Source organism: Streptomyces sp. NPDC058701 (genome assembly GCF_042715295.1).
Classification (GTDB): Bacteria; Actinomycetota; Actinomycetes; order Streptomycetales; family Streptomycetaceae; genus Streptomyces.
In genome coordinates, this window is the sequence record NZ_JBHXSY010000046.1 from 1 (window position 1) to 45,252 (window position 45,252).

37 protein-coding genes and 2 pseudogenes are annotated in these 45,252 nt (G+C 72.9%); 20 read left to right on the forward strand and 19 right to left on the reverse strand.

All coding sequences use genetic code 11. The annotated features are described in order from the left end of the window. Positions 1-242: pseudogene (locus tag ACFWW8_RS31935) on the reverse strand (2-oxoglutarate dehydrogenase, E2 component, dihydrolipoamide succinyltransferase); the annotation flags it as partial. A 132-nt stretch (positions 243-374) separates the two neighbouring features. Between ACFWW8_RS31935 and ACFWW8_RS31940 the strand changes: the two are divergent. Both ACFWW8_RS31940 and ACFWW8_RS31945 read left to right on the forward strand, forming a co-directional pair. After that, entirely contained in the window at positions 375-1,601 is a 1,227-nt protein-coding gene (locus ACFWW8_RS31940; RefSeq protein ID WP_386534524.1) for an amidohydrolase family protein, read from the forward strand. Between the two features lie 203 nt (positions 1,602-1,804). Continuing rightward, positions 1,805-2,644, forward strand: a complete 840-nt coding sequence (locus ACFWW8_RS31945) for a trypsin-like serine protease (RefSeq protein WP_386534527.1) — start codon at positions 1,805-1,807, stop codon at positions 2,642-2,644. A 46-nt stretch (positions 2,645-2,690) separates the two neighbouring features. Here ACFWW8_RS31945 and ACFWW8_RS31950 read toward each other — a convergent pair whose 3' ends face one another. Further along, the gene (locus tag ACFWW8_RS31950; protein ID WP_386534530.1) at positions 2,691-3,131 is read right to left on the reverse strand and encodes an NUDIX hydrolase; all 441 of its coding nucleotides are present in this window, start codon (positions 3,129-3,131) and stop codon (positions 2,691-2,693) included. 207 nt (positions 3,132-3,338) lie between these two features. Further along, a pseudogene (locus ACFWW8_RS31955) lies at positions 3,339-3,578 on the reverse strand (FtsX-like permease family protein); the annotation flags it as partial. Positions 3,579-3,603: 25 nt separating this feature from the next. Between ACFWW8_RS31955 and ACFWW8_RS31960 the strand changes: the two are divergent. Both ACFWW8_RS31960 and ACFWW8_RS31965 read left to right on the forward strand, forming a co-directional pair. Next, on the forward strand, positions 3,604-4,098 hold the full coding sequence (locus ACFWW8_RS31960) for a sensor histidine kinase (RefSeq protein WP_386534533.1): 495 nt from the start codon (positions 3,604-3,606) through the stop codon (positions 4,096-4,098). Between the two features lie 26 nt (positions 4,099-4,124). Beyond that, positions 4,125-4,928: a hypothetical protein gene (locus tag ACFWW8_RS31965; RefSeq protein ID WP_386534535.1), complete on the forward strand. Its 804-nt coding sequence runs from the start codon at positions 4,125-4,127 to the stop codon at positions 4,926-4,928. 362 nt (positions 4,929-5,290) lie between these two features. On the opposite strand, the gene ACFWW8_RS31970 is transcribed toward ACFWW8_RS31965, so the two are convergent. From ACFWW8_RS31970 to ACFWW8_RS31980, 3 genes are all read right to left on the reverse strand, one after another. Next, a complete protein-coding gene (locus ACFWW8_RS31970; RefSeq protein ID WP_386534537.1) occupies positions 5,291-6,310 on the reverse strand; it encodes a CU044_5270 family protein in 1,020 nt (339 codons plus the stop codon). Then, a complete protein-coding gene (locus ACFWW8_RS31975; RefSeq protein ID WP_386534540.1) occupies positions 6,307-6,873 on the reverse strand; it encodes an RNA polymerase sigma factor in 567 nt (188 codons plus the stop codon). Before ACFWW8_RS31975 ends, ACFWW8_RS31970 begins: the two co-directional genes overlap by 4 nt. Positions 6,874-7,336: 463 nt before the next feature. Continuing rightward, positions 7,337-7,795 (reverse strand): DUF732 domain-containing protein, encoded by a 459-nt coding sequence (locus tag ACFWW8_RS31980; protein WP_386534543.1) that lies wholly within the window; start codon positions 7,793-7,795, stop codon positions 7,337-7,339. Between the two features lie 294 nt (positions 7,796-8,089). Here ACFWW8_RS31980 and ACFWW8_RS31985 point away from each other — a divergent pair, with 294 nt between their 5' ends. The 7 genes from ACFWW8_RS31985 to ACFWW8_RS32015 all read left to right on the forward strand — a co-directional run bounded on the left by ACFWW8_RS31985 (position 8,090) and on the right by ACFWW8_RS32015 (position 17,650). Next, on the forward strand, positions 8,090-8,467 hold the full coding sequence (locus ACFWW8_RS31985; protein ID WP_386534545.1) for a hypothetical protein: 378 nt from the start codon (positions 8,090-8,092) through the stop codon (positions 8,465-8,467). Between the two features lie 99 nt (positions 8,468-8,566). Beyond that, positions 8,567-10,945, forward strand: coding sequence for a protein translocase subunit SecD (gene secD / locus ACFWW8_RS31990; RefSeq protein WP_386534548.1), 2,379 nt, complete (start codon positions 8,567-8,569; stop codon positions 10,943-10,945). 301 nt (positions 10,946-11,246) lie between these two features. Beyond that, complete coding sequence (locus tag ACFWW8_RS31995) at positions 11,247-12,194, forward strand: TIGR03619 family F420-dependent LLM class oxidoreductase (protein ID WP_386534550.1); 948 nt, start codon at positions 11,247-11,249, stop codon at positions 12,192-12,194. A 39-nt stretch (positions 12,195-12,233) separates the two neighbouring features. Further along, complete coding sequence (locus tag ACFWW8_RS32000; RefSeq protein ID WP_383921653.1) at positions 12,234-13,019, forward strand: SDR family NAD(P)-dependent oxidoreductase; 786 nt, start codon at positions 12,234-12,236, stop codon at positions 13,017-13,019. 115 nt (positions 13,020-13,134) lie between these two features. Continuing rightward, positions 13,135-14,256 carry an LLM class flavin-dependent oxidoreductase gene (locus ACFWW8_RS32005; protein WP_386534552.1) on the forward strand — a complete coding sequence of 374 codons (1,122 nt, stop codon included), beginning with the start codon at positions 13,135-13,137 and terminating at the stop codon, positions 14,254-14,256. 176 nt (positions 14,257-14,432) lie between these two features. Further along, a complete protein-coding gene (locus ACFWW8_RS32010) occupies positions 14,433-16,172 on the forward strand; it encodes an amidohydrolase family protein (protein WP_386534555.1) in 1,740 nt (579 codons plus the stop codon). Further along, positions 16,169-17,650, forward strand: a complete 1,482-nt coding sequence (locus ACFWW8_RS32015; protein WP_386534558.1) for an aldehyde dehydrogenase family protein — start codon at positions 16,169-16,171, stop codon at positions 17,648-17,650. The genes ACFWW8_RS32010 and ACFWW8_RS32015 overlap by 4 nt, the downstream gene beginning before the upstream one ends. A gap of 87 nt (positions 17,651-17,737) precedes the next feature. On the opposite strand, the gene ACFWW8_RS32020 is transcribed toward ACFWW8_RS32015, so the two are convergent. Then, complete coding sequence (locus tag ACFWW8_RS32020) at positions 17,738-18,829, reverse strand: DNA alkylation repair protein (RefSeq protein ID WP_386534561.1); 1,092 nt, start codon at positions 18,827-18,829, stop codon at positions 17,738-17,740. Positions 18,830-19,101: 272 nt separating this feature from the next. On the opposite strand from ACFWW8_RS32020, the gene ACFWW8_RS32025 reads away from it, so the two are divergent. The 3 genes from ACFWW8_RS32025 to ACFWW8_RS32035 all read left to right on the forward strand — a co-directional run bounded on the left by ACFWW8_RS32025 (position 19,102) and on the right by ACFWW8_RS32035 (position 21,509). Further along, positions 19,102-20,661 carry an APC family permease gene (locus ACFWW8_RS32025; RefSeq protein WP_386534564.1) on the forward strand — a complete coding sequence of 520 codons (1,560 nt, stop codon included), beginning with the start codon at positions 19,102-19,104 and terminating at the stop codon, positions 20,659-20,661. A 168-nt stretch (positions 20,662-20,829) separates the two neighbouring features. Beyond that, entirely contained in the window at positions 20,830-21,006 is a 177-nt protein-coding gene (locus ACFWW8_RS32030) for a hypothetical protein (RefSeq protein ID WP_386534565.1), read from the forward strand. A gap of 218 nt (positions 21,007-21,224) precedes the next feature. Then, a complete protein-coding gene (locus tag ACFWW8_RS32035; RefSeq protein ID WP_386534568.1) occupies positions 21,225-21,509 on the forward strand; it encodes a hypothetical protein in 285 nt (94 codons plus the stop codon). A 42-nt stretch (positions 21,510-21,551) separates the two neighbouring features. Here the strand turns inward: ACFWW8_RS32035 and ACFWW8_RS32040 are convergent, their stop codons facing one another. Then, positions 21,552-21,953, reverse strand: a complete 402-nt coding sequence (locus ACFWW8_RS32040; protein WP_386534571.1) for a VOC family protein — start codon at positions 21,951-21,953, stop codon at positions 21,552-21,554. A 166-nt stretch (positions 21,954-22,119) separates the two neighbouring features. Between ACFWW8_RS32040 and rph the strand changes: the two genes are divergently transcribed. Continuing rightward, positions 22,120-24,732: a rifamycin-inactivating phosphotransferase gene (gene rph / locus ACFWW8_RS32045; protein ID WP_386534573.1), complete on the forward strand. Its 2,613-nt coding sequence runs from the start codon at positions 22,120-22,122 to the stop codon at positions 24,730-24,732. Positions 24,733-24,736: 4 nt separating this feature from the next. Here rph and ACFWW8_RS32050 read toward each other — a convergent pair whose 3' ends face one another. Next, a complete protein-coding gene (locus ACFWW8_RS32050; protein ID WP_386534576.1) occupies positions 24,737-24,988 on the reverse strand; it encodes a DUF397 domain-containing protein in 252 nt (83 codons plus the stop codon). Beyond that, a complete protein-coding gene (locus ACFWW8_RS32055) occupies positions 24,985-25,851 on the reverse strand; it encodes a Scr1 family TA system antitoxin-like transcriptional regulator (RefSeq protein WP_386534578.1) in 867 nt (288 codons plus the stop codon). The genes ACFWW8_RS32050 and ACFWW8_RS32055 overlap by 4 nt, the downstream gene beginning before the upstream one ends. A gap of 99 nt (positions 25,852-25,950) precedes the next feature. Here ACFWW8_RS32055 and ACFWW8_RS32060 point away from each other — a divergent pair, with 99 nt between their 5' ends. Continuing rightward, a complete protein-coding gene (locus ACFWW8_RS32060) occupies positions 25,951-26,466 on the forward strand; it encodes an ATP-binding protein (protein ID WP_386534580.1) in 516 nt (171 codons plus the stop codon). Between the two features lie 61 nt (positions 26,467-26,527). On the opposite strand, the gene ACFWW8_RS32065 is transcribed toward ACFWW8_RS32060, so the two are convergent. From ACFWW8_RS32065 to ACFWW8_RS32090, 6 genes are all read right to left on the reverse strand, one after another. Continuing rightward, positions 26,528-27,388 carry a TIGR03619 family F420-dependent LLM class oxidoreductase gene (locus tag ACFWW8_RS32065; RefSeq protein WP_386534583.1) on the reverse strand — a complete coding sequence of 287 codons (861 nt, stop codon included), beginning with the start codon at positions 27,386-27,388 and terminating at the stop codon, positions 26,528-26,530. 139 nt (positions 27,389-27,527) lie between these two features. Further along, positions 27,528-28,670: an ADP-ribosylglycohydrolase family protein gene (locus tag ACFWW8_RS32070; RefSeq protein ID WP_386534631.1), complete on the reverse strand. Its 1,143-nt coding sequence runs from the start codon at positions 28,668-28,670 to the stop codon at positions 27,528-27,530. An 857-nt stretch (positions 28,671-29,527) separates the two neighbouring features. Then, positions 29,528-31,183 (reverse strand): DUF4157 domain-containing protein, encoded by a 1,656-nt coding sequence (locus ACFWW8_RS32075; protein ID WP_386534586.1) that lies wholly within the window; start codon positions 31,181-31,183, stop codon positions 29,528-29,530. A 161-nt stretch (positions 31,184-31,344) separates the two neighbouring features. Continuing rightward, positions 31,345-33,936: a bifunctional FO biosynthesis protein CofGH gene (locus ACFWW8_RS32080; protein WP_386534588.1), complete on the reverse strand. Its 2,592-nt coding sequence runs from the start codon at positions 33,934-33,936 to the stop codon at positions 31,345-31,347. 64 nt (positions 33,937-34,000) lie between these two features. After that, the gene (locus tag ACFWW8_RS32085) at positions 34,001-34,783 is read right to left on the reverse strand and encodes an SDR family oxidoreductase (protein ID WP_386534590.1); all 783 of its coding nucleotides are present in this window, start codon (positions 34,781-34,783) and stop codon (positions 34,001-34,003) included. A 214-nt stretch (positions 34,784-34,997) separates the two neighbouring features. Further along, positions 34,998-36,224 carry a PLP-dependent aminotransferase family protein gene (locus ACFWW8_RS32090; protein WP_386534593.1) on the reverse strand — a complete coding sequence of 409 codons (1,227 nt, stop codon included), beginning with the start codon at positions 36,222-36,224 and terminating at the stop codon, positions 34,998-35,000. Between the two features lie 132 nt (positions 36,225-36,356). On the opposite strand from ACFWW8_RS32090, the gene ACFWW8_RS32095 reads away from it, so the two are divergent. Beyond that, the gene (locus ACFWW8_RS32095; RefSeq protein ID WP_386534594.1) at positions 36,357-37,247 is read left to right on the forward strand and encodes a hypothetical protein; all 891 of its coding nucleotides are present in this window, start codon (positions 36,357-36,359) and stop codon (positions 37,245-37,247) included. A 174-nt stretch (positions 37,248-37,421) separates the two neighbouring features. Here the strand turns inward: ACFWW8_RS32095 and ACFWW8_RS32100 are convergent, their stop codons facing one another. From ACFWW8_RS32100 to ACFWW8_RS32110, 3 genes are all read right to left on the reverse strand, one after another. Continuing rightward, positions 37,422-37,631 (reverse strand): DUF397 domain-containing protein, encoded by a 210-nt coding sequence (locus tag ACFWW8_RS32100; RefSeq protein WP_386534597.1) that lies wholly within the window; start codon positions 37,629-37,631, stop codon positions 37,422-37,424. A gap of 207 nt (positions 37,632-37,838) precedes the next feature. Further along, entirely contained in the window at positions 37,839-38,720 is an 882-nt protein-coding gene (locus ACFWW8_RS32105; protein WP_386534600.1) for a helix-turn-helix domain-containing protein, read from the reverse strand. A gap of 224 nt (positions 38,721-38,944) precedes the next feature. Continuing rightward, on the reverse strand, positions 38,945-39,679 hold the full coding sequence (locus tag ACFWW8_RS32110) for a GPP34 family phosphoprotein (protein ID WP_386534602.1): 735 nt from the start codon (positions 39,677-39,679) through the stop codon (positions 38,945-38,947). A gap of 1,588 nt (positions 39,680-41,267) precedes the next feature. Here ACFWW8_RS32110 and ACFWW8_RS32115 point away from each other — a divergent pair. The 3 genes from ACFWW8_RS32115 to ACFWW8_RS32125 all read left to right on the forward strand — a co-directional run bounded on the left by ACFWW8_RS32115 (position 41,268) and on the right by ACFWW8_RS32125 (position 45,114). Further along, positions 41,268-42,785: a D-alanyl-D-alanine carboxypeptidase family protein gene (locus ACFWW8_RS32115; protein WP_386534605.1), complete on the forward strand. Its 1,518-nt coding sequence runs from the start codon at positions 41,268-41,270 to the stop codon at positions 42,783-42,785. A gap of 112 nt (positions 42,786-42,897) precedes the next feature. Beyond that, complete coding sequence (locus tag ACFWW8_RS32120) at positions 42,898-44,814, forward strand: MFS transporter (protein ID WP_386534608.1); 1,917 nt, start codon at positions 42,898-42,900, stop codon at positions 44,812-44,814. 96 nt (positions 44,815-44,910) lie between these two features. Next, positions 44,911-45,114 (forward strand): hypothetical protein, encoded by a 204-nt coding sequence (locus ACFWW8_RS32125; RefSeq protein WP_386534610.1) that lies wholly within the window; start codon positions 44,911-44,913, stop codon positions 45,112-45,114. The last annotated feature ends 138 nt before the right edge of the window (positions 45,115-45,252 follow it).

The window sequence follows — 45,252 nt, forward strand, 5'->3', positions numbered from 1 at the left end:
GCTCCCGGTGCGGCGGCTCCCGGCGCGGCGGGCGCGGCGGGGCCCGCTCCGGCCGTCGCGGGACCGGATCCGGCGGGCAGGACTCTGCCGGCGGCGGGCCGGGCGGCCAGGGAACGGGCGGCGGCACGGGCGGCGGCGGCCGTGGTCCCGGCGCCGGTGGCCGCGGGGCTGGTGCCCGCGGAGCTGGTCCGGACTCCCTCGGGGTGGTTCCGCGGCTGCGGGATGGCCGGTACGCCGTCCATCTGTCGTCCCCCCTGCCTTCCGTGGTTGTAGGGGCCAGTCTGCCCTGTGTCGTGCGTACACGTCAGCCCGTCACGTGCCGATCCGCGGCCAACTAGCTGACGGTTCGTCAGATCAGCGCTACCGTAGGGGTCATGGAGACCTTCCCGAAGATCATCTCGGTGGACGACCACACGGTTGAGCCCCCCCACGTCTGGCGGGACCGGCTCCCGTCCAAGTACAAGGACACCGGCCCCCGGGTCGTCCGCGCCCCCCTGAAGGAAATGACCTTCCTCGGCGGGAAGTTCGCCCCCGTCATGGGGGCCAGGGGTGACGACGGCCCGATCGGCGACTGGTGGGTGTACGAGGACCTGCACCGCCCGCTCACCCGGCTGGACACGGCCGTCGGGTACGACCGCGACGAGATCAAACTGGAAGTCATCACCTACGAGCAGATGCGCCCGGGGTCCTTCTCGGTTCCCGAACGGCTCGCGGACATGGACGTCAACCACGTCCAGTCGGCGCTCTGCTTCCCCACCTTCCCGCGCTTCTGCGGCCAGACCTTCACCGAGGCCAAGGACCGGGAGCTGGGACTCCTCGGCGTACGGGCCTACAACGACTGGATGGTGGAGGAGTGGTGCGGCCCCGACGCCCACGGCCGGCTCATCCCCCTCACCCTCGTCCCGCTCTGGGACGCCCGCCTCGCCGCCGAGGAGGTCCGCCGCAACGCCGCCCGGGGCGTGCGCGCCGTCGCCTTCTCGGAGATACCCCCGCACCTGGGCCTGCCGTCCATCCACACGGACGACTGGGACCCGTTCCTGGAGGCGTGCAACGAGACCGGGACGGTCATCGCCATGCACATCGGCTCCTCCTCCCGCATGCCGTCCACCTCGGCGGACGCCCCGCCGGCGGTCGGTTCCACCATCACGTTCGCCAACTGCTGCTTCTCGATGGTCGACTGGCTGATGAGCGGCAAGTTCGAGCGCTTCCCCCACCTGAAGATCATGTACGCGGAGGGCCAGATCGGCTGGATCCCGTACATCCTGGAGCGCGCGAACGTGGTCTGGGAGGAGAACCGCGGCTGGGGCGGCGTCGCCGACAAGGTCCTGCGCCCGCCGTCGGAGCTCTTCGCCGAGCACGTCTTCGGCTGCTTCTTCGACGACGCCTTCGGCCTGAAGAACCTGGACGCGATCGGCGTCGGCAACGTCCTGTACGAGACGGACTACCCGCACTCGGACTCGACGTGGCCCAAGTCCCGCGAGGTCGGCGAGGCCCAGATGGGCCACCTCGCCCCGGACGTGGTGGACCGCATCGTCCGCGGCAACGCGATCGACCTCCTCGGCCTCACCCCGTCCGGCCTGTGGCCGGGCCCGGGGGCCTGAAGCGCCCCTGCCCCCGGGCGGCGACCGACCGCCGCCCGCGGAGCCCGGGCGGGCCGCAGGCCTCGATCCGGCGGTCGCCCCCGGGGCCTGGGCGCGTTTCCTGAGCGGGGTCGCGCTGCGGAGGGCATGAGCCGCTGGTCTTGCACCGGGTGGGGGGTGCGGGGCATGCTTCGCCGGGGCAAAGGGGAGTGATCATCGTGCCGGTGGACAAGCGGTCCGTGGTGACCGCGGTGTTGTGTGCCGTGGCGGCGTTGGGTGCCTCCGCCGCCGTGGCCGAGCTGGCGCCGCCGCCCGAGGGGGCCGCTCCCGTACGGGCGAAGGCGGCGCCGACCGCGACCGCCGAGGACCCGTCACGATCGCAAGCGGCGAAGCCGCAGCTCTCGGCCCCGCCGGCGACGACCCTGCCGCCCGCCGTGGTGCCGAAGCCGGGCGGGCCCGCGGCGTTCACCGGGGCCCTGTTCACGAAGGGCCTGGACGGCGACCACTTCTGCACCGCGACCGTCGTGCAGAGCCCCGGCCGCGACCTCGTCATCACCGCCGGGCACTGCCTGCTCGACGGGGAGCAGGGGGAGGGCGGCGCCGTCTTCGCACCCGCGTACGCGAACGGCGTCGCACCGTACGGCACGTGGAAGCTGGAGCGGGTCTTCGAGGACGACCGCTGGTCGCAGGGCACCGACGACGACTACGACCTGGCCTTCGCCCGCCTCGCCCCCGACGACCGGGGACGGACCATCGAGGACGTGACCGGCGCCGCGGCGCTGGACACCAGCGGCCGCGCCGGCGAGGAGGTCACCGTCACCGGCTACCCCGCCGACCGCAAGGTGCCCCGTACCTGCACGGCGGTCGCGGTCCGCGAGAGCGCCACCTCGCAGCGCTTCGACTGCGCGGACTTCCCGGGCGGCACCAGCGGCAGCGCCTGGATCGCCCGCGACGGGAAGATCATCGGCATCCTGACGGGCGGCGACACCGACGACGTGTCGACCAGCACCGTCCTGGGGCCGTACGCGGCCGCGCTGTACGCCAAAGCCACCGCGGACCGGTAGTCCGGCCGCGGGGGAGCGGGGGCGGAGCGGTGGGCGCGCCGACGGGTCAGGCCAGCAGGCCGAGGTGGACCGGTTCCGCGGGGATGTCCGCGAGGAGCTGAGGCAGGCGCGGGGGCCACAGCGGTTCGCCGAGGGCGGCCAGGCGCTCCGGGGAGAGCCACTGCCAGTGGATGCCGGGGGACTCCAGGACCGGTTCGCGCCGCGGGCCGGTGGTGACGTAGATGTGCTCGTGCTGGCGGACCGGGATCCCCTGGTGCGTGAAGTCGTGCTCCCAGGTGCACAGCAGTCGCCCGGGTGCGAGGTCGGTCCACCCGGTCTCCTCGCGCAACTCCCGCAGCACGCAGTCCTCGGGGCTCTCACCCGGGTCGATCCCGCCGCCCGGCGGCAGCCAGTGGATGCCGACCTCCACGTTGTTCTCGCGGAAGAGGAACACCGACCCGGAGGGGGAGACGATGACAACGCGCGCGGCGTGGCGTGGAGTTCGCATCAGATCATCGTACGCCGGACCCCCGCCCCGGGGGCCTGGCCTGCACCGGACCGGGCCCGCACCGGTCGTGCCACGGCCCGGTGCGGGCCAGGCCGGAACGGTGCGGGCCAGTCCGGGCCGGGCCGTCCCCGCAGGCTTCCGTCCCCGCATGCTTCCGTCCCCGCGGGCTTCCGTCCCCGCGGGCCCAAGCCCGCAGGCCCCCGTCCGTCAGCCCGCCGCCAACGCGAGGGTCGGCGAGAGGCGGGCGGCGCGGACCGCGGGGTAGAGGCCGGCCACCGTGCCGATCGCCAGGGTGGCGGCGAAGCCGCCCGTGACCGCCCAGAGGGGGACCACCCGGGGGAGGTCGCCCGCCGCGGCGTACACGGCCGTGGCCGCGCCGCCCAGGGCGATGCCGGCCAGGCCGCCCAGCCCGGACAGCAGCGGGGACTCCGTCACGAAAGAGCACCTCGTCGAGTCGCTGCTGCTGCTCGCGGTGTCGGAGGAGGGGCTGGAGACCGCCGGTCCGGTGGACCTGGCGGAGCTCGCCGCGGCCGAGCCGGCGGCCTGCCCGCAGCAGGGCCTGACCGTCGTACGGACCCTCGCGCCGGTGACCGTACGGGGCGACCGGGCCCTGCTGGGCCACCTGGTGCGCAACCTCCCGGGCAATGCGGTGCGTCACAACCGCCCGGACGGCCGGATCGTCCTGGAGGTGTCCGGGGACGGGGAACTGACGGTGTCGAACACGGGTCCGGTGCTGGATCCGGCCGGTGTGCCGCGGCTGCTGGAGCCGTTCCGGCGGAGCACCGAACGGCGGCACACCGCAGGTGAGGGGGCCGGTCTCAGGCTGTCGATCGTCGCCTCGGTCGCCCGGGCGCACGGGGCGGAACTGGCGGCGCGGGCCGACCCGGAGCCGGGGGGCGGGCTGAATGTCCGCGTCCGGTTCCCCGTGTTCCGCGGGGCACGGCGGGCGGCGGTTCAGCGCCGCTGAAGACCGGCTGCTGTACGGTCGGTTCAATGAGCAAGCACGCCCGGGCCCGCTCCCGCCGACCCCGTACGCCCCGCGCCTCCCGCCGGGTGGTACTGGCCGCCACCCTCGGCCTGGTGGCCTCCGGGGCCTGCTGGGTCTACCTCGCCCAGGGCCCGGACAAGGCGGCCGCCGCGGCCACCGCCCGTTCGGACGCCCGCCCGCAAGCCGCCGGCCGCGCCGCGCGCGACGCCCAGCGGGACCTGCTCCAGGGCCTGTCCGGCATCAGCGAGGAGACCCGCAACCGCATCCCGGCCGACTCCCGCCAGCTCATCCTGGTCACCGGGAAGGCCCGCGACTCCTCGGAGTCCACGGCCGCCCTGTACACCCGTCCGGCGGCCGGCGCCGACTGGGTCCGGGCCGAGAGCTGGCCGGCCCGCAACGGCGCCAAGGGCTGGTCCACGGAGCGCACGTACGGCGATCTGACGTCCCCGCAGGGCGTCTTCGCGCTCACCGACGCGGGCGGTCTGCTGGCCGCCCCGTCCGGCACCCGCCTCCCGTACGACAAGGACGCCTCCTTCGTGGCCTCGGGCCGCGGGGTGAACGGCGAGTCCCTGGCGGGCTCCTTCGACTACGTGGTCGCGATCGACTTCAACCGCAGGCCGGGCACGTCGCCGCTGGACCCGTCCAAGCCGGAGGGCGAGGAGAAGGGTGGCAACATCTGGCTTCACGTGGACCACGACGGCCCCTCGCAGGGCTGCGTCGGCATCCCCAAGGAGGCCATGAAGAAGGTCCTGGAGACCCTCGACCCGGCGGCGAAGCCGTACATCGTGATGGGACCGGAAGGGTTCTGACCGGGGACCCCTTTCCCTGTGAAGTGCTGACGGCCCGGCTGCTCAGCCGGGCCGTGTCGCGCTGCATGGCCAGGGCGTCGGCCCTGTCGTTCCACGTGCCGTCCCGACCGTCACGTACCCGAGCGTCATCAGGTCGTAGCAGCTGCCGGCGGGCACCGGACATCGACGGATCCGGCATGAAGTCCCGGAAGCCGACGAGGGTTCCGCCGAACTGGGGTCGGCTGACACAGAGGGAACTTGCCTGGTCACGGAAGTTCCGGTTGCTGAGGTTCGTGGTCCCGCTTGCGCTCCACTGCAGACGGCGGCCGGTGTAGTCGGAGTGCTCCGGAGTCCTTTTCGGATCTTCGTCCGGATCGCACTCCTCACTGCCTAGGGAGCATGCCGGCCCGGTCCGTGACTCCTCGGCTGACGATGGACACCGATGTCACCGGCGTGCCGGCCTTGCCCCAGGCGCTGTCCTTGAGGAGCAACGTCCGCTCGCCCAGGAGCCGCAGGCTCGTCTTGTCGAAGATCCATTCCGTCCGCTCGCCCTGGTGAACGCGAGCGACGGCGACCCCTGCCCGGCCGGTGGAGTCCGTGGCGTCGGGCACCATCACGACTCCCGGGATGCGGGCCGCTGCCCGGTAGAGGGCCGCACTCACTCCGGGGGGAGCCTCGACCGTACGGAGGAGGTCGCCGATCGCGACGAAGGCCTCCTGATCCGGTCCGGTGGTCGAGCCGGAGTCCTTGCCGTGGTTGAGCCGGGTATCCGCGTAGATGAGCTCCAGCAGCTTGTCGGGGTCGGTCGGGAGCGATTCGAGGAAGCGGTACGTGGGCCCGTTGATGCTCGGCTTGCCCTGCCCCGGATCCGTCTGCGGAGCCGCCTCAGTGCCCTTCGCGGTCCGCGTCATTGTCTTGGCCGAGCCGTCGACCGATACCCAGTGCTCGGCGGACTCATCGATCCGGGCCGGCTCCATCTCTCCGCCCGCGACCTCCGACAGGGATGTGGAGTGGCCGCTGGTCTTCGTGTACAGGAACTGCCCGTCGAGGACCGTCGGGGCAGGCGACTCCGCGGCGGCCAAGGCGATCCTGTCCAGGAGCTGCACGGCGGCGGATTCGGGCTTCGCGGCTTCAGCGTGCTCCCCGGGGCTGTTCCCGCCCAGGGTGAAGGCGACGGCCACGGCGCACGCTGCCGCCACGACTCCCAGGGAGACGAACAACGGGCGCCTGGACCGCCGTGACGGGGCCGTCCGCTCACTTCGAGCTGTTTCTCGCCTCAGGTACTCCCTTGTCAGGCGGTGTCCACGGAAGGGCATGTCCGCGTCGGAGATGCCGGGCAGGCGCCGGAGCATCTCTTCGCGCTCGGACAGTTCGATGTGCGCGTCGTCATCGGCGGCGTTCACAGGTGTCCCTCCCGTGCGGTTCGGGACGCGGGTCCGCGTCCGTGGGCCGGTGCTGAGGCCAGATGGGCGATGGTGAGTTTGCGGAGGCGGCTGCGTGCCCGGAAGAGCCGAGAGCGCGCGGTTCCCTCCGTTACCCCGCAGGCCGCCGCCACCTCCTCGTGGGAGAGGCCCGACCAGACGGACAGCACGATCACCTCGCGGTCGGCACGGCGCAGGCGGTGCAGCGCGGCGAGCGCGGCGTCCGCCCTGGCTCTGTCGCCGATGCGTGAAACCACCGCGTCCGCCAGATCCGGAACGACCTCCGGTCGCGGGAGACGCGTCATCGCCTCGCGATGGCGGCGAGCGGTCCTGCGGGTGTTGCGAAGGACGTTGGTCGCGACTCCGAGTAGCCAGGCTCGATGACTGGCGACACCGTCGAGGGTTTCGCGGAGCCGCCATGCCTCGAGAAAGGTGAGGGAGACGATGTCTTCCGCACCGGTGGGGTCGGAGGTCATGCGGACGGCGTGCGCGTACACCGCCTGGGCGTGCGCGTCGTAGAGGTCCGCGAAGAGTTGCTGGTCCACGTTGGTTAATGTCCGCTCGGAGCGGGGCGTTGCATGTGACGTGCGTCACGGTGGGTTCGGGTAGGTGGTGGCCCTGTTGAGGCAAGGAGCACCGCGTGACCGGCGTTCCCTCCACAGCGGACCGGGAACGGTGACCGCGCGCCGCCGGGCCGGGCGGGCCGGGCAGCGGGTGGGACCCGGCGTCCGGATGGGCGAGCGTCTCCAGGAGGCTCACCATCCGCCAGCACGTCCTCGACCGCCGGGCTGAGGAGCCCCCCCCGGGGTAGCGCCAGAAGGGCAGGCGACCACAGAGGGGGCAGGCGTCGGACTCGGCGAGGAGGCGGGCGCGCTGCTTGAAGGAGGCGTGGGTGGTGAGGTCGGTCCGTTTGGCCGTGGCGCCCCCTCATCCGCGGGGGGCCGCCCGGGGCCCTCGTCGCGGGCGGCCGTACCGCATCCACTCGCACCGTGGTGGTCTGTGGCCCCGTCAGTACGTGGGGCAGAGGTTGGTCTGTACGGCGGCGAGGATGAAGGCGGCCTTGGTGGGGCCGAAGCCGTCGGGATGGTTGGGGCCGATGAAGCGCCGGTTCGTGGACTCGACACGCTTGGTCGGGTCCTTCTCGTCCTTCATGGACTGGCACTGGCTCAGCCCGCGGCTGATGGCCTTGTCGTCCTTGCCGTTGACGATCTCGGGGTCGATCTTGTTGAGCGCGGCGAGGTAGATGGCGCGCTGCGCGGGGGCGGGGCTGGGCGGGATACCGGCGGCTGCGGCCGCGGAGCTGAGCGCCTCGGGGGCGGTGCTCGACTGCGATGCGGACGGGGAGGCGGACGGCGGGGCGGCGACCTTGTCGCCGGGCTTGGGCTCGCTGGTGACGGCCTCGGAGCAGCTGGTGAGGGCGAGGAGGCCGGCGGCGGCGAGGAGGGTGATGGTGTGGTGTGTGCGCATCGCGTCATGGTGTCGGCGCCGGGACCGGTATGGGCGGGCTGTGACTGATCCGTGACGTGGTCTCCCCGCACGGCTCGACCGCCTCGGGCCCCTCGGGGGACACGGCGCGAGGACCAGGAGCGGCTTCGGAGCACGTCGGGGGCGGCGAACCTGCTGGTTGCGCGCTGTTGCTGAAGTTCTTCGGCTTCCGAAGAACTGCCGAGGAAAACGGAACGGACCGGGGCACCCCATACGTTGAGCCGGGCGGGGCCACGCCGTGCGCACCCGGCGAGCACCGAAGGGACGGGGGGACGCGTGCCGCAACGAAACCGCTGCGCGCGCCTGGCCGCGTCCGCGCTGACCCTCGTCGTGACCGTCCTCGCGCTGTTCGTCCCGGTGGCCGGGGCGCAGGGCGTGCCCATGCCCGCCGACAGGCCGCTCGCCCACCACACGGTGGCGGGGCACGCCGGACCAGGGGCAGGACCGGACGACGTCCCGGCGCGGCAATTCGCGGTCACGCCCCGACCTGACGCCCACATCCCGGGCCCGCAGCCTGCGGGCCCCGCGCGTACGGCCGTCGACACGGCTCCGCGCCGCGCCCTGGGCGGGCCCGACGCGGGCCCCGCCACCGCACTCGCGCCGCCGCGCAGGCCGGCCGAGTCCGCCGCCCCGCGCGGCCCGCCCCACCGATGAGCACGCAGACCGTCATCGACGCCTGACCCTTCTGACCCGGCGCACACCGCGCGGGTCCGGTCACGCGTCCCTCCGTCCTGCCCTCATCGTGGAGTACGCATGTCTCGCGCACCCTGGTCTCGCGCACCCTGGTCCCGCCAACCCTGGTCCCGCCCACCCTTGTGGAGGGCGGTCGTCGCGCTGGCAGCCGTCGCGCTGTCCCTCTACATCGCCCTCACCCAATCCGCCCGCCTCGGCCTCGATCTGCGCGGCGGCACCCAGATCGTCCTGGAGACCCGGGACTCGCCCACCGTCAAGGCCGACGCCGCATCCACCGACCGCGCTCTGGAGGTCCTCAGGCAGCGCGTCGACGCCCTCGGCGTCTCCGAACCCGGCATCGCCCGCTCCGGTGAGAAACGGATCATCGTCGAACTCCCCGGAGTGCAGGACCCGCGCAAGGCCGCCGAGGTCATCGGCCGCACCGCACAGCTCACGGTCCACCCGGTGACGGGGGCGACGGCCGACGAGGGCTCCGCGACGCCGGAGGCCGACGGATCACGCACCCTGCCCGACCCGGACCGGCCGGGCAACCACCTGAAGCTGGGCCCCACCGCCCTCACCGGCGAGGGGGTCGAGGACGCCGAGGCGGTCCTGGACCAGCAGTCGCTGAGCGGCTGGATGGTCTCCCTCGACTTCCGCAAGGGCGCGGGCGACACCTGGGCGAAGATCACCTCGGACGCGGCCTGCGCGCCTCAGGGCGCTCCGGAACGCCGCGTCGTCATCGCCCTCGACAACAAGATCATCTCGGCGCCCGGCGTCACCGCGGACGTGGTGTGCGGGACCGGTATCACCGGCGGCTCCACGCAGATCAGCGGCGGCTTCGCCCGGGCCGAGGCGCGCGAGCTGGCGGCGCTCGTGAAGGGCGGCGCGCTGCCGGTGCCCCTCGACGTCGTGGAGCAGCGCACGGTCGGCCCGACGCTCGGCGCCGACGCAATCGAGGCGAGCACCAAGGCCGCGCTCATCGGCATCGCCCTGACCGCACTGTTCATCACCGTCGTCTACCGACTCCTCGGCGCGCTCGCCGCCCTGGCCCTCGGGCTGTACGGCCTCATCTCGTACGCCGCTCTGGTGGCGCTCGGCGCGACGCTCACGCTGCCGGGGCTCGCCGGGTTCGTCCTGGCGATCGGCATGGCGGTGGACGCGAACGTCCTGGTCTTCGAACGGGCCAGGGAGGAGTACCTGGGCGTCCGTTCCAAGGACCTGTCGAAGCCGGTGAAGACCGGCTTCGCGAAGGCGTGGAGCGCGGTGATCGACTCGAACGTGACGACGCTGCTCGCCGCGGGACTGCTGTTCTTCTTCGCCACGGGCCCGGTCAAGGGCTTCGGGGTCACCCTGTGCATCGGCGTCCTGGCATCGATGCTCACGGCGCTCGTGATCACCCGCACGCTCGCGGACTTCGCCGTCGCCCGCAGCTTCGTGCGCAAGCGCCCCGGTCTGACGGGCATCGCCTCGACGGGCCGGTTCCGCACATGGCTGTCCCGCCGCGACCCGAACCTGGTCCGCCACCGTCGCCGCTGGCTCGGCGCGAGCGCACTCCTGGTGGCGGTGGCCGTCGCGGGAATCCTCATCCGCGGCCTGGACTTCGGCGTGGAGTTCACCGGCGGCCGCCTCGTCGAGTACGGCACCAGCAGGTCCGTCGACGCGGACACGGCCCGGAACGCCGTGTCCGACGCGGGGTTCCCGCGCGCGGTGGTGCAGGAGTCCGGCGACGGCGACATCACCGTACGCACGGAGAAGCTGACCGACGACGAACAGCAGCGCGTCAAGGCGGCCTTGGAGGAGTCCGGCGGAACCGTCACGGTGGAGCGTGACGAACAGATCGGCCCGAGCCTCGGCAGCGAACTGCGCCAGAAGGCGCTCCTGGCCCTGGGCATCGCCGTGGCCGCCCAGCTGATCTACCTCAGCGTGCGGTTCCGCTGGACCCTGGCGGCAGCGGCGGTCTCCGCGATGGTCCACGACGTCCTCCTCGTGGTGGGCCTGTTCGCCTGGCTGGGCAGGCCGGTGGACAGCGTCTTCCTGGCGGCGCTGCTCACGGTGATCGGCTACTCCGTGAACGACACGGTGGTCGTCTTCGACCGCGTCCGCGAAGCGCGCCGCCGAGACCCCCGAGGCGACCTGGAGAAAACGGCCAACCACGCGGTGGTCCAGACACTCCCGCGCACGGTGAACACGGGTATGGGAGCCTTGTTCATCCTGACCGCACTGGCGGTACTGGGCGGCGACTCGCTGGCGGACTTCTCCGTGGCGCTGATCGCGGGCGTCCTGGTCGGCATCGCCTCGACCCTCTTCACCGCGGTTCCGATCGCGATCGCCCTGGAACACCGCAACCCGACACCCCCACCGGCACGGGACCGTCGCGCCGCGAGGGAAGTCCACGACGGGTACGGCCCCTTGGAGGCGCGGAGGAAGAAGGAGAGGGGGACGGGGGCGGTCGTCTGAGCCCGCGAGGACGGTCCTGAGGCCGAGGGCAGCGCGCCGACCGCGCGACGAGGACGTCGACGGTGCGCTGCCGGAAGCCCGACGCGCTGGGGAGTGCATCGGCGAGAACAGCGGCCGGCCCCTGCCCGGTGGGAAGAGGCTCAAGACCCGGTTCACCCGGCTCACCCGGCACGAACGCGGGATCGGGCCACCGCGGTCGGCCCTACCCCTTGCCTGACGGACCGTCAGCTACGACGATGGCCCGGCACCGGTATGACGAATCGGCGGACGAATCGGCAGACGAAGGCGAGGCGGGTCCGGCATGGCGCGCGTGTTTCCGGAAGGTCGGCTGGTCTACGGGATGCAGCTCCCGATCCAGTCGCAGAGCACCCTCTACGCCGAACCCTGGGAGGCGTCGGCCACCGCCGTCGACCTCGCCGAGGTGGCCCGGGCCGCCGACCGGGCCGGCTTCGGGTACGTGGCCACCTGCGACCACGTGGCCATCCCGCGGCGGCTCGCGGGGCCCATGGGCACGGTCTGGTACGACCTGGTCGCCACCCTCTCCTTCCTCGCCGGGATCACCGAGCACGTGCGCCTGCTCAGCCACGTCGCGATCCTCGGCCTGCGCCACCCGCTGATCAGCGCCAAGCAGTACGCGACGCTCGACCACCTCTCCGGCGGCCGGCTGATCCTCGGGGTCGGCGCCGGGCACGTCCAGGAGGAGTTCGAGATCCTCGGCGTGGACTTCGCGCGGCGCGGGGCCGTCCTCGACGAGACCCTGGACGCGCTGCGAGTGGCGCTGGGGCCCGAGGAGTACCCGGAGTTCGAGGGCGAGCTGTTCTCGTTCAAGGACCTCGGCCAGCTGCCCCGGCCGGCGCAGCAGCGGATCCCCGTCTGGGTCGGCGGTTCCTCGGGCCCCGCCGTGCGCCGGGCCGCCGTCCGCGGCGACGGCTGGCTCCCGCAGGGCGACCCGCGCCACGCGCTGCCCGCGCAGATCGCCCGGATCCGGGAACTGCGCGCGGCGGCGGGGATCGGGGAGCCGATCGAGATCGGCGCGATCACCGAGCCGCTGTACGTCGGCGAACCCGGCTGGGACACCGGCCGCCGGACCCTGACCGGCAAGGCGGAGGCGCTCGCCGAGTCGCTGCGGGAGTACGGGGCGCTCGGCGTGGACCAGATCCAGGTCCGCTTCCGCAGCCGCGACCGGGCCGAACTGACGGACCAGATCGCCGCGTTCGGCGCTGACGTCGCACCGCACCTCAACGACTAGTACCCCGGCCACCACCTCAACGACCAGGGAGACACCGGCATGGGCAAGCTGGACGGGCGCGTCGTCATCATCACCGGTGCGGCGCGCGGCCAGGGTGAGCAGGAAGCCCGCCTGTTCGCCGCCGAGGGCGCCAGGGTGCTGCTCGGCGACGTACTGGACGACCAGGGCGCGGCCGTGGCCAAGGAGATCGGCGAGGACCGGGCCCGGTACGTACGGATGGACGTGAGTCGGGAGGAGGACTGGGCGGCCGCGATCGCCGCCGCCAAGGAGTCCTTCGGGCCGGTCGACGGGCTGGTCAACAACGCGGGCATCCTGCGCTTCAACGAGCTGACCGGGACCCCGCTGGAGGAGTTCCGCCAGGTGGTCGAGGTCAACCAGGTGGGCGCCTTCCTCGGCATCAAGTCGGTGGCCCCGGAGATCGAGGCGGCCGGCGGCGGCACCATCGTCAACACCTCCTCGTACACCGGGCTGACGGGCATGGCGTACGTGGGCGCGTACGCCGCTACCAAGGCGGCGATCCTGGGGCTGACGCGGGTCGCCGCCATGGAGCTGGCGGGCAAGGGGATCCGGGTCAACGCGATGTGCCCGGGTGCCGTGGACACCCCGATGGCCAATCCGGGGCTGCTGGACCCGGCCGGGATGACCGACGAGGCCCGGGAGGCGATGGCCGAGCTGTACCGGCGGGTCGTGCCGATGGGGCGGGTCGGGCGGCCGGAGGAGGTCGCGAAGCTGGCCCTCTTCCTGACCGGCGAGGACTCCTCGTACATCACCGGCCAGCCGTTCGTCATCGACGGCGGGTGGATGGCGGGCGTCAGCATCGCGTGACGTCGCGGCGAGTCATCTGATGGGGCGTCAGGTATTGACGCTCCGGCCCCGGCGGTGGAACAGTCGGGGCATCGAATCTGACGGAACGTCAGAAATCAAAGGACGGTGAACCCCCTTGGAATTCGGGCTCTTCGTGCAGGGATACGTGGCCGAGTCACGGTCCAAGGTCGACCCCGAGGCAGAGCATAAGGCGCTGATCGAGGAGACCGAGTACGTCATCCAGGCCGACAAGTCGGGCTTCAAGTACGCCTGGGCCTCCGAGCACCACTTCCTGGAGGAGTACTCGCACCTCTCGGCGAACGAGGTGTTCCTCGGCTACCTGGCCCACGCCACCGAGCGCATCCACCTCGGCTCCGGCATCTTCAACCCCCTCGCCCCGGTGAACCACCCGGTGAAGGTGGCGGAGAAGGTCGCCATGCTCGACCACCTCTCCAAGGGCCGCTTTGAGTTCGGCACCGGGCGCGGTGCGGGCAGCCACGAGATCCTCGGCTTCCTCCCCGGCATCGAGGACATGAACGGCACCAAGGAGATCTGGGAGGAGACCATCGCGGAGTTCCCCAAGATGTTCCTCCAGGAGGAGTACGAGGGGTTCCAGGGCAAGCACTGGTCCCTGCCGCCGCGGAAGATCTTCCCCAAGCCGTACGGCAAGGCCCACCCGGCCATGTGGTACGCCGCCGGTTCCCCCTCCTCGTACGCGATGGCGGCGAAGAAGGGCCTGGGCGTGCTGGGCTTCAGCGTGCAGAAGGTCTCCGACATGGAGTGGGTGCTGGAGCAGTACAAGACGGCCATCCAGGAGGCGAAGGCCATCGGCGCCTTCGTCAACGACAACGTCATGGTCACCTCGACCGCGATCTGCGCCGAGACCCACGACAAGGCGGTGGAGATCGCCGTCAACGCCCACATGAACCGCTTCCAGTCGCTGGTCTTCCGCTACCACGACACCTTCCCGCGGCCCGAGGCGATCCCGCAGTGGCCCGAGCTGCTGCCCGAGTACAACGCGGAGATCATCGAACTGCTGATCGCCGAGGAGCTGATGATCTGCGGCGACCCCTCCGAGGTACGGGCCCAGTGCAAGCGGTGGGAGCAGGCCGGCGCCGACCAGCTGTCCTTCGGACTGCCGACCGGGGTCTCGCCCGAGGACACGCTGAACACCATCAAGCTCATCGGTGAACACGTCATCCCGCACATCGACACCGACCCGGTCCACCGCACGACCCGCTTCCGCCAGGCCTCCTGACCCGGCGGGGGAACAGGGACGGCGTCTTCCCGGACCGCCGTCCCGCAGCGGCCCCGGCCGGGCGGCCTCCGGCCGGGGCCCGCGCGGTCCGCGCCATGCGGGCGCGGCGCCGCCGCCCCCGCGGGGCGGAGCCCCCGAACACGGCCCGCACCGCGAACACCGGCAGAAGGGACGTCATGCTCGACCACCTGATCAAGGGCGCGACCGTCGTCGACGGGACCGGCGCGCCCGCCCGCGTCGCCGACGTCGGCATCCGGGACGGCCGGATCGTCGTCATCGGCGACCCCGGCACCGTCACCGAAGAGGCCCGTACCGACGAGGACGCCACCGGCCTCGTCCTGACCCCCGGCTTCGTCGACCCCCACACGCACTACGACGCCCAGCTCTTCTGGGACCCGTACGCCACCCCCTCCATGAACCACGGCGTCACCACCGTCGCCGGAGGCAACTGCGGCTTCACCCTGGCGCCCCTGCACCCGGACCGCCCCGAGGACGCCGACTACACCCGGCGCATGATGAGCAAGGTCGAGGGGATGGCCCTCAAGGCCCTCGAGGAGGGCGTCGACTGGACCTGGTCCACCTTCGGCGAGTACCTCGACGCCCTCGACGGCCGCATCGCCGTGAACGCCGGCTTCATGGTCGGCCACTGCGCCCTGCGCCGCCACGTGATGGGCGAGGCGGCCGTCGGCGGACAGCCCACGCCCGGGCAGCTGGACGAGATGCTCGCCCTCTTCCACGACGCCATGGACGCCGGCGCGTGGGGTCTGTCCACCACCCAGTCCTCCACCCACTCCGACGGCGACGGCTCCCCGGTCGCCTCCCGGCACGCGAAGCCGGAGGAACTGCTCGCCCTGTCCCGGGCGGTCGCCGAACACGAGGGCACCCAGCTCGAAGCCATCGTGGCGGGCTGCCTCGACCAGTTCTCCGACGCCGAGATCGACCTCTTCGTCGACATGAGCGCCGCCGCCGGCCGGCCCCTGAACTGGAACGTCCTCACCATCGACGCCTCCGTCCCCGAGCGCGTGCCGCGCCAGCTGATCCCCAGCGAGCGGGCCCGCGCCGCCGGCGGCCGGATCGTCGCGCTCACCATGCCGATCCTCACCCCCATGAACATGTCGCTCGGCACCTTCTGCGCGCTCAACCTCATCCCCGGCTGGGGCGAGGTGCTCGCCCTGCCCGTCCCCGAACGGATCGAGAAGCTCCGCGACGCGGACGTACGGGCCGAGATGCTGCGCCGCGCCGACAGCAAGGAGGCCGGCGTCTTCCGCCGCCTCGCCCGCTTCGGGCGGTACGTCATCGGCGACACGTACAGCAAGGAGAACGAGGGCCTCTCCGGCCGGGTCGTCGACGACATCGCCGCCGAGCGCGGCCAGGACGCCTTCCACTGCCTCGTCGAGATATGCGCCAACGACGACCTGCGCACCGTCCTGTGGCCGATGCCCACCGACAACGACCCCGCCAGCTGGGCCCTGCGCCGGGAGACCTGGCAGCACGAGGACGTCCTGCTCGGCGGCTCCGACGCGGGCGCGCACCTGGACCGCATGTGCGGGGCCCCGTACACCACCCGGTTCCTCGGCGACTGCCTGCGCGGGCGCCGGCTCGTCCCGCTGGAGCAGGCGGTGAAGATGCTCACGGACGACCCGGCGCAGCTGTTCGGGCTGCGCGAGCGCGGCCGGATCGCCGAGGGGTACCACGCCGACCTCGTCCTCTTCGACCCGGAGCGGATCGAGGCCGGCCCGGCGACGCTCGTCCACGACCTGCCGGGCGACAGCCCGCGGCTGGACGCGCGGGCCATCGGCATCGTGTCCGTACGCGTCAACGGGGTGGAGACCGTCCGCGACGACGAGGTGACGGGCGCGATCCCCGGGATCGTGCTCCGCTCGGGCCGGGACACGAGGACGGTGAGCACCCGTTGAGCACGCACCGGCCCGGCGGCCCCCAGCGGCTCTACATCGGCGGCGCCTGGGTGGAGCCGGACGCCGGCCACTACGAGGTGGTCAACCCGGCCGACGAGTCGGTGGTCGGGCTGGCCCCCGAGGCCTCCCGCGGCCAGGTCGAGGAGGCGGCGCGGGCCGCGGCCGACGCGTTCGCGTCCTGGTCCCGCACGGCGCCCGAGGAGCGTGCGGCGATCCTGGACCGGGCCGCCGACATCATCCAGCGGGAGTACGAGCCCTGGTCCGAGCTCGCCCGGGCGGAGACGGGGGCGCCGACGGGGATCGCCCGCGGCATGCAGGTCGGCGTCGGGGTCGCCCGCTTCCGGCGGTACGCGAAGGGCGCCCTGGAACCGGTCGAGCGGGGGCTGCCCCCGCAGGTGACGGACGCCGGACCGATGGGGCGCGCGGGCGTGCTGGGCGCGCTGGAGGTGCGCCAGCCGGTCGGGGTGGTCACCTGCATCACCTCGTACAACAACCCGTGGGCGAACCCGGCGGGCAAGGTGGCCCCGGCCCTGGCCATGGGCAACACGGTGGTGGTCAAACCGGCCCCGCAGGACCCGCTGTCGGTGTTCCGGATGGCGCGGGCGCTCGACGAGGCCGGGGTCCCGGCGGGCGTGGTGAACGTGGTCTCGGGCACCTCGGTCGAGGTGGGCGAGGCGGCGGTGGACTCGCCCCACGTCGACATGGTGTCCTTCACCGGCTCCACGGCCGTCGGCCAGCGCATCGCCGAGGTGTGCGGCCGGACGATGAAGCGGCAGCTGATGGAGCTCGGCGGCAAGGGCGCGGCGATCGTCCTGGAGGACGCGGACCTGGACGCGGCCGTGATGGGGATCGGGACGACGTTCTCCTTCTACTCGGGGCAGATCTGCACGGCCCCGACCCGGGTGATCGCGCACCGGTCGGTCTACGACCGGCTGGTGGAGAAGCTCACCGGCTACCTGGCCTTCATGACGGTGGGAGATCCGGCGGAGCGCGGCACGGTGGTGGGACCGGTGATCTCGGCGGCGCACCGCGACCGCGTGGAGTCGTACGTCGAACTGGGCCGCAAGGAGGGCGCGCGGATCGCGTACGGCGGCGAACGCCCGGTCGTGGGCGGCGGACGCGGCTTCTACGTGGCGCCGACGCTGCTGGTGGACTGCACCAACGACATGCGGGTGGTCCGGGAGGAGATCTTCGGCCCGGTGGTCGTGGTCGTCCCCTTCGACGGCGGTGAGGACGAGGCCGTGGCGCTGGCCAACGACAGCGACTACGGCCTGATCAGCTACGTCTGGTCCGGGGACTCGGCGCGCGCGTTCCGCGTGGCGCGGCGGCTGCGGGCGGGCGGGGTGGGCGTCAACACCATCGGGCGGAACATGGAGGCGCCGTTCGGCGGCTTCAAGCGGTCGGGCGTGGGCCGGGACGTCGGGTCGTACGCCCTGCACGCGTACAGCGAGGTGCAGTCGATCGTCTGGACGGGCTGACCCCCGGGCCGGCCCGCGCCCGCGCCCGCCCCCGTCCCCCGCTCCGCCGGGGGACGGGGGCGGGCGCGGGCGCGGGGCCCGCCAGGTTCAGGGGGCGGCGTCGAGGGTGAAGGCGGCCTCGCCCCGTACCCGGCCGTTGACCTGGATCTGCACCAGGTGCTCGCCGGAGTGATAGCGGCGGGTGGTGATCGGCTTGAAGGAGTGCCGCTTGGTGCCGGTCAGGGTCTCGCCGGGGGCCATGCCGCGGGTCGTGAGCTTGAAGACCTTCGGGGTGCGGGCGCCGTTCGCCTTGACGTGCTGGACCACGTAGTCGACGACCAGCTCGGCGGGGAGCGCGCCGGTGTGGGTGACCGCGTAGTCGAAGACCAGGTACTCCCCCACGACGACGTGGGGCGTGGTGACCACGGGGCCGGTCACCGTGACCTCGACGTCGGGGGAGTGGCCGAGCAGGGTGAGCGCGTCGGGCCGGCCGGCCTTGACCAGCGTGCGCAGGCCGTGCCGGACGACGCGATCCGTCGTGGGGGCCGGGTCCGTGCGCCACTTCGCGGCGATCTCCACGGCGAGCGCGGGGTGGTCGCGGCTGATGTCGTTGAGGTGGTTGGCCACGGAGCGGCGCACGTACTCGGACCCGTCGCGGTACAGGGCGTCGAGCAGGGGCACGGCCGGCCGGGGGTCCGCGATGAACGCGGGCAGCTGCGGCGCCCACGGCAGGCGCGGCCGGGTGCCCTCGCTGACCAGGCGCCGCACGTGCGGGTCGGGGTCCCCGGTCCAGCCCCCGACGACGGCGAGGGCGCGGGCGGGGTCGGCGCGCAGGAAGGGGCGTACGGCGGATTCGGCGGTCAGCCGGGGCGTGAGGTCGCGCAGGAGCGCGAGGCCCGGCTCGAAGGCCGCGAGCCCGCGGACGCCGACCGCCTCGTTGACGGGGAACGTCATCCAGCCGGCGAAGCCCGGGTCCTCCAGAGCGGTGCGCAGGACGGCCTCGAAGGCGGGCCAGTCCTCCGGCAGGTCGGCGAGGACCGCGTCGCGGACGGCGGCGACGCGTCCGCTGAAGGCGAGGCCGCCGAGCGTCGCGGCGCGGGCGCGCAGGGCCGGGGAGTCGGGTCTGCGGGCCGCGCGGGCGAGCAACCGGGCCAGGTTACTGACGGTATCCGCGCTGATGAGCTCGTCGGCTGTGGGCATGGGGCCAGTCTGGCGGACCGGACCCGGGTTTCGGGGGCCCTTGAAATTGGCACGGGAAACTTTGGAATGGTGCAAAACGGACACACCTACGGTTTCCGCATGCCGGAAGCTTTGCTCTCAGGCCTTCCGAACCATGAATGGATGCCTGAGTGAACCTTGTATTACGGGAGCGTGAACGCGATCGGCCTCGGGATTCCAAGGATTTTAGCCCTGTGAAGTATCGGACTTAAGCCCTCCGTATGAGGAAACCGCACCCTCTAACGTCCTGACCCATGACTCAGCTGGACGTCCGGCCTCAGGTCGGAGACACGGTAAGCGGCGTCGCCGAGGGCGATGTTCGCGGCAAGGGCCTCGGCAAGGGGTCCGTCGGACTGGTCGGAAGCGCCGTCATCGGCATCTCCACCGTCGCCCCCGTCTACTGCCTGACCTCGACCCTCGGTTCCACCGCCGGCGAGGTCGGCGTCCAGATGCCGGCGGTCTTCCTCGCCGGGTTCCTCCCGATGCTCCTGGTCGCCTTCGCGTACCGCGAGCTCAACAAGGCCATGCCGGACTGCGGCACCTCCTTCACCTGGACCGTCAAGGCCTTCGGCCCGCGGATCGGCTGGATGTGCGGCTGGGGCCTCGTGATCGCCACGATCATCGTGCTCTCCAACCTGGCCGGCGTCGCCACCTCCTACTTCTGGCTGCTGGCGGGCGAGATCACCGGCAACGGGTCGATCGCCGCCCTCGACGACAACAAGCTCGTCCACATCGGCACCTGCCTCACCCTCATCGCCGTCGCCACCGCCATCAGCTACCGCGGCATGACCGCCACCAAGGGCGTCCAGTACGCCCTGGTCGGCCTCCAGCTCGTCGTGCTCGCGCTCTTCGTCGCGATGGCCTTCCAGAAGGCCTCCGCCGGCAGCTTCGACACCGGCCTGGACTTCTCCTGGTCCTGGATGAACCCCTTCGCGGTCGAGTCCATGGCGGCCTTCACCGCCGGACTCTCGCTCTCGATCTTCATGTACTGGGGCTGGGACGCCTGCCTGGCGACCAACGAGGAGACCACCGGATCCACGAAGACCCCCGGCCGCGCCTCGCTCATCGCCATGGTCGTCCTCGTCGGCTCCTACCTGGCCACCGGCATCGCCGCCCAGATGGCAGTCGGCTCCGGCGGCACGGGCCTCGGCCTCGGCAACCCGGAGACCTCCGACAACGTCTTCGCCGCCCTCGCCGGCCCGGTCATGGGCCCGATGCTCGGCATCCTGCTCTTCGTCGCGGTCCTGGCCTCCGCCACCGCGTCCCTCCAGACCACCTTCATCCCGGTGGCCCGCACGGTCCTCGCCATGTCGACGTACGAGGCCCTGCCGCCCTCGTACGCCAAGGTCCACCCGAAGTTCAAGACCCCGGGCCGCGCCACCGTGATGGCGGGCGTCGCGACCGGCGCCTTCTACACCGTGATGACCCTGCTCAGCGAGAACGTCCTCACCGACACGATCTTCGCGCTCGGCCTGATGATCTGCTTCTACTACTCCCTGACCGCTTTCGCCTGCGCCTGGTACTTCCGCGGCGAACTGCGCCGCTCGTCGCGCGACCTGTTCTTCAAGGGCGTCTTCCCGGTCCTCGGCGGCCTGCTGCTCGCGGCCGTCTTCTGCAAGACCCTGATCGACATGTGGGACCCGTCCTACGGATCCGGCTCCACCGTGCTCGGCGTCGGCAGCGTCTTCGTCATCGGCGTCGGCCTGCTGGCCCTCGGCCTGGTCGTCATGTTCGTCACCGAACGCCGCAGCCCGGCCTTCTTCCGCGGCCAGGTCCTGACGAAGTCCACCCCGGCCCTGGTCGTCGAGGACTGACCCGCCCGCCCCGCCCGCCCGGCTGAGTCGCCCCGGGCCCCGCCCCGGCCCCGGATCCCCCGATCCGGGGCCGCGGCCGTTGCGCCTTCGCCTGCGGGGAACGGCCGGCGAGTGGCAGGGTTGGCGGCAGCGCACCGCGATCCCCGTCGCCGAGCAGGAGGGCACACCGTGAGCCAGTACCAGGGCCCGGCGCCGGGCGGCCGCGCCGTGGCCGCCGCCCGCTGGGACGACCTCGTCGAGGAGTTCGAGTTCTCCCCCGCCGAGCAGGCGGAGATCGACCGCGGTGCGGCGGAGATGATCGCGGCGGTCCGCGCCCACCGTCTGGCGGAGGTCCGCAAGCGATAGCACACGACCCAGGTGCAGGTGGCCGAAGCCATGGCAGTACGTACTGGGTTGACCGTTTCTGCGTCGCCGTGTTGCAGGGAAGGGCGTCGACGCATCGCCGAGGCCATGGAGGATGCCGGGCTGCCGTACTGAGGGCGCGGCCGGGGCCGGTGTGGGCCATGCGCGGAATGCGGGGGCCGACCGGTGACCCGGGGCGCGGGCGGGTCGTTGGGCGGGGCATGAACGTCATGAAGCGCACCCTGTCCGCCCTGGTCCTCACCGGCGGCGCCGCCCTCGCCCTCACCCCCGTCGCCGCGCACGCCGCCGACGAGCCCGCCATCCAGGGGCCGCCGATCACGCAGCGCGTCACCGACATCGTCGACCACCCCGGGCAGGCGATCCAGGACACGAAGACGGCCGTCGAGGTCACCGGTTCCGCGGCCGGGTCCGCCACGGGCGCCATGGACAGCTCCCTCGCCGGCGCCCTCGCGGGGGGCCTCCCGAAGGCACCCAAGGTCGGCTGAGAGCCCGGCCCGACGGGCGACCGGCCGACGGAGCACGGCAACCTAGCCCCAGGTGCGGGAGCACAGGACGAGGCGGTAGCCGTCGGGGTCGGCGACCGTGACGCCGTGCTCGTCCCAGTACGGGTTGTGGGAGGCGACGCGGGTCCCGCCGTGCTCCACGAGCCGCCGGACGAGGGCCTCGGCCGGCGGCTCCCCCAGGTACACCACGAACAGGTCGTCCACGGTGGGCGCGGGCGCCACCGGGTTGTCCGCGTCCCGGGTCAGCTCGAAGTGCCACCCGCCGCCGGCCGGACCCACCATCAGCAGGTCGTGCTCCCCGGGGCCGCCGCCGGTGCTGCGCCACTGCACGTCGAGCCCGAGCCCCTGCACGTAGAACCGCTCGGCGGCGTCCAGGTCGAGGGACGGGCGGGCGACGCGGACGTGGGTACCGGCATGGATGATCATGGTGGAAGCCTAGACGGGGCCCCCGTCGCCGGAAACGACGAAGGCAAGGAGAGAGCTCTCCTTGCCGCTCTCAACTTATAGCCCACCGGGGGGCTTGCCACAAGGCCCCCGTCGCGGCGCAGAATCGTCGGCCTGTGCCACCACCTGCGGAAAACGGGGCTTCACCATGCTTGAGCAGTACGTGCTGGACCTGCACGAGGTCGATCCGACCCACGTCGCGCTCGTCGGCGGCAAGGGCGCGCACCTGGGCGGGCTCACGCGGATCGACGGCATTCCCGTACCGGGCGGCTTCTGCGTGACGACGGACGCCTTCCGGCGGGTCCTGGCGGACGCCCCGGCGGTCGGCGAGCTGCTCGACCGGCTGTCGTTCCTGGACCCGGACGACCGGGACGGCATCCGCACGCTCAGCGCGCGGATCCGCCGGACCGTCGAGGAGATCCCCGTCCCCGACGACCTCGCCGCGGCGGTCACCGGCGCCCTCGCCCGCCTCGGCGACCGGACCGCCTGCGCCGTCCGCTCCAGCGCGACGGCGGAGGACCTGCCGACGGCCTCGTTCGCCGGGCAGCAGGACACCTACCTGAACGTCGTGGGGCCGGCGGAGGTCCTCCGGCACGTAAGCCGCTGCTGGGCCTCGCTGTTCACCGAGCGGGCCGTGGTCTACCGGCGGCGGAACGGCATCGACGACCGTACGGTCCACATGGCCGTGGTCGTCCAGGAGATGGTCTTCCCGGACGCGTCCGGGATCCTGTTCACCGCCGACCCCGTCACCGGCAACCGGAAGGTCGCCACCGTGGACGCCGGCTTCGGCCTCGGCGAGGCCCTCGTCTCCGGCCTGGTGAACCCGGACGTCTTCACGGTGCGGGACGGGAAGGTCGTCACCAAGGCGGTCGCCGCCCAACAGCGCGCCGTCCGGGCCCTGCCGGGCGGCGGCACGCACGAAGTGGCCGTCGACGCGCGGCAGCAGGAGGAGCCGGCCCTGACGGACGCGCAGGCCGTACGGCTCGTGCAGCTCGGTCGGCGGATCGAAGCGCACTTCGGCTGCCCGCAGGACATCGAGTGGTGCCTCGCCGGCGACGGCTTCCAGATCGTCCAGAGCCGCCCGATCACCACGCTCTTCCCCGTCCCCGTGCCCGAGAACGACGCCCCGGACAACCGCGTCTACGTCTCCGTCGGCCACGGGCAGATGATGACCGACCCCATGAGGCCCCTGGGGTACTCCATGTGGCAGCTGACGGCCTTGGTGCCGATGCGGGAGGCCGGCGGAAGGCTCTTCGTCGACGTCACCGCGCGCCTCGCCTCGCCCGCGGGCCGCGACGGCTTCCTCGACGCCATGGGGAAGGCCGATCCGCTGGTCAGGGACGCCCTGGAGACCGTCCTCGACCGCGACGGCTTCCTCCCCGCGCCCCCGGACGCCGCCCCCGGCGGGCCGCCGGCCGCGGCCCCGCCCGCCCCGCCCGCGCCCCTCGCGACCGATCCGGCCGTCGTCACCGCGCTGATCGAGCGCAGCCGTACGTCCATCGCCGCCCTGGAGCGCGACATCCGGACGAAGAGCGGACCGGCGCTGTTCGACTTCCTGCTGGAAGCCTTCGAGGAGCACAAGCGGGTCCTCGCCGACCCGCTGAACATGCAGGCGATCATGGCGGGGATGGACGCCACGTGGTGGCTCAACGACACGCTCCAGGAGTGGCTGGGCGAGAAGAACGCCGCCGACACCCTCACGCTCTCCGCCCCCGACAACATCACCTCCGAGATGGGACTGGAACTGCTCGACGTCGCGGACGTCGTCCGCCGGTACCCGGAGGTGGTGGCGTTCCTGCGGGGCGTCGAGGGCGAGGACTTCCTCGACGCGCTGGCGAAGGTCGAGGGCGGGACCGAGGCGCGCGACGCCATCGAGGGCTACCTCGACCGGTACGGCATGCGCTGCGTCGGCGAGATCGACATCACGAGGCCGCGCTGGCGCGAACGCCCCTCGACGCTCGTGCCCGTGATCCTCGACAACGTCAGGAACTTCGCACCGGGCGCCGCGCGGCGCCGCTTTGAGCAGGGCCGGGAGAGGGCCCAGCAGATGGAACAGGACGTGCTGACCCGCCTGCGGGCGCTGCCGGACGGGGACCGGAAGGCCGAGGAGACCCGGCGGATGATCGACCGCGTCCGGACCTTCATCGGGTACCGGGAGTACCCGAAGTACGGCATCGTCAGCCGCACCTTCGTCTACAAGAAGGCCCTGCTGGCGGAGGCCGAACGCCTCGTGGCGGCCGGCGTGCTCGCCGAGCCGGAGGACGCCTTCTACCTGACGTTCCAGGAACTCCACGACGTCGCGCGCTCGCACCGGGTGGACGAGGGGCTCGTCCGGGAGCGCAGGGAGGCGTTCCGGTCGTACCACGCGCTCACCCCGCCCCGGGTCCTCACCTCCGACGGCGAGGCCCTCACCGGGGCGTACCGGCGCGACGACGTGCCGGCCGGCGCCCTGACCGGCGTACCGGTCTCGGCCGGGACCGTCGAGGGACGCGCCCGCGTCGTCCTCGACATGGCGGACGCCGACCTCGAAGCGGGAGACATCCTGGTCACGGCCTTCACGGACCCCAGCTGGTCACCGCTGTTCGTCGGCATCGCGGGCCTGGTGACGGAGGTGGGCGGCCTGATGACCCACGGCGCGGTGATCGCCCGGGAGTACGGCCTGCCGGCCGTCGTGGGCGTGGAGCGGGCCACCCGGCTGATCCGGGACGGACAGCGGATCCGCGTGCACGGGACGGACGGGTACGTCGAGATCCTGTCCTGACCGCTCAGCCCCTGCCGGACGCGACCCCGCTGACGAAGGCGCTCCAGGTACGGGGGGCCACCGCCAGCTCGGGGCCCGCCGTCACCTTGGAGTCCCGGACATGGACGGCATCGGCACAGGCGGCCACCTCGACGCAGTCGTCGCCGTCACCGCTGCTGTAGGTGGACTTGTGCCAGGAGAGGGCGACCTCGACGCAGTTGTCGCCGTCACCGCTGCTGTAACTGCTCTTGAACCACCGGAGCCGGGAGCCGTTCACAGGGAACCTCGCATTCGCGTCAACAGGCCCGAACTACTCGCCGGGTTGAGGGCCTGGATGCGAAGTTTGGCATACCGCTGGTGGAGGAGGCTGAGGTCTTTCGGCTCGGACAGCACCCTGCCCGACTGTTGCCCCTCGCTGTACCCCACCCATTCGTGGTCCTCAGTTTCGAGGAGGCGGAAGGGGCCGCCGAGGCCCGCGTGCTCGGGGCTGATCAGGGGCATGATCTGAAGGTCGACGTTGGGCAGCCGGGCGCACTCCAGCAGGTGGTCGATGAGCTCCGAGGTCACCGACGGTCCACCGGTCTGCCGCGCCACCACCGCCTCGTCGATGATGAAGCTGAAGACCGTGTACGGGGTCCGGGACAGCAGACGCTGGCGGTCCAGTCGAGCGGTGATGCGCGCCTCCACCTCCTCGGCCGTGGGCGGCGGCAGGACATCGCCGACGAGGGCCCGCGCGTACGGCTCCGGCTGGAGCAGCCCCGGTACCGACCGGCACTCGTACGTGTTGAGGGTGACCGCGCCCTCCTCCAGCTCCGCCCACCGCCGGAACCAGGACGCCAGACCGCGCCGCCGGGTCAGCTGCTTCGCCGCGATGCCGATGACACCGAAGGTGTCGAGGACCGCTTCCGTCTTGTTGACGAACTTCTGCGACGGGTGGCGGCGGCCCTGCTCGACCGAGCCGACGTACTGCACCGAGTAGCCGATCAGCGGGGCCAGCTGCTCCTGCGTCAGGCCGGCCCGTTTGCGCGAGGCCTTGACCGTCTCCCCGAAGGAGCGCAGGTTGTCGTCGGGCTCGACCTCGCCGTCACCGCTGTCGTCGGCACTCATCATGGCGGTCACCTCCCCGACAGGAATGTTCACGCACCGTGACTCCGCGTGTCCAGGGAGGGAACTCGTACAGTTGGTTTGTACGAGTTCCGTTGGTGTTGAACGCCGCTGTTCACGCGGGATGTTGAGGGAATGACCGCACCCTTCGGGCCGCCCGCGGCCCTCGTACGTCTGTTCACTCAGCGTTTCAGCGCCACCCGCCGCGGTGCCCGCCTCGCCCGCATGCTGGCCCTGCACGAACTGCACGAGTGGGGGTATCCGCTCTCGGACCCCCTCGCCGCCGACGCCGGGCTGCTCATCGGGGAGCTGGCCGCCAACGCCGTGCTGCACGGCCGGGTTCCCGGGCGGGACTTCGAGCTGCGGCTGGTTCTCCTGGACGCCGTACTCAGGATCGAGGTGTCCGACGCGCGGGCCGACCGGCGGCCCGTGGAGGGGCCGCCGACCGAGCAGGCCGAGTCGGGGCACGGTCTGCGGATCGTCGCCGCCGTCGCCGCCGGGTGGGGGGTCGTGGACCGGCTGGTCGGCAAGACGGTCTGGGCCGAACTACCGCTCGCGGGCGCCTCAGCCGGACAGGTCCCGCCGTGCGTGCCGGGCGGCGGCGGTCATGATCCGGCCCGGGTGGACGGGGCGGACGCGCCGATGAGGTAGGCGACCCGGTCGAGCAGGCGGCCCGCGCGGTCGAACGGATTTCTTCCCCGGGCCCGGCGGGTCAGAGGTACTGGGCGAACGCGTCCAGAGTGCGCAGGATCTCCGGTTCCGACGCCGAGGGCAGCTGGAGGACGACCTCCTCGATGCCCAGGTCGGCGTAGTGGCCCATCTTGCCGGGGCTCGGCTGGACGGCGTACGGGACCACCTGGAGGGACTTGGGGTCGCGCCCGGCGGTCTCCCAGACCTGGCGCAGCACCGGGAGCGACTCGGTGAGGCCGCCGCCGCCGATCGGGAGCCAGCCGTCGGCGTGGTCGGCGATCGCGGCGAAGAGCTTCGGGCCGGCCTGGCCGCCGATCAGGGTCCGGGGGCCGTACAGGGGAATGCCGGGAGCCAGTTCACGGGGCGCCTGCACCGGCTTGGGATGGGCGGCGCTGGCCCGGACGGAGGAGAACGCGCCGACGTACGCCGTGGGTTCGGGAGCCCACAGGGCGCGCATCAGGGCCATCCGGTCCCGGACCAGGTCGCGTCGGGTGCCCCACTCGACGCCGTGGTCGGCGGCCTCCTCGACGTTCCAGCCGTAGCCGATGCCGAGGGTGACGCGGCCGCCGGAGAGGTGGTCGAGCGTGGCCACCTGCTTCGCGAGGCCGATCGGGTCGTGCTGCGCGACCAGGGTGATGCCGGTGCCGAGGTGCAGCCGCTCGGTCACGGCGGAGGCCTGGCCGAGGGCCACGAACGGGTCGAGGGTGCGCCCGTACATCTCGGGAAGCTCGCCGCCCATGGGCGCGGGGGTGTCCCGGGCGGCCGGGATGTGGGTGTGCTCCGGGAGGTAGAGCCCGGAGAACCCGCGCTCCTCCAGACTGCGGGCGAGGCGGACGGGCGAGATGGTGCGGTCGGTGAGGAAGACGGTCGTGGCGATCCGCATGGGCACTGGCACCTCCGAGACGTGGGACCGGCCACGGTACGGGCTCGGCGCACGATTGTTGAGGGGGCGTCAGGCGGGTGGGCGGAGGGGATGGCCGAGTGCGGCGGGGCCGTGCCGATGCGGGCCCGTGCGGACGGGGTCAGCCGAGGGGGTAGCGGGCCAGCCAGCCGGGGGCCTGGCCGGCGGGGCCGTGCAGGGACGGGCCCTGGGTCATCTCCAGGGAGAAGTCGTCGGCGAGTTCCAGGATGGTGGCGCGGCCCTCCAGCTCGGTGAGCCAGGCGGCGGGGAGGGCCGTCTCGCCGTGCTGGGCGCCGAGGAGGGCCCCGCACAGGGCGCCGGTGGCGGCGGAGTCGCCGCCGTGGTTCACGGCGAGGCGCAGGCCGTGCGGGACGTCCTCGGCGACGAGGGCGCAGTAGACGGCGACGGCGAGGGCGGTCGCCGCGTCGCCGGTGCCGTCGGACGGGTTGGTGGCCGTGCCGCTGGTGCTGTCGGCGAGGGCGGTGAGGGCATCGGGGCCCGGCTGGCCCCGGGTGACGGCCGCCGTGGCGCGCTGGAGGGCGTCCGTGACGGGCTGGTGGCCGGGGCGGGCGCCGAGCAGGCCGAGGGCGCGCTGGACGGCGGAGTCGAGGGACTCGCCGCGTGTCAGGCCGTGCACGATGACGGCGTACGCCCCGGCCGCGAGGTAGCCGGTGGGGTGGCCGTGGCTCTGCGCGGCGCACTCGACGGCGAGTTGGAGGACGAGGGCGGGTTCCCAGCCGACCAGCAGTCCGAAGGGGGCCGAGCGGGTGGCGGCGGCCGCGGTCCGGGCGGTCGGGTTCTTCGGCTGTTCCAATGGGGCGAGGACGCCGTCGGCGAAGCCGGTCAGGCAGGCGCGGTCCGGGCCGCGGCGGGCGTAGAGCCATTCCTCCTGCGCGAGCCAGCCGTTGTCCTTGCGGCGCTCGTCCGGGCCCCAGTCGCTCTGGGTGGCGGCCCAGCGGAGGTAGGCGCGGTGGACGTCGGTGGGCGGGTGCCAGGCGCCGGTGTCGCGGCGTACGTGGGCGCGTACGAGGCCGTCCACCGTGAAGAGGGTGAGCTGGGTGCGGGCGGTGACCGTGCCGCGGCGTCCGTGGGCGGGGGCGGGCGCGAGCAGGCCGGCCGGGCCGTGGGCCTCGCGGATGCCGTCGAGGGAGAGCCCGGCCACGGGGGCGCCGAGGGCGTCGCCGATCGCGGCGCCGAGGAGGGTGCCGCGGACCCGACTGCGGAAGTCCTGTTGCTCGGCGCGGCCCCACAGGCCGGTGACGATCCCGCGCCCGGAGGTGCGCTCTGCGGCGGCGGCGGTGGCGTCCGGGCCGCGGCGCGGGGCCTGCGGCGCGCGGGCGGCGGCCGGGTGGGGTGCGGCGGGGGGCGGGGTCTGCGGGGACGGGCCGGGGGCCGCGCCGGCGGCGGGCGGTATCGGGGCGGCGGGTATCCCGGGGGTGGGCGCGCCGGAGCCGGGGGCCGGGCCGGGGGCGCCGGCCCGGGTGTCCGATCCGGGCTGGTCCGGGAGCGGGGGGTGCGCGGCGAGCGGGCCCGCGCCGAGGTCGGGAGCCGGGGGAGCGTGGACGGGGCCGAGCCCGGACCGTACGGCGGGACCGAGGACGTGCATCGCCCCGGGCGCCGGGGCGGGCGGGGCCGGGGCCGGGGGTGCGGGTGGGACCGGGGGTGCGGGGGGCGGTGCGGAGTACGGGGCCGGGGCGCCCGTACCCGGAGCGTGGCCGGTTCCGGCCGCCCGCTCGTCCGGGCTGCCGCCGCCCGTAGGGACCTGGCTCGTATCCATCACTTCGTCCACCCCCGCCACCCTGCCCCGTCAACGCAACCGTTCACCCGCGTCACCCGCGCGCAGGTGAACCCGAACTGTAGTGGACAGCATCGGTCAATTCCGGAAGGTGTCCGGCATGCGTCCCGCAGGCGCACGGTGAACGGCCGGAATGCGAATCCCCAGCTCGGACCGGACGGTTCGGGTCCGGACCCGGCTTCACGGGCAGCGCTCCTCCGGCTTCACGGCGCCGAAGCCGAGCTTCGTGGTCGAGCTTCGTGGTCGAGCTTCGTGGCGGTGCCGGGCTTCGTGCCGGCGCCGGTGCCCGTCCCGGTCGGAAGATCCGAACGAAACGGTTTGCTTCCTCACCCCTTCACCACGTTGCGGCCCTTGTACAGCGCCTTGGGGAGGAAGGTCGAGGTGGGGACCCCGGTCCGCTTGCAGTAGTCGGCCACCATCTCGCGACGGGTCCCCGGCTTCCCCTCCGGCGCGGGGACCTGCTCGTCGGTGAGGTACGGGATGTAGACGAAGGCCCCCCGGCGCTGCACCTTGTTGAGGGGCTTGCCGTTGAACTCGAAGCCGCCACCCGTCGCCGCCTCGGTGAGGTAGCGGTGCTTCTTCTCCGCGATGTCGCTCGCGTTGAACCGGAAGTGGGTGTAGCCGGTGATGTGCGCCCGGTCCAGGCCCTCGTCGGCGGCGAGGCGGTCCACACCCTCGTGGCTGTCGACCTCGGTCCACATGGCGGAGTCGAAGGCGGCGACCTTCTCGTTGCGGGTGAGGGCCACGATCTTCATCAGAGTGGCAGCGGTCTCCTTGCGCGTCCGTTCCTGCCGCTGCTCCGGGGTCTCCGACTGCTGGTCGGCCAGGGCACTCGCTCCGGAGTTCTTCAGCGTCTTGAGCCGGTCACCGAGACCGGTCAGCTGGTCGAACTTCTTCGGGCCCATGGAGGCGAAGTACTTGCCGTCGTAGTCGATGTCGTCCTTCGCCTCCGAGGGTTCGGCGCGGATCGAGGTGCTGGGGCCGATGAGCTGGTTTCCGGCCTGCCATTCGAAGAAGGAGCGGCGGATGTCCTTGAAGGAGATCTCCGAGACGGTCTCGGTGTGGGGCACGTTCTTGTCCCTGAGTCGCTGGCGCAGCTCCTTCCTGAACCGTTCGCCCTCCTTGCCCGACGGAAACGTGACCTTGAGGTTCTTCAGCATCTCCTCGGTGATCTCCGTGGGGACGGCGGCGGTCAGGACGTCCATCTGGTCGGCCTCCCCGAGACCGTCCAGGGCGCCGACCAGTGTGGAGTGCGCGATGACGTGGTGCGCGGTCGTGTCCCAGCCCTGGTGGACGTTGGGCTTGGCGTGCGGGTTCTCCCCCCGTCGCTGTACGGCCCCTTCCGCCGGCGCCACCGCTGCGGAGCTCCGCCCGGCCGCCGCCCTCTTCGGTACCGGACCGGACAGGACGCGGGTGGCGTTCTCCTCGGCCGCCCGCTCGAAGGCGTCGGAGGGGTCGCTGACGCGCAGCCCGGAGCCGTTGTCCGTCCCGGTGACGGGGCCCGACCGCTGCTGGATGACGTGGGTCAACTCGTGGGCGAGTGTGTGCCGGTCGCCGCCGCCGGCGCCGATGACGATGTGGTTGCCGCTGGTGTAGGCGCGGGCGCCGATCTCGGCGGCGGACGCCTCGGCGGCGGCGCCGGTGTGGATGCTGACATCGGAGAAGTCGGCGCCGAGACGCGCCTCCATCTCGGTGCGGGTGGCGTCGTCCAGGGGACTGCCGGGTGAGCGGAGCACGTCGTGGACGGCTGAGCGCTGGACGGGTTCCGGTGGCGCCTGCCCGGCGGGCTGGTGACCGCATCCCGCGCCGTGCTGGTGCGGTGCCTGCGCCCAGGGGTGACCGGCCTGGCGGAGCAGCTGGACGACCGCGGCGTTCCCGGCCGAGCCCTGCAGGGCCCGGAGCAGTCCTGCCGGGGGGGCCTGGGGCGTACGGTCGGGCGCGGGGGTGCGGCCGGGGGGCCGGGTGTTCTCGTGATCGTGCACAGGGGGCCTCTCTCGGTGAGGAGTGACTCGTCCTGGTTACCGAACGGGCCCGCTCGCGCGCGAGGTACTCCGGGGCAGCGTCGGCCGACCGGACGGGCAGTCGGCCGGGGCCACCGACTGTGCCGGGTCGGCCGGACCCCCGGCCGGGCGCCCGCGCCCCGTCAGTCCAGTACCGGCAGCAGGGCCGGCAGGTGCCCGTCCGAGGCGCGGGCCGCGTCCTGCCGTTCCTGCGGAACCTCGCCGTACAGGGTCGTACGGGCCCTCGCGGGCCGGCCCGCGGCCCCGGCGACGGCGATCAGGTCCTTGACCGACTTGTACGAGCCCCAACCCGACCCCGCCATGCGGGAGATGGTCTCCTCCATCAGGGTCCCGCCGAGGTCGTTCGCCCCGGACCGGAGCATCTCGGCCGCGCCCTCCGAGCCCAGCTTCACCCAGCTCGTCTGGATGTTGGTGATGTGCGGGTGCAGCAGGATCCGCGCCATCGCCGTCACCGCCCGGTTGTCCCGCGCCGTCGGGCCGGGCCGCGCGATGCCCGCCAGGTACACGGGCGCGTTGGTGTGGATGAACGGGAGCGTCACGAACTCGGTGAACCCCTCGGCGCCCTTGGCCCGCGCCTCCTGCTGCATGCGCGCCAGCGTGCGGAAGTGGCCGAGCCAGTGCCGCGGCTGGTCGACGTGGCCGTACATCATCGTCGACGAGGACCGGATGCCCAGCTCGTGCGCCGTCGACACCACGTCGATCCAGTCCGCCGTCGGGAGCTTGCCCTTGGTCAGGACCCAGCGCACCTCGTCGTCCAGGATCTCCGCCGCCGTGCCCGGAATGGAGTCCAGCCCGGCCTCCTTGGCCGCCGTCAGCCATTCCCGTACCGGCATCCCCGTCCGCGTCGCGCCGTTGACGACCTCCATCGGCGAGAACGCGTGCACGTGCATGCCCGGCACCCGCTCCTTCACCGCCCGCGCGATGTCGAAGTACGCCGTCCCCGGCAGGTCCGGGTGGATGCCGCCCTGCATGCACACCTCGACCGCGCCCACGTCCCACGCCTGCGCGGCGCGGTCCGCGACCTGGTCCAGGGAGAGCGTGTACGCGTCGGCGTCGGTGCGGCGCTGCGCGAAGGCGCAGAACCGGCAGCCGGTGTAGCAGACGTTGGTGAAGTTGATGTTGCGCGTGACGATGTAGGTGACCTCGTCGCCCACGACCGACTTGCGCAGGTCGTCGGCGATCCGGCACAGCGCGTCCAGCGCCGGGCCGTCCGCGTGCAGCAGGGCCAGGGCCTGTGCGTCGGTCAGCCGCGTCGGATCGTCGGCGGCCTGCGCCAGCGCCGCCCGTACGTCCGTGTCGATGCGCTCCGGGACCATGCCGGGCGCCGCCGCCTCGCGCAGGGCCTCCCAGTCGCCGTAGACGTGGTCGAAGTCGTCGCGCCGGTCACCGGTGCGGCCCTCGGTGTCGATGGTGGCGTGCAGGTCGGTGCGGCCGTACGCCGCGAACCCCTCGTCCGGTTCCTGCCACGGCCGGCCCTCCACCGTCGCGGACGGGTTCGCGAGGCCGGTCGCCGGATCGGCCAGCGCGCGTACGTGCGGCAGCAGCCGGGGGTCCAGCCACGGCTCGCCGCGCTGCAGGAACTCCGGGTAGATCGTGAGGCGCTCGCGCAGCTCGAAGCCGGCGGCGGCGGTCCGCGCGGCCAGCTCCTCGATGTGCGGCCAGGGACGCTCCGGATTGACGTGGTCGGGGGTCAGCGGCGAGACACCGCCCCAGTCGTCGATGCCGGCGCCGATGAGGAGGGCGTACTCCTCGTCCACCAGGTTCGGCGGCGCCTGGATGCGGGCGCTCGGGCCCAGGACGTGCCGGGCGACGGCGATGGCGGCGGCCAGTTCCTCCAGCTCCGCGTCCGGCATGCCGCGCATGGCGGTGTCCGGCTTCGCACGGAAGTTCTGGACGATGACCTCCTGGACGCCGTGGTAGCTGCGCTGGACGCGGCGCAGCTCGAAGAAGGCGTCGGCGCGCTCCTCGTAGGTCTCGCCGATGCCGATGAGGACGCCGGTGGTGAACGGGACGTTGGAGCGGCCGGCGTCCTCCAGGACGCGCAGCCGCACGGCCGGGTCCTTGTCGGGGGAGCCGTGGTGCGGGCCGCCGGGCTCGGACCACAGGCGGGTCGCGGTGGTCTCCAGCATCATGCCCATCGACGGGGCGACGGGCTTGAGGCGCTGGAGGTCGGACCAGGTCAGGACCCCGGGGTTGAGGTGGGGGAGCAGGCCCGTCTCCTCCAGCACGCGGACGGCCATGGCCCGTACGTAGGCCAGGGTGTCGTCGTACCCGTGCGCGTCGAGCCACTCGCGGGCCTCGGGCCAGCGGTCCTCGGGGCGGTCGCCGAGCGTGAAGAGGGCTTCCTTGCAGCCCATCGCCGCACCCCGGCGGGCGATGTCGAGGACCTCGTCGGGGGACAGGTACATCCCGTGCCCGGTCCGGCGGAGCTTGCCCGGGACGGTGACGAAGGTGCAGTAGTGGCACGTGTCGCGGCAGAGGCGGGTGAGGGGGATGAAGACCTTGCGCGAGTACGTGATGACGCCCGGCCGGCCGGCGGCGGCCAGCCCGGAGTCTCTTACCCGCGCGGCGGACGCGGAGAGGTCCGTGAGGGCATCTCCGCGCGCCTGGAGCAGTACGGCCGCCTCGGTCGCGTCGAGCGCGACGCCGTCGCGGGCCCGCCGGAGCGCGCGGCGCATCGCGTTTTCGGTCGGAGCGTCACTCGGAGTGGTCATGCGGTGAGCATACGATCCGGTGGTAGGTGCACGGGATGGTGCGCCGGACGGTGCGCGCAGCGGCTCATCGCATCAGCTCACCGGCGTTGACCAGCAGTGACTGGCCGGTTATCGCCCGCGCCCGGTCGGAGGCGAGGAACACGGCGGCGTCGGCGACGTCCCCGTCGGTGGCGAGGTCGGGCAGCGCCATCCGCTCGGTGAGACGGGCGTGGACCTCGGCCTCGGGCACGTTCTCGGCGTGCGCGGTGAACGTGACGAAGGCCTGGACCGGCGGGCCCCACATCCAGCCGGGGAGCACGGTGTTGACCCGGATGCGGTGGGGGCCGAGCTCGCGGGCCATCGAGTACATGGCGGAGGTCAGCGCCCCTTTGGACGCGGCGTACGCACCCTGCCGCACCTCGTTGGGGGCGGCGACGGCGGACTGCGTACCGATGATCACGACGGAGCCGCCGCCGGCCCTGAGGGCGGGCAGGCAGGCCCGGGTCATGCGGAGGGTGCCGAGCAGGTTCACGTCGAGGATCTGCTGCCAGGTGCCGAAGTCGGCGTCCTGGAGGCCCCCGAAGTACGAGTCCCAGGCGGCGACGTGCACGACGGCGTCCACACCGCCGAACCGCTCCTGCGCGAGCGCCGCGAGGGCCTCGCACTGGGCCTCGTCGGTGATGTCGGTCGGCAGGTAGGCGGTGTGCGCGCCGTCGGGGTCGATCTCGGCGGCGGACTTGGCGAGGTTGGCCTCGGTCCGCGCCCCGAGCACGGCGTTGCCCCCGTCCCGCACGACGGCGGCGGCCACCTGGTGCCCGAGCCCGGCTCCGACGCCGGAGACGATGACGGTCTTCCCTTGCAGCAGCATGACGGGCCCTCCAGGCGACGCACCGATCTGACGGTGCGTCAGGCTACGGCGCACGGCAGGGCTTGTGAAGGGGCGCGGCGGCCCCACGGCGGCCCGCCGGCCACGGCCCTTGCGGTGGTCCGGCGGCGGTCCGTGCGTCAGGCCCGGCGGCCGGGCCGCGGGGTGCGGCCCGTGGCTCCGCCGGGCGCCGCCCCCGCCGGTTCCGCGGCGCGCGTCAGGCGCGGCTCCGGGCCGCCCGGCCCAGACGGACGAGACCGGTACCGATCTCCTGCGGGGTGTGCGTCGTGAACGACAGGCGCAGCGTGCGGGGATCCGGGGACGCCGCGAAGAAGGGCGCCCCGGGGACGAACGCCACGTCGTGGGCGATCGCCGAGGTGAGCAGGGCCGCCGCGTCGCGGCCCTCCGGCAGGCGGGCCCAGACGAACATGCCGCCCTCAGGCCGGTTCCAGGACGAGCCCGCCGGCAGGGCCTGCCCCAGGCCTGCCAGCAGGGCGTCGCGGCGGACCCGGTAGGCGTCCCGGACCCCGGCGACGTGGGCGTCGAGGTCCGCGCCGGCCAGGTAGTGGGCCGCGGCCAGCTGGTCGACCGTGGAGGTGTGCAGGTCCGCCGCCTGCTTCGCGACCACCACGGCCCGGCGCAGCGCCCGCGGCACCCGCAGCCAGCCGAGCCTCAGCCCCGGCGCCATGACCTTCGAGAAGCTGCCCAGCAGCGCCGTGCGGTCCTCGGCCCCCGGGTGCGCGGCGAGCCACGGGACGTCGGCACCCTCGTAGCGCAGTTCCCCGTACGGGTCGTCCTCCACCAGCCACAGGCCCCGGCGCGCGGCGATGGCCGCCACCGCCGCCCGGCGGGCCGCGGGCAGGGTGCGGCCGGTCGGGTTCTGGAAGGTCGGGACGGTGTACAGCAGCTTGGGCCGCTCCCGCGCGACGGCTTCCGCCAGGGCGTCGGGGAGGATGCCCTCGTCGTCGCAGGGCACCGGCACCACCCGCGCCCCCGCCAGCCGGAACGCCTGGAGGGCGGCCAGGTAGGTGGGATTCTCCACGAGGACCGCGTCCCCGGGCTCGACCAGGGCGGTGACGACGAGCGCCAGGGCCTGCTGGGAGCCCGAGGTGACCAGGACGTCGTCCGCGTCCGTCGCCAGCCCCCGCGCCGTCGCCCGGCCGGCGACGGCCCCGCGCAGTTCCGGCACGCCCTCGGTGGTCGAGTACTGCAGCGCCCTCCCGGCGGACGCCGCGAACACGGCCTCGTACGAGGCCCGCAGGCCCGCGGCGTCGAAGAGCTCCGGCGCGGGGAGGCCGCCGGCGAAGGAGACGACCCCGGGGCGCTCGGTGAGCGCGAGGATCTCGCGCACGGGGGAGCCCCCCGTCGACGCGGCCCGGGCGGAGAGGGCGGGCGGCGGCACGACGGGGGCGGAGGCAGGGGTGGGGACGGGTGTGGATGTCATGGGCACGGGGCTCCTCGGGGAGGCGGGTGCGGGCATCGTAGGCGGAGAAAGGTGCAGACGGCACGCATGTGTCACATGCTGAACTGCCGTCGTCCTCTCGCACTCTGACGTTGCATCAGCTAGACCGGTGCCATGACGACAGGAGAGCAGGACCCGCGGCCCGGCGACACCCGGCACCACGACCCCCTCCGGCAGGACACCCGGCCCGACGACTACGCCGAGCTCGCGGCCGTCGGCCCGTACGGGGTCCGTCCGGGCCACGCGCTGATCACGATGGTGGAGCCGCACCCGGGCCACGAGTTCGCGTACAACCGCTGGTACGAGGACGACCACTACTACGCCGGCGCCATGGCCATGCCCTGGATGTACGCCGGCCGCCGCTGGGTGGCCACCCGGGACCTCCAGGAGCTGCGCTACCCGGAGAAGTCGGCCGTCGCGCAGCCGGTCACCGCCGGGTGCTACCTCTCGACGTACTGGGTGACCGAGGGCCGCTACGACGAGCACATGAAGTGGACCGTCGGCATCAACAAGCGCCTCAACCGGGACGGCCGGGTCTACCAGGACCGGACGCACGTCTTCACGGCCTTCCAGGACCACGCGGCGACCGCGTACCGCGACGGGGCCGCCGGGCCGCGGGACTTCCACGCCCTCGACCACCCGTACGCCGGGCTCGTCGTGCAGGTCGTGGACGCCGACGGCCCCGAGCAGCGGGCCGGGCTGCTGGAGTGGCTGCGCACGCGGTCCCTGCCGAAGCGGCTGCACGGCTCGTCCGCCGCGATGGTGACGGTCTTCCGGCCGACACCGCTGCCGGGCGACCGGATGACGTACGTCAAGCAGGTGGAGGGGATCGACACCCGCCTCACGCTGCTCTGGTTCCTGGAGGAGGACCCCCGGACCTGCTGGGACCGATTCCAGGGGCTGGACGCGGAGGTCGCGGGGGCGGGGCTGGGGCGGGTGGAGCTGGTCGCGCCGTTCGTCCCGACGGTGCCGGGCACCGACCGGTACGTCGACCAGCTCCGCTAGGGGGTGTCCGCGGGCCGCGGCGGACGTGCCGTGCGCGGACATGGCCGAGCCCCCTCGGCCAGGACGGCGGGCCGGTCGAGAGGGCTCCGGACGGTGGTGCGGGTGGCGCTGGTGGTGGTGTGGTGCGTGTGGCGCTGGCCGTACAGGGGACGGTGGAGGCGTGCGCTGAAACGTTCAGGCGAGGCGCCCGAGGCCGCCCTCGGTGACGTCGGCGACGAACGAGGTCCAGGAGCCGGGCGCGAAAGTGAGGGACGGACCGTCCTGCACCTTCGAGTCGCGGACCGCGATGGCCTCCGTGACGGGTGACTTGACCTCGACGCAGGCGCCGTTGGCGGAATAGGAGGACTTGGTCCAGTTGTGCGTGGCGCCCTGGCGAATAGCCATGTTTCTCTCCGGTTCAGCGAGTAGTTCCCGTGTCGTGTCGACCACTTTTCCGGCCGACCTGATCGACGCTACCGGCAGCTCCTGAGACGTGGACGGGCCATTCACCCGACCGAGTGGCATATTCCATTCAGGCCTTCTGTGGCCGGGGACTGACGGTGTACCGTGCTGGCCCTTCCCCGGCCACCCACCTGGTTTCGCACCGCTTTATCAAGCCTTGCCCGCGTATTGGCCGATGATGTCGGAGATGAACTGCCGTGTCTGGTCCACGTTGAGGGCCTGGGCGCGCAGGTGCTCGTACATCACGCTGTACTTCTGCACGTCGTTGGCCTTCTCCAGGTACAGGTCGCTCGTCACGCCCTCGATGTAGACCACGGTCGAGTCGGACGCGTCCGGAAACTCCAGGATGGCGTACTGGCCGTTGACGCCCGGGTGCGCGCCCAGCGAGAACGGCATCACCTGCACGGTCACGTGCGGCTGGTCCGACTGCTCTATCAGGAACTCCAGCTGCCGGATCATCAGCTGGGCGTCGCCCACCTGCCGCCGCAGCGCGGCCTCGTCGATGACGGCCCACAGCCGCAGCGGCCCGAGCTCCGGGTTGTTGTTCTCGGTCTCGGACAGCCGCTTCTGCCGGTGCATCCGGACCTGCACCCGCTTGTCCACGTCGGCGGGAGCGGTCTCCGGCCAGGCGCCGCGGACCAGGGACTGGGCGTACTCCGTGGTCTGGAGCAGCCCCGGGATCACCAGCGGCTCGTACGTGCGCAGGCTGGCGGCGTCCGTCTCCAGGCCGATGTAGACGCTGTACGGGATGTCCCCGAAGGCGTGCCACCAGCCCTGTTGCCGGGAGTCCTTGGCCATCTGCATGAGCGAGTCCACGAGCCGGCGGTCCTCCACCTCGTACACGTCGCACAGGTCCCGGACGTCGCGCTGGCTGATGGAACGGCGGCCGTTCTCCAGCCGGCTGATCTTCGACTGGGAGACGAGCAGGCGTTCGGCGACCTGCTCGGCCGTCATGCCCTTGTCCTCGCGGAGCTTGCGCAACTCCATGCCCAGTCGGCGGCGTCGGACGGTGGGATTGACATTGGACGCCACGTGAACGGCACCTCCGCCTTCTTCTGTTGCTGTCCCTCTGCGTGTCTGATGTTGAGCAGACTGCCACCGAAGCGTGCGCTGCCGCTGGGGAACGGCCGGGAAAACAGACGCGCGGGGTGGCGGGACCGGGCGAACCGGCCCCGCCACCCCGCGCGTCGGCGGTGCCCGGACCGGGTGCCTGGGGGGCGCCGGTCACGGCGGTGGCGTTGCGATGGAGCGGTGGATCAGTGCGCGGCCGCGCGGGCCATCGCACCGGTCCGGCGCGGCTGGAGCGGGACACTGCCCGTCGTGGCCCGGACCGGCGGTGCCGGTGCGCGGTCACGGCGAGGCTGTGCCGCCACACCGTTCTGGACGTCCATCACGGCGTGCGCCACGAGTCCGCCCATGGGGTCGTGCCGGATCAGGTCCCGAAGCCGGGATCTGGACGACCGCCCCTCGTTGCCGGGGTACAAGTGCTTGCCGAGTCCGACCGCGTGGGCCAGTGCGGCAAGCGCCGCGGTCCGCGGGTCCGGCGGTACACCGGTGCGGATCGCACTGTCCAGCCGGGCACGGATCTCCCGGCTGATCGCCGTGTCCGTCGCCTGGTAGCGAGTCGTCGGCAGCACCCCGCACATCTGTCCCGCGACGGCATGGACCATGCCGCAACGCTCCAGGTGAGCGAGGTAAATCTGGCGGAGCCCCAGCCGGGGTCCGCCTATCCAGTGGACGGCCCGAACCGGGCTGCCGCGCCTGCGCAGCAGTTCCAGTGCGGAGTCCAGAGTCGGATCTCCTGTCGGCCGTGGCATCACCACGGCGATACGATCCCCGTCAGGGGCTATCCGTCCTGCCAGAGCCAGCTCCACTAGCTGTGCCCCGGCCAGGCCGAGGTCGAGCGACTGCGGCTGCGCCGTGGTACCCGTGGCCGGGTCCAAGGCGAGCAGCAGAAGCTCCTCCGGAATTGTTCTGCGGCTCCTGCCCATCCATGCCTCCCCGCGTGGATGAGTGACAGGGTGACGCCTCTCACATTCATCTGTCGAGAGCGCCTGACCGCTTTGCGGGGGAACTCGCAACTATGTCGTTCTCGTCTGGCGCGGGGGCGATGCCCCCGAGACGGGACACTGTTAGACATTCGGACAGCCGGACGTGGCGGCGATCGAGGAGGAACTGGTGGCGGGCGAGTCCCCCGACAAGTCGGTAGATGCAGGAGCGCCGGGGGCGGCGGAGTCCTCCGCGGAGCGTGATCCGAGGCTGTCGGTGTTCCGGCCGAGGGAGTCCGAGGACGCCTCGGCCGGTGACGGCGACACCCCGGAGCGCGACCCGCTGCGCGAGGCCGTCGCGGCGTGGGTCGCCACCGCCGAGGCGCCCGCGGGTTCCGACGGGCCGCCCGCGGGAGCGGAACCGGCAGCCGTCGTTCCGGCTGGCGCGGGTCCGAAGCCGGGTGCCGGGTCGGCCGCTGCCGACTCGAAGGCTGATGCGGCGGAGGTTGCGGCGGAGCCCGAGGCTGAGGCTGAGGCCGTGCCTGACGCCGAGCCCGAGCCCGAGCCCGAGGTCGGGGCCGGTTCCGAGCTGGAGGCAGAGCCCGCCTCCGCCTCCGGCGCCGAGTCACCGGCCGCGTCCGGGTCCGTGTCCGGGGCCGAGTCCGGCGGCGGGTCCGCTGCCGGTGCGGCGGGGTCGCGCGGCGCCGAGGTGCCCAAGCCGTCCTCCGAGCCGGCCGACGCCCCTGAGGCCGCCGACGTCTCCGAGCCCGCTGAGGCCCCTGAGGCCCCTGAGGCCGCCGATCCCGTCGACGCCTCCGAGCCGGCCGACGCCGCGCCCGATGCCGGCTCCGGCGCGCCGGCCGCGTCCGGTGAAGCGCCTGCGGACAGTGAGCGGACCGCTGTGTTCCGGGCGGTGAAGCCGCCTGCGGCTGCGGGTTCCGGTTCTGTGGGTGGGCGGGGCGGTGAGGGGTCGCGGGTCGACTTCTTCCGGCGGCCTCAGCCGGTGTCGGGCCGGGGCGGTGCCGAGGAGGGTGCCGAGGAGGGTGCGGGTGCGTCGGAGTCGTCTCCGGCGGAGTCCGGTGGGGGCGGCGAGCGCACTGCCGTGTTCCGTGCGGTGACTCCGCCGGCGCCGGCCACCCCGGTCGCCACACCGCCCGCCAAGGATTCCGTTTCGGCCGAGGAGTCGGCCGCTGACACCGCCGATTCCGGGTCCGCTTCCGATGAAGCGCCTGCGGACAGTGAGCGGACCGCTGTGTTCCGGGCGGTGAAGCCGCCTGCGGCTGCGGGTTCCGGTTCTGTGGGTGGGCGGGGCGGTGAGGGGTCGCGGGTCGACTTCTTCCGGCGGCCTCAGCCGGTGTCGGGCCGGGACGGTGCCGAGGAGGGTGCCGAGGAGGGTGCGGGTGCGTCGGAGTCGTCTCCGGCGGAGTCCGGTGGGGGCGGCGAGCGCACCGCCGTGTTCCGTGCGGTGACCCCGCCGGCGCCGGCCACCCCGGCCGCCACACCGCCCGCCAAGGATTCCGCTTCGCCCGGTCGCCCGGGCTTCGACGGGCCCCCAGCGGGTTCCGCCGCCGCGGACGGTGAGCGCACCGCGGTGTTCCGCGCGGTCAAGCCGCCGGTCGCGCCGGCCGGGGACGCCGGCGCCGCCGGCCGGGCCGCGCCGCCGAAGGCCAGTACCTTCGTACCGCTGCGGACCGACGGGGCTCCGGCCCCGGCCGTGACCCCGAAACCGGCCCCCGACCCCGCGGCCGGGTCCACGCCCGCGGCCGGGTCCACGCCCGCGTACGAGTCCCCCGAGCGGACCACGCAGCAGCCGCTGCCGCCGAAGCCGCCGCTCGACATGCTCGCGGACCTCACCAACAACCCGCCCCCGCCGCCGAGCCCGCTGCGCACCGCCGTACGGCGGTTCAAGATCTACGCGCCCGTCGTCGTGCTCCTGGCGATCGTCCTGTCGGTCGTGCAGCTGGTGCGCCCGCTGCCCGAGCCGACGCTCGTGATGACCGCGAAGTCCTCGTACACCTTCGAGGGGGCCAAGCCGCAGCTGCCCTGGCCCGGCGAGGGCCAGGCGTACATGGCGGCGGCCGGTCTCGGCACGCTCGGCCAGTCCGGCGAGCAGAAGCCGGTGCCGATCGCGAGTGTCACCAAGTCGATGACGGCGTACATCATCCTGCGCGACCACCCCATCAAGAAGGGTGAGAAGGGCGCGGTGATCGACGTCGACAAGACGGCCGAGTCCGAGGGCAGGAAGAACAACTCCACGGACAACGAGTCCACCCTCGACACGGTCAAGGAGGGCGACAAGCTCACCGAGTACGACGCGATCGCCGCCCTCATGATCCCGTCGGCCAACAACGTCGCCCGGCTGCTGGCGCGCTGGGACTCCGGTTCCCAGGAGGCGTTCGTCAAGAAGATGAACGACACCGCCAAGGACCTCGGCATGAAGAACACCACGTACACGGACCCCTCGGGCCTGGACGCGACCACGGTCAGCACCGCCGAGGACCAGGTCAAGCTGGGCCTGAAGCTGGTGGAGATCGAGACGCTGCTGGAGATCACCAAGAAGCCCAGCTGGCAGGACCCCTCGGGCAAGGTCTGGCGGAACTGGAACGGCCTGGTGCCGTTCAACGAGTCGCTCGGCATCAAGACCGGTACGACCACCAAGGCCGGCGGCAACCTGCTCTTCGCCGCCTACAAGGACGTCGGCAAGACCCGCCAGCTGATCGTCGGCGCCGTCCTCGGCCAGCACAAGCCGCCGATCATCGACAGCGTGCTCGCCGCGAGCAAGCAGCTGATGACCGCCACCCAGAAGTCCCTGAACGGGGCGCCCGTCGTGAAGGAGGGCGACGTCGTCGGGTACGTGGACGACGGGCTCGGCGGCCGTACGCCGGTCGTCGCCACCGCCGACGTCCAGGCCGTCGGCTGGGGCGCGCTGACCGTCGGCATCGAGCTGGCACAGGGCGAAGGCAGCAAGATCCCGCAGACCGCGAAGGCCGGCACCGAGATCGGCGTGCTGACGGTCGGCGAGGGCGCGAGCCAGGTGAAGGTGCCGGTGGCGCTGAAGAGCGACCTCGCCTCGCCGGGCATCGGCAGCAAGCTGACGCGCGTCGGCTGACCGCCGCCGCCGGCGTGCGGACGGCGCCCCGGGCAACCCCGGGGCGCCGGGGCGCGTCTTGGGATCCGGGACGTGCGTACGGGCAGGGAACTCATGTGTGGGGGAGTGGGCAGTGACCACCGCTGAGCAGCAGGGACGGCGCCGTGCCGCCGCTGCGCCGGTGCACGGCGGCGGTTCCGGGTCGCCCGCGCACCCCGCCGCCGCGCTCCCCGCCCCGGCGGGGCCCCCTGCGGACGCCCCGGTCCTGCCGGAACCGGGCGGCCCCGGCCGCCGCGGTCTGGACTGGGTGCGCCGCCACCCGGTGGCGGTCGCGACCGTCCTCGCCGGGATGCTGCACGTCCTGTGGTTCTTCAGCTTCGCCAACAGCGGCGGCGACCTCGCCGCGCAGGACGCGTGGGCCGAGTTCGTCGGGCGCCACCCCGACTCCGCGTACAACCTCGCCTGGTACGGCGGGATGCACCCGGTCTCGTACAGCGTGGTCTCGCCCTACCTCATGCACGTGCTCGGCGTGCGCACCACGATGATGATCGCCGGCACGGTCTCGGCCGGGCTCCTCGCGCTGATACTGACCCGTTGCCGCGGCTCCGTGCGGGAACCGCTGTGGCCCGCGCTCGCCGGGGTGTACGGACTGTTCTGCAACGCCCTGTCGGGCCGGGTCACCTTCGGCCTCGGCGCGATGTTCGCGCTCGCCGCGGTCGCCGCGGTGTTCTGCTGGCCCCGGAAGTGGTCGCGGCGCCGCTGGGCGAAGGCGGCCGTGGCGGCCCCGCTGGCGGGGCTGGCCACCGCCTCCAGTCCGGTCGCCGGGCTGTTCCTGGGGGTGGTGGCGGCCGCCCTGTTCCTGACCCGGCGGCGCCCGGGCGCGTACGCGCTGGGGCTGGCGCCGGTGGCCGTGGTCGGGCTGTCGGCCTGGCTGTTCCCGTTCTCCGGGACGCAACCGATGCGGCTGGGCTCGGCCTGGCTGCCGTTCGTGTTCGCGGTGGCCGTGTGCGTGCTCGTGCCGAAGCGCTGGAAGACGGTCCGCGTCGCGGCGGCCGTGTACGCGTTGGGCACCTTCCTGACCTGGGCGGTCGACTCCCAGGTCGGTTCCAACGTCACCCGGATGATCATGCTGTTCGGCGGGGCCGTGCTGCTCGCGGCCCTCCCGTGCTACGCCCCGCGCTCGCGGCGGTGGTACGCGGTGCTGCTGGCGTTCGCCGGCCTGACCGTCTGGATCACCACCAACAGCGTCACGGACATCATCCGCACCACCCCGCTGGCCGCCTGGAACCGGGAGCTGGCCCCGCTCGTCGACCAGCTGGAGAAGGTGGGCGCCGACCGCGGCCGGGTCGAGGTGGTTCCGGCGAGCAGCCACCGCGAGTCGTCGGCGTTCCCCTCGTACGTGAACCTCGCGCGCGGCTGGAACCGGCAGGCCGACCTGGAGCGCAACCCGCTCTTCTACGACGACACCCTGAACGACGTGACCTACCGGGAGTGGCTGGACCGCTGGGCCGTGCACTACGTGGTGCTGCCGGCCGACCGGCCCGACGAGGGCGGCAGGGACGAGGCGCGGCTGGTGCGCGAGGGCCTGCCGTACCTCCAGCAGGTGTGGGGCGACGCGAACTGGCAGCTGTTCAAGGTCGACGCGCCGACCGACCTGGTGTCCGGGCCGGCCGGCGTGGTGCGGGCGGGCGCCGACGAGCTCGTGGTGAACGTACGGCAGGCGGGGCGGGTGCTGGTGCGCGTTCCGCACTCCCCGTGGCTGGGGCTGGTGGGCGCGGACGGCAGGGCCGTGGTGCCGCCGCAGGAGACCTTCGCCTCGAAGGCGCGGGGCGGCGGGGCGACCGGGCTGCCGAAGGAGTACGCGAACGCGGCCGGGTGCCTGTTCAAGGCGGCTCCGGACGCGTCGGGCGACGTGTGGACGGAGCTGCTGGCGCCGGGGCCGGGGGAGTACCGGGTGACGGCGAAGTACCAGCTGCCCCGGGGGACGCCCTGTCCGGACGAGCTCGTCCAGAAGGCGCTGGGGCACCCGGCTCCGCCGCGCGGTCCTTGATCCCGAATTCTTTGCTTCCGGCCCGGGTGCGTCGGCCGGTATATGTGCATACGATCCCAGTAGTCCGATTGGGTGCTTCCCGAGGGAGTTGACGGGATGAGCAAAGAGCAGATGCAGGACGTCCAGGCCGCCATCGCGAAGGCGCAGGAGCCGTTCCAGGTGCCGCGGGCGCAGGGCCACGGCTTCGACGGCCCGCTCCGGAGCAAGGTCAAGGGCGGGGCGCACACGAAGGCGGCCCTCAAGCGGGCCGGCACTCCGCAGGGTGACCGCATCGGCGAGCGCAGCAGGGGACTGAGCTGACGCGGGCCCCGCGCCCCGCGTCCCCGTGAGGGGGCGGGGGCGGGGGCCGGGGTACGACAGGTACCACCAGCACCGTGGGTACCACCACCAGCACCGTGGGTACCACCACCAGCACCGTGGGTACCACCACCAGCACCG

Excerpts from the sequence above, each read along its gene's own strand:
- ACFWW8_RS31940 (WP_386534524.1), top strand. The coding sequence starts at position 375 with ATGGAGACCTTCCCGAAGATCATCTCGGTGGACGACCACACGGTTGAG.
- ACFWW8_RS31950 (WP_386534530.1), bottom strand. The coding sequence starts at position 3,131 with ATGCGAACTCCACGCCACGCCGCGCGCGTTGTCATCGTCTCCCCCTCC.
- ACFWW8_RS31965 (WP_386534535.1), top strand. The coding sequence starts at position 4,125 with ATGAGCAAGCACGCCCGGGCCCGCTCCCGCCGACCCCGTACGCCCCGC.
- ACFWW8_RS31980 (WP_386534543.1), bottom strand. The coding sequence starts at position 7,795 with ATGCGCACACACCACACCATCACCCTCCTCGCCGCCGCCGGCCTCCTC.
- secD (WP_386534548.1), top strand. The coding sequence starts at position 8,567 with ATGTCTCGCGCACCCTGGTCTCGCGCACCCTGGTCCCGCCAACCCTGG.
- ACFWW8_RS31995 (WP_386534550.1), top strand. The coding sequence starts at position 11,247 with ATGGCGCGCGTGTTTCCGGAAGGTCGGCTGGTCTACGGGATGCAGCTC.
- ACFWW8_RS32000 (WP_383921653.1), top strand. The coding sequence starts at position 12,234 with ATGGGCAAGCTGGACGGGCGCGTCGTCATCATCACCGGTGCGGCGCGC.
- ACFWW8_RS32010 (WP_386534555.1), top strand. The coding sequence starts at position 14,433 with ATGCTCGACCACCTGATCAAGGGCGCGACCGTCGTCGACGGGACCGGC.
- ACFWW8_RS32020 (WP_386534561.1), bottom strand. The coding sequence starts at position 18,829 with ATGCCCACAGCCGACGAGCTCATCAGCGCGGATACCGTCAGTAACCTG.
- ACFWW8_RS32025 (WP_386534564.1), top strand. The coding sequence starts at position 19,102 with ATGACTCAGCTGGACGTCCGGCCTCAGGTCGGAGACACGGTAAGCGGC.
- ACFWW8_RS32035 (WP_386534568.1), top strand. The coding sequence starts at position 21,225 with ATGAACGTCATGAAGCGCACCCTGTCCGCCCTGGTCCTCACCGGCGGC.
- ACFWW8_RS32040 (WP_386534571.1), bottom strand. The coding sequence starts at position 21,953 with ATGATCATCCATGCCGGTACCCACGTCCGCGTCGCCCGCCCGTCCCTC.
- rph (WP_386534573.1), top strand. The coding sequence starts at position 22,120 with ATGCTTGAGCAGTACGTGCTGGACCTGCACGAGGTCGATCCGACCCAC.
- ACFWW8_RS32060 (WP_386534580.1), top strand. The coding sequence starts at position 25,951 with ATGACCGCACCCTTCGGGCCGCCCGCGGCCCTCGTACGTCTGTTCACT.
- ACFWW8_RS32065 (WP_386534583.1), bottom strand. The coding sequence starts at position 27,388 with ATGCGGATCGCCACGACCGTCTTCCTCACCGACCGCACCATCTCGCCC.
- ACFWW8_RS32080 (WP_386534588.1), bottom strand. The coding sequence starts at position 33,936 with ATGACCACTCCGAGTGACGCTCCGACCGAAAACGCGATGCGCCGCGCG.
- ACFWW8_RS32085 (WP_386534590.1), bottom strand. The coding sequence starts at position 34,783 with ATGCTGCTGCAAGGGAAGACCGTCATCGTCTCCGGCGTCGGAGCCGGG.
- ACFWW8_RS32090 (WP_386534593.1), bottom strand. The coding sequence starts at position 36,224 with ATGACATCCACACCCGTCCCCACCCCTGCCTCCGCCCCCGTCGTGCCG.
- ACFWW8_RS32095 (WP_386534594.1), top strand. The coding sequence starts at position 36,357 with ATGACGACAGGAGAGCAGGACCCGCGGCCCGGCGACACCCGGCACCAC.
- ACFWW8_RS32100 (WP_386534597.1), bottom strand. The coding sequence starts at position 37,631 with ATGGCTATTCGCCAGGGCGCCACGCACAACTGGACCAAGTCCTCCTAT.
- ACFWW8_RS32110 (WP_386534602.1), bottom strand. The coding sequence starts at position 39,679 with ATGGGCAGGAGCCGCAGAACAATTCCGGAGGAGCTTCTGCTGCTCGCC.
- ACFWW8_RS32125 (WP_386534610.1), top strand. The coding sequence starts at position 44,911 with ATGAGCAAAGAGCAGATGCAGGACGTCCAGGCCGCCATCGCGAAGGCG.